The organism is Lachnoanaerobaculum orale, assembly GCF_003862485.1.
Classification (GTDB): Bacteria; Bacillota; Clostridia; order Lachnospirales; family Lachnospiraceae; genus Lachnoanaerobaculum; species Lachnoanaerobaculum orale.
Window position 1 is genome coordinate 365,238 of sequence record NZ_RRCM01000001.1, and the last position, 57,671, is coordinate 422,908.

66 protein-coding genes and 1 pseudogene (2 of these 67 cut by a window edge) are annotated in these 57,671 nt (G+C 36.7%); 65 read left to right on the plus strand and 2 right to left on the minus strand.

Annotated elements, in window-relative coordinates:
- The 41 genes and pseudogenes from EHW90_RS01820 to glpK all read left to right on the plus strand — a co-directional run.
- Window positions 1-180: the end of an ABC transporter permease gene (locus EHW90_RS01820; RefSeq protein ID WP_124950792.1), read on the plus strand. Its footprint begins 1,476 nt before the window's first position; 180 of the gene's 1,656 nt are visible here — the last part of the coding sequence; the start codon falls outside the window, past its left edge; its stop codon occupies window positions 178-180.
- Window positions 181-215: 35 nt separating this feature from the next.
- Window positions 216-1,910 (plus strand): sensor histidine kinase, encoded by a 1,695-nt coding sequence (locus tag EHW90_RS01825; protein ID WP_124950794.1) that lies wholly within the window; start codon window positions 216-218, stop codon window positions 1,908-1,910.
- A 12-nt stretch (window positions 1,911-1,922) separates the two neighbouring features.
- Window positions 1,923-2,717: a response regulator transcription factor gene (locus EHW90_RS01830; RefSeq protein ID WP_124950796.1), complete on the plus strand. Its 795-nt coding sequence runs from the start codon at window positions 1,923-1,925 to the stop codon at window positions 2,715-2,717.
- A gap of 111 nt (window positions 2,718-2,828) precedes the next feature.
- Window positions 2,829-3,116 carry a 30S ribosomal protein S6 gene (rpsF, locus tag EHW90_RS01835; protein WP_009447253.1) on the plus strand — a complete coding sequence of 96 codons (288 nt, stop codon included), beginning with the start codon at window positions 2,829-2,831 and terminating at the stop codon, window positions 3,114-3,116.
- Window positions 3,117-3,139: 23 nt separating this feature from the next.
- Entirely contained in the window at window positions 3,140-3,589 is a 450-nt protein-coding gene (locus tag EHW90_RS01840; RefSeq protein WP_009447254.1) for a single-stranded DNA-binding protein, read from the plus strand.
- Between the two features lie 27 nt (window positions 3,590-3,616).
- Window positions 3,617-3,886 carry a 30S ribosomal protein S18 gene (gene rpsR / locus EHW90_RS01845; protein ID WP_007595675.1) on the plus strand — a complete coding sequence of 90 codons (270 nt, stop codon included), beginning with the start codon at window positions 3,617-3,619 and terminating at the stop codon, window positions 3,884-3,886.
- 165 nt (window positions 3,887-4,051) lie between these two features.
- Window positions 4,052-5,395, plus strand: coding sequence for an N-acetylmuramoyl-L-alanine amidase family protein (locus tag EHW90_RS01850; protein ID WP_124950798.1), 1,344 nt, complete (start codon window positions 4,052-4,054; stop codon window positions 5,393-5,395).
- A 10-nt stretch (window positions 5,396-5,405) separates the two neighbouring features.
- Window positions 5,406-5,816 carry an HIT family protein gene (locus EHW90_RS01855; protein WP_060932359.1) on the plus strand — a complete coding sequence of 137 codons (411 nt, stop codon included), beginning with the start codon at window positions 5,406-5,408 and terminating at the stop codon, window positions 5,814-5,816.
- Window positions 5,813-6,445: a rhomboid family intramembrane serine protease gene (locus tag EHW90_RS01860; protein ID WP_124950800.1), complete on the plus strand. Its 633-nt coding sequence runs from the start codon at window positions 5,813-5,815 to the stop codon at window positions 6,443-6,445. The genes EHW90_RS01855 and EHW90_RS01860 overlap by 4 nt, the downstream gene beginning before the upstream one ends.
- A gap of 88 nt (window positions 6,446-6,533) precedes the next feature.
- Window positions 6,534-7,319 carry a 30S ribosomal protein S2 gene (rpsB, locus tag EHW90_RS01865; protein ID WP_124950802.1) on the plus strand — a complete coding sequence of 262 codons (786 nt, stop codon included), beginning with the start codon at window positions 6,534-6,536 and terminating at the stop codon, window positions 7,317-7,319.
- Window positions 7,320-7,405: 86 nt separating this feature from the next.
- Window positions 7,406-8,350, plus strand: coding sequence for a translation elongation factor Ts (gene tsf, locus EHW90_RS01870; protein WP_124950804.1), 945 nt, complete (start codon window positions 7,406-7,408; stop codon window positions 8,348-8,350).
- Window positions 8,351-8,420: 70 nt separating this feature from the next.
- Window positions 8,421-8,645, plus strand: a complete 225-nt coding sequence (locus EHW90_RS01875) for a hypothetical protein (protein WP_009447262.1) — start codon at window positions 8,421-8,423, stop codon at window positions 8,643-8,645.
- A gap of 1 nt (window position 8,646) precedes the next feature.
- Window positions 8,647-9,372: a phosphatase gene (locus EHW90_RS01880; protein ID WP_124950806.1), complete on the plus strand. Its 726-nt coding sequence runs from the start codon at window positions 8,647-8,649 to the stop codon at window positions 9,370-9,372.
- Window positions 9,373-9,395: 23 nt separating this feature from the next.
- Entirely contained in the window at window positions 9,396-10,784 is a 1,389-nt protein-coding gene (locus tag EHW90_RS01885) for an MATE family efflux transporter (RefSeq protein ID WP_124950808.1), read from the plus strand.
- Window positions 10,777-11,646: a DMT family transporter gene (locus EHW90_RS01890; protein WP_124950810.1), complete on the plus strand. Its 870-nt coding sequence runs from the start codon at window positions 10,777-10,779 to the stop codon at window positions 11,644-11,646. The genes EHW90_RS01885 and EHW90_RS01890 overlap by 8 nt, the downstream gene beginning before the upstream one ends.
- Before the next feature lie 160 nt (window positions 11,647-11,806).
- On the plus strand, window positions 11,807-12,751 hold the full coding sequence (locus tag EHW90_RS01895; protein ID WP_124950812.1) for a LysR family transcriptional regulator: 945 nt from the start codon (window positions 11,807-11,809) through the stop codon (window positions 12,749-12,751).
- Window positions 12,752-12,848: 97 nt separating this feature from the next.
- The gene (gene uvrB, locus EHW90_RS01900) at window positions 12,849-14,816 is read left to right on the plus strand and encodes an excinuclease ABC subunit UvrB (protein ID WP_124950814.1); all 1,968 of its coding nucleotides are present in this window, start codon (window positions 12,849-12,851) and stop codon (window positions 14,814-14,816) included.
- A 62-nt stretch (window positions 14,817-14,878) separates the two neighbouring features.
- A complete protein-coding gene (locus EHW90_RS01905) occupies window positions 14,879-15,649 on the plus strand; it encodes a threonine/serine exporter family protein (protein ID WP_009447273.1) in 771 nt (256 codons plus the stop codon).
- 7 nt (window positions 15,650-15,656) lie between these two features.
- Window positions 15,657-16,079: a threonine/serine exporter family protein gene (locus EHW90_RS01910; RefSeq protein WP_009447274.1), complete on the plus strand. Its 423-nt coding sequence runs from the start codon at window positions 15,657-15,659 to the stop codon at window positions 16,077-16,079.
- A gap of 369 nt (window positions 16,080-16,448) precedes the next feature.
- Window positions 16,449-17,915: a xylulokinase gene (gene xylB, locus EHW90_RS01915; protein WP_124950816.1), complete on the plus strand. Its 1,467-nt coding sequence runs from the start codon at window positions 16,449-16,451 to the stop codon at window positions 17,913-17,915.
- A 10-nt stretch (window positions 17,916-17,925) separates the two neighbouring features.
- A complete protein-coding gene (locus EHW90_RS01920; RefSeq protein WP_060930976.1) occupies window positions 17,926-18,381 on the plus strand; it encodes a peroxiredoxin in 456 nt (151 codons plus the stop codon).
- Window positions 18,378-19,127 (plus strand): peroxide stress protein YaaA, encoded by a 750-nt coding sequence (yaaA, locus tag EHW90_RS01925; RefSeq protein WP_124950818.1) that lies wholly within the window; start codon window positions 18,378-18,380, stop codon window positions 19,125-19,127. Before EHW90_RS01920 ends, yaaA begins: the two co-directional genes overlap by 4 nt.
- Window positions 19,128-19,131: 4 nt before the next feature.
- A complete protein-coding gene (locus tag EHW90_RS01930) occupies window positions 19,132-19,677 on the plus strand; it encodes a prolyl-tRNA synthetase associated domain-containing protein (protein ID WP_124952614.1) in 546 nt (181 codons plus the stop codon).
- Window positions 19,670-21,136 carry a Y-family DNA polymerase gene (locus EHW90_RS01935; RefSeq protein ID WP_207667026.1) on the plus strand — a complete coding sequence of 489 codons (1,467 nt, stop codon included), beginning with the start codon at window positions 19,670-19,672 and terminating at the stop codon, window positions 21,134-21,136. Before EHW90_RS01930 ends, EHW90_RS01935 begins: the two co-directional genes overlap by 8 nt.
- Before the next feature lie 72 nt (window positions 21,137-21,208).
- Window positions 21,209-22,174: a PDDEXK nuclease domain-containing protein gene (locus tag EHW90_RS01940; protein WP_279221878.1), complete on the plus strand. Its 966-nt coding sequence runs from the start codon at window positions 21,209-21,211 to the stop codon at window positions 22,172-22,174.
- A 77-nt stretch (window positions 22,175-22,251) separates the two neighbouring features.
- On the plus strand, window positions 22,252-22,764 hold the full coding sequence (locus EHW90_RS01945; RefSeq protein ID WP_124950822.1) for a hypothetical protein: 513 nt from the start codon (window positions 22,252-22,254) through the stop codon (window positions 22,762-22,764).
- Window positions 22,765-23,333: 569 nt separating this feature from the next.
- Complete coding sequence (locus EHW90_RS01955; RefSeq protein WP_124950824.1) at window positions 23,334-24,083, plus strand: hypothetical protein; 750 nt, start codon at window positions 23,334-23,336, stop codon at window positions 24,081-24,083.
- 107 nt (window positions 24,084-24,190) lie between these two features.
- A complete protein-coding gene (locus EHW90_RS01960) occupies window positions 24,191-24,694 on the plus strand; it encodes a hypothetical protein (RefSeq protein WP_124950826.1) in 504 nt (167 codons plus the stop codon).
- Between the two features lie 119 nt (window positions 24,695-24,813).
- Window positions 24,814-24,981, plus strand: a complete 168-nt coding sequence (locus EHW90_RS13335; protein ID WP_243113886.1) for a hypothetical protein — start codon at window positions 24,814-24,816, stop codon at window positions 24,979-24,981.
- A gap of 17 nt (window positions 24,982-24,998) precedes the next feature.
- Window positions 24,999-25,745 carry a hypothetical protein gene (locus EHW90_RS01970; protein ID WP_124952615.1) on the plus strand — a complete coding sequence of 249 codons (747 nt, stop codon included), beginning with the start codon at window positions 24,999-25,001 and terminating at the stop codon, window positions 25,743-25,745.
- Window positions 25,732-26,274, plus strand: a complete 543-nt coding sequence (locus EHW90_RS01975; RefSeq protein ID WP_124950828.1) for a hypothetical protein — start codon at window positions 25,732-25,734, stop codon at window positions 26,272-26,274. Before EHW90_RS01970 ends, EHW90_RS01975 begins: the two co-directional genes overlap by 14 nt.
- A 173-nt stretch (window positions 26,275-26,447) precedes the next feature.
- Window positions 26,448-27,194, plus strand: coding sequence for a hypothetical protein (locus EHW90_RS01980; RefSeq protein ID WP_124952616.1), 747 nt, complete (start codon window positions 26,448-26,450; stop codon window positions 27,192-27,194).
- 24 nt (window positions 27,195-27,218) lie between these two features.
- A pseudogene (locus tag EHW90_RS01985) lies at window positions 27,219-28,250 on the plus strand (DUF4474 domain-containing protein); the annotation flags it as partial.
- Window positions 28,250-28,822 carry a DUF5104 domain-containing protein gene (locus EHW90_RS01990; RefSeq protein WP_124950830.1) on the plus strand — a complete coding sequence of 191 codons (573 nt, stop codon included), beginning with the start codon at window positions 28,250-28,252 and terminating at the stop codon, window positions 28,820-28,822. The pseudogene EHW90_RS01985 and the gene EHW90_RS01990, both read left to right, overlap by 1 nt.
- A gap of 17 nt (window positions 28,823-28,839) precedes the next feature.
- A complete protein-coding gene (locus EHW90_RS01995; RefSeq protein ID WP_124950832.1) occupies window positions 28,840-29,145 on the plus strand; it encodes a hypothetical protein in 306 nt (101 codons plus the stop codon).
- Entirely contained in the window at window positions 29,142-29,723 is a 582-nt protein-coding gene (locus tag EHW90_RS02000; protein ID WP_124950834.1) for a DUF5104 domain-containing protein, read from the plus strand. The genes EHW90_RS01995 and EHW90_RS02000 overlap by 4 nt, the downstream gene beginning before the upstream one ends.
- A 183-nt stretch (window positions 29,724-29,906) precedes the next feature.
- Window positions 29,907-30,479, plus strand: coding sequence for a DUF5104 domain-containing protein (locus tag EHW90_RS02005; RefSeq protein ID WP_124950836.1), 573 nt, complete (start codon window positions 29,907-29,909; stop codon window positions 30,477-30,479).
- 97 nt (window positions 30,480-30,576) lie between these two features.
- Window positions 30,577-31,035 (plus strand): hypothetical protein, encoded by a 459-nt coding sequence (locus EHW90_RS02010; protein WP_124950838.1) that lies wholly within the window; start codon window positions 30,577-30,579, stop codon window positions 31,033-31,035.
- A gap of 24 nt (window positions 31,036-31,059) precedes the next feature.
- A complete protein-coding gene (locus tag EHW90_RS02015) occupies window positions 31,060-32,457 on the plus strand; it encodes a hypothetical protein (RefSeq protein ID WP_124950840.1) in 1,398 nt (465 codons plus the stop codon).
- A gap of 62 nt (window positions 32,458-32,519) precedes the next feature.
- Complete coding sequence (locus EHW90_RS02020) at window positions 32,520-33,803, plus strand: hypothetical protein (protein ID WP_124950842.1); 1,284 nt, start codon at window positions 32,520-32,522, stop codon at window positions 33,801-33,803.
- A gap of 141 nt (window positions 33,804-33,944) precedes the next feature.
- Entirely contained in the window at window positions 33,945-35,441 is a 1,497-nt protein-coding gene (glpK, locus tag EHW90_RS02025) for a glycerol kinase GlpK (protein ID WP_124950844.1), read from the plus strand.
- A 51-nt stretch (window positions 35,442-35,492) separates the two neighbouring features.
- Here glpK and EHW90_RS02030 read toward each other — a convergent pair whose 3' ends face one another.
- On the minus strand, window positions 35,493-35,768 hold the full coding sequence (locus tag EHW90_RS02030) for a chorismate mutase (RefSeq protein WP_124950846.1): 276 nt from the start codon (window positions 35,766-35,768) through the stop codon (window positions 35,493-35,495).
- A 208-nt stretch (window positions 35,769-35,976) separates the two neighbouring features.
- Between EHW90_RS02030 and EHW90_RS02035 the strand changes: the two genes are divergently transcribed.
- From EHW90_RS02035 to EHW90_RS02115, 16 genes are all read left to right on the plus strand, one after another.
- A complete protein-coding gene (locus EHW90_RS02035; RefSeq protein ID WP_124950848.1) occupies window positions 35,977-36,375 on the plus strand; it encodes a ferritin family protein in 399 nt (132 codons plus the stop codon).
- An 80-nt stretch (window positions 36,376-36,455) separates the two neighbouring features.
- Window positions 36,456-37,391, plus strand: a complete 936-nt coding sequence (locus tag EHW90_RS02040; protein ID WP_124950850.1) for a DUF2156 domain-containing protein — start codon at window positions 36,456-36,458, stop codon at window positions 37,389-37,391.
- 3 nt (window positions 37,392-37,394) lie between these two features.
- A complete protein-coding gene (locus EHW90_RS02045) occupies window positions 37,395-38,438 on the plus strand; it encodes a GNAT family N-acetyltransferase (protein ID WP_124950852.1) in 1,044 nt (347 codons plus the stop codon).
- Between the two features lie 98 nt (window positions 38,439-38,536).
- Complete coding sequence (locus EHW90_RS02050) at window positions 38,537-39,181, plus strand: C39 family peptidase (protein ID WP_124950853.1); 645 nt, start codon at window positions 38,537-38,539, stop codon at window positions 39,179-39,181.
- Between the two features lie 46 nt (window positions 39,182-39,227).
- Window positions 39,228-39,854: a nucleotidyltransferase family protein gene (locus EHW90_RS02055; RefSeq protein ID WP_124950855.1), complete on the plus strand. Its 627-nt coding sequence runs from the start codon at window positions 39,228-39,230 to the stop codon at window positions 39,852-39,854.
- The gene (locus tag EHW90_RS02060) at window positions 39,826-40,050 is read left to right on the plus strand and encodes a DUF6718 family protein (protein ID WP_124950857.1); all 225 of its coding nucleotides are present in this window, start codon (window positions 39,826-39,828) and stop codon (window positions 40,048-40,050) included. Before EHW90_RS02055 ends, EHW90_RS02060 begins: the two co-directional genes overlap by 29 nt.
- Window positions 40,051-40,209: 159 nt before the next feature.
- Window positions 40,210-40,464, plus strand: coding sequence for a type II toxin-antitoxin system Phd/YefM family antitoxin (locus EHW90_RS02065; RefSeq protein ID WP_124950859.1), 255 nt, complete (start codon window positions 40,210-40,212; stop codon window positions 40,462-40,464).
- A 142-nt stretch (window positions 40,465-40,606) separates the two neighbouring features.
- On the plus strand, window positions 40,607-41,701 hold the full coding sequence (locus EHW90_RS02070; RefSeq protein WP_124950861.1) for a glycerol dehydrogenase: 1,095 nt from the start codon (window positions 40,607-40,609) through the stop codon (window positions 41,699-41,701).
- Window positions 41,702-41,799: 98 nt separating this feature from the next.
- Window positions 41,800-42,309, plus strand: a complete 510-nt coding sequence (locus tag EHW90_RS02075; RefSeq protein WP_124950863.1) for a hypothetical protein — start codon at window positions 41,800-41,802, stop codon at window positions 42,307-42,309.
- Window positions 42,310-42,438: 129 nt separating this feature from the next.
- Window positions 42,439-42,939 carry a DUF1643 domain-containing protein gene (locus EHW90_RS02080; protein ID WP_243113888.1) on the plus strand — a complete coding sequence of 167 codons (501 nt, stop codon included), beginning with the start codon at window positions 42,439-42,441 and terminating at the stop codon, window positions 42,937-42,939.
- A gap of 111 nt (window positions 42,940-43,050) precedes the next feature.
- The gene (locus tag EHW90_RS02085) at window positions 43,051-44,073 is read left to right on the plus strand and encodes a nucleotidyltransferase domain-containing protein (RefSeq protein WP_124950865.1); all 1,023 of its coding nucleotides are present in this window, start codon (window positions 43,051-43,053) and stop codon (window positions 44,071-44,073) included.
- Window positions 44,063-44,857, plus strand: coding sequence for a nucleotidyltransferase domain-containing protein (locus EHW90_RS02090; RefSeq protein WP_124950867.1), 795 nt, complete (start codon window positions 44,063-44,065; stop codon window positions 44,855-44,857). The genes EHW90_RS02085 and EHW90_RS02090 overlap by 11 nt, the downstream gene beginning before the upstream one ends.
- A 446-nt stretch (window positions 44,858-45,303) precedes the next feature.
- Window positions 45,304-45,621 (plus strand): helix-turn-helix domain-containing protein, encoded by a 318-nt coding sequence (locus EHW90_RS02100; RefSeq protein ID WP_124950869.1) that lies wholly within the window; start codon window positions 45,304-45,306, stop codon window positions 45,619-45,621.
- Window positions 45,622-46,986 (plus strand): ImmA/IrrE family metallo-endopeptidase, encoded by a 1,365-nt coding sequence (locus EHW90_RS02105; protein WP_124950871.1) that lies wholly within the window; start codon window positions 45,622-45,624, stop codon window positions 46,984-46,986.
- A gap of 154 nt (window positions 46,987-47,140) precedes the next feature.
- Window positions 47,141-47,614, plus strand: coding sequence for a low molecular weight protein-tyrosine-phosphatase (locus EHW90_RS02110; RefSeq protein WP_124950873.1), 474 nt, complete (start codon window positions 47,141-47,143; stop codon window positions 47,612-47,614).
- Window positions 47,601-48,398, plus strand: coding sequence for a beta-carotene 15,15'-monooxygenase (locus EHW90_RS02115; RefSeq protein ID WP_124950875.1), 798 nt, complete (start codon window positions 47,601-47,603; stop codon window positions 48,396-48,398). The genes EHW90_RS02110 and EHW90_RS02115 overlap by 14 nt, the downstream gene beginning before the upstream one ends.
- Window positions 48,399-48,466: 68 nt before the next feature.
- Here the strand turns inward: EHW90_RS02115 and EHW90_RS02120 are convergent, their stop codons facing one another.
- Entirely contained in the window at window positions 48,467-49,807 is a 1,341-nt protein-coding gene (locus EHW90_RS02120; RefSeq protein WP_124950877.1) for an ATP-binding protein, read from the minus strand.
- 261 nt (window positions 49,808-50,068) lie between these two features.
- Here EHW90_RS02120 and EHW90_RS02125 point away from each other — a divergent pair, with 261 nt between their 5' ends.
- From EHW90_RS02125 to EHW90_RS02160, 8 genes are all read left to right on the plus strand, one after another.
- The gene (locus tag EHW90_RS02125) at window positions 50,069-51,283 is read left to right on the plus strand and encodes an iron-containing alcohol dehydrogenase (RefSeq protein ID WP_124950879.1); all 1,215 of its coding nucleotides are present in this window, start codon (window positions 50,069-50,071) and stop codon (window positions 51,281-51,283) included.
- 221 nt (window positions 51,284-51,504) lie between these two features.
- Window positions 51,505-51,924: a Fur family transcriptional regulator gene (locus EHW90_RS02130; protein WP_009446017.1), complete on the plus strand. Its 420-nt coding sequence runs from the start codon at window positions 51,505-51,507 to the stop codon at window positions 51,922-51,924.
- Window positions 51,921-52,886 carry a metal ABC transporter substrate-binding protein gene (locus tag EHW90_RS02135; protein ID WP_124950881.1) on the plus strand — a complete coding sequence of 322 codons (966 nt, stop codon included), beginning with the start codon at window positions 51,921-51,923 and terminating at the stop codon, window positions 52,884-52,886. The genes EHW90_RS02130 and EHW90_RS02135 overlap by 4 nt, the downstream gene beginning before the upstream one ends.
- Window positions 52,887-52,897: 11 nt before the next feature.
- Window positions 52,898-53,569: a metal ABC transporter ATP-binding protein gene (locus EHW90_RS02140; protein WP_124950883.1), complete on the plus strand. Its 672-nt coding sequence runs from the start codon at window positions 52,898-52,900 to the stop codon at window positions 53,567-53,569.
- Window positions 53,566-54,396, plus strand: a complete 831-nt coding sequence (locus EHW90_RS02145) for a metal ABC transporter permease (RefSeq protein WP_009446021.1) — start codon at window positions 53,566-53,568, stop codon at window positions 54,394-54,396. The genes EHW90_RS02140 and EHW90_RS02145 overlap by 4 nt, the downstream gene beginning before the upstream one ends.
- A 169-nt stretch (window positions 54,397-54,565) precedes the next feature.
- A complete protein-coding gene (gene gpmI / locus EHW90_RS02150) occupies window positions 54,566-56,095 on the plus strand; it encodes a 2,3-bisphosphoglycerate-independent phosphoglycerate mutase (protein ID WP_124950885.1) in 1,530 nt (509 codons plus the stop codon).
- Window positions 56,096-56,369: 274 nt separating this feature from the next.
- Complete coding sequence (locus EHW90_RS02155) at window positions 56,370-57,476, plus strand: S-layer homology domain-containing protein (RefSeq protein WP_124950887.1); 1,107 nt, start codon at window positions 56,370-56,372, stop codon at window positions 57,474-57,476.
- Window positions 57,477-57,486: 10 nt separating this feature from the next.
- On the plus strand, window positions 57,487-57,671 hold the beginning of the coding sequence (locus EHW90_RS02160; RefSeq protein ID WP_124950889.1) for an HlyD family efflux transporter periplasmic adaptor subunit. Its footprint extends 1,588 nt past the window's final position; 185 of the gene's 1,773 nt are visible here — the first part of the coding sequence; the start codon lies at window positions 57,487-57,489; the stop codon falls past the right edge of the window.

Consider the following 57,671-nt stretch of genomic DNA (forward strand, 5'->3'; position numbering starts at 1 on the left):
AGTTCTTCCGTCATGTTATATACTTCAAAAACTAAGACAATGTCTGTAGCTATTTATAATGAAGTAATAAGAGCAAGCTACGGCCCTGCGGCGGCACTTGCAAGTATATTGACATTGACAACGGTAATATCACTTTTGGTATTCTTTAAGGTATCCGGAAGCAAGGATGTTACAATGTAATAAAAATATAATATAGGATATAAAGGGTGTAAGCTATGAATAAAAAGATAAGTTTTAAAGAAGAGTTAAAAAGGAGTCTTATAGTTCATGCGCTTACACCCTGTTTTATTTTATGTATAATATGTGTACTTGGATTTATCTTAATTGCATCTGTAAATATATATAGAAATAATAATATATATTCTCTAAATTCAAGAGAAAAGTTTGAAAGTGTATTAAACAGTTATATTGAAAATACAAACCACATTGCAAATGATATCAATATAGAGGATTTTCAAAGTGATAAGCAGTATAAAGTTGATGTAATAGAGGGAGTGTATAATTTTCTGAATCAAAAGAGTATAAAGGCACAATTTTATATTTTTGATAATAACCTTGATATACTCTACAGTACTGAAAGAAGTGAAGATAAAAAGAATTTCATAAAATATCAGGTAACCGGCAGTAAATCAAATTTTTTGGGAGACAGTTCAAATATAATATATATTTATGGTGGGAATGGGGTGGATAACACACCGATATCATCATACCTTATAGTAAAACCGATTATAAGAGATGATAAATTTGCAGGGGTTTGTACATATGAGCTGGAGCTTAAAAATCTTGATGCTGTTTTTAACAATACAAACAGTACGGTTTTACTTGTAAATAAATTTCATAGAGTGTTATTCAGCAATTCAAGGCGGTTTGTAGATGACAGAAATAAGATTATAAAAAATTTCAGAGATAAAAGCGGGATTGCATTTGAAGACGGAGAGTTAATCTATATATCAAAGAATAAAGTGGCTCATGCAGATACGTGGATATATGTAATCACAGATTGCAGTATTTATCTTAATATCAGTATAATTATGTTGTTGCTGATAATTGCCGTGACAATCATAATGTCAGCCGCCATATCTTCAAGTGCAGGCAAGTTTTCGGCAAAAAAGACAGCCATAATATATCAACTTATAGACGCTCTAAAGCAAGTGGAGGACGGAAAACTTGATATAAATTTGAATATTGAATCCGATGACGAGTTTAAATCTATAGGTCATTCTTTTAATATGATGCTTGGCAGTATAAGGCATCTTATAGAAAGACATGATAAAATGGCACTGGAAAATAATATGGCGATAGTTCAAATGATGGAGTCGCAGTTTAATCCTCATTTTTTATTCAATACACTTGAGTCGATAAGATATCTGGTAAAATTCAATCCGAAGGTCGCTGATAAGACTGTAGTAAACTTATCAAAGCTTTTAAGATACAGCATACAAAACACTGTTGATACAGTCAGATTCAAGGAAGAATTTGATTTTGTTAAAAGATATATAGAAATCATGAAGGTGAGATTTGGGGAAAGACTTGAGTTTAATGATAATATTTCAGATGAGGTAAAAGGGGTAAGCGTACCTAAGATGATAATTCAGCCTATTGTGGAGAATGCCGTTAAATATGGATTCGGAGAAGATGTGGAAGTCTTGAGAGTTGAGATATCGGCATATATTGAGAATGAAAAACTATATATAATAGTTAAGGATGACGGAGTAGGGATAGAGGAAGACTTACTGAAAGATTTGGTGTTTAATTTAAAGGAAAAGTATAACAGTTCGGATCATATAGGGCTTTATAATGTACATAAGAGAATAGAACTCCTCTACGGTACCGAATACGGACTTGAAATCAACAGCGAAACAGGCAAAGGTACGGAAGTTGTTTTGGTGTTGCCGGAAATTTTTGAATAGGGAGAATGAGATATGAATAAAATTATTATAGTCGAAGATGAGGAGATTATAAGAAACGGACTGGCCGTTTCATTTGAGTGGATGGAGTATGGATGCAGTATAGTCGGACTTGCAAAGGACGGAAAAGAAGGGCTTGATATGATACTGGAACTTGAACCTGATATAGTGATCAGCGATATCAAGATGCCTAAGATGACAGGAATAGAAATGATACAAAATGCAAGAATGCAGGGAAAAGAGTTTTTCAGTATAATACTTACAAGTTATGCCGAGTTTGAATATGCCAAAAGTGCTATAGAATTCGGTGCATCGGGGTATTTGTTAAAGCCTGTGGACGAAGATGAACTTATAGACCTGTTAAAATCAATAAATGATAAAATAAATAAAAAGAACAGGCAAAAAAGAATAGAGGAAAGTATAAAAGACAAGATAATAGAAAATGAGGAAGATTGGAAAATATTTTTAAAGGCCGGAGAAAGCTCGGATTCTATTATAAGGTCGGTTTATGAAATCATACAGAATAAGTATAGTGAAAAGCTTGGAATAAACGATGTTGCAGAGGCACTTAAGGTAAGCAACAGTTATATCAGCAGAAAGCTGAAAGCAAAGCTCAATACAAGCTTTGTGGATTTATTAAGTCAATACAGAATAAAAAAGGCTATTTCATATCTTAAGAAGTCTGACTTAATGATATATGAGATATCCTGTAAAGTCGGATTCAGTGATTATAAGTATTTTTGTACGGTATTTAAAAAATATACTTCCCTGAGTCCGTCAGAATACCAAAACAGAAATACCAAAATGTAAGAAAATTGTTCTTGCATTCCACTGCAAACCATGCTAAGATTAAGTACTGTGACACATAATCCTTGCTTTTGATATCGCTATCAAAGGCCGGAGACCAAGAGGAGGTAAGAAATGACAAGTACATATGAATTAGCATTAGTGCTTAATGGTAAGCTTGAAGATGATGCAAGAGCGGAAGCTCTGGAGAAAGTTCAAAATTACATCACAAGATTTGGTGGAAGCGTACTTAATGTCGATGACTGGGGTAAGAAGAAATTCGCCTATGACATCAACAAGCAAAAAGAAGGATTCTACTATTTCATCAAGTTCCAGTCAGAGGACAACAACTGCCCTAACGAGTTGGAGGCAAATGTTCGTATCATGGAACCGGTTGTGAGATACCTAGTCGTTAAGCAGTAAGCTTAATAAAAAGGAGAGATTGTATGAACAGAGCCATATTGATGGGCAGACTAACAAGAGACCCGGAAGTAAGATATTCAAGTGGTGAAAGATCCATGGCTATAGCAAGATATACGCTTGCAGTTGACAGAGGTTTCAAGCGTGGAGGAGATTCATCCGAACAGACCGCAGACTTTATACCATGTGTTGCATTTGATAAAGCCGGCGAGTTTGCAGAGAGATATTTTAGACAGGGAATGAGAGTATTGATTTCAGGTCGTATACAGACAGGAAGCTATACAAACAAGGAAGGTCAAAAGGTTTATACAACTGAGGTTATTATAGATACTCAGGAATTTGCAGACAGTAAGGGAGCAAGCGATAGTGGTAATAATTATCATGCTTCCACAAGACCGTCACCGGCATCGGCAAGTACAGACGGATTTATGAATATCCCGGACGGAGTTGATGACGAGGGTCTACCATTTAACTAGGTTAAAATAAAGAAAGGGGACTTTATCATGGCATTTAACAAAGCTGACAGAGCAGAAGGCTCTAGAAGAAGACCTGCTAACGGATTACGCAGGAGAAAGAAAGTTTGTGCATTCTGTAGTGATAAGGAAAAGGCTATTGATTACAAAGATGTAGCAACTCTTAGAAAATATATTTCAGAGAGAGGAAAGATTCTTCCAAGAAGAATTTCAGGAAGCTGCGCTAAGCATCAGAGAGAAATCACAGTAGCTATCAAGAAGGCTAGACATATAGCTCTTCTGCCTTATGTTGTAGAATAAGATTTAAAATGTAACAAAACCCGTTTTTGTCCAGGACAGAGACGGGTTTTTTGTATTACTTAATGCAATTGTAATGTAAAAAACATATATGTAGTGTATAATGGTAATACAAGTTGAGTGAGTAGTAATATTAGAGCTTTGGATTAAAAACATAATGGAGTAAATATGAAAAAGAAAATACTGTTACCGCTTTTTGCGTTCGGTCTTATTTTGGCAACTCCTACAGTCATATATGCTGAAGGTTGGTCAAGATCCGGTTCCGATTGGATTTACTTGGATAAAAACAACGATAAAGTTACAAATGAGTGGAGAAAAGGTGCAGATGATAAATGGCGTTATCTGAATGATAACGGAGTTATGGCAACGAACAGTTGGGTTGACAATGACAAATACTATGTGGACGATCAGGGACTTATAGCGGAAGGCTGGAGAAAATTAAAAGACGGCAATGAATATTACTGGGCATACTTTCAAAACGGCGGCAAGGCGGTCAAAGGAAATTGGAAGAATATAGACAACAAATACTATTATTTTGACGATGACGGAAAGATGCTTACAGGTTGGATACTTGACAATAACTACTATATAAAGAGTGACGGAACCATGGTGACAGGCTGGTATAAGCTTTTGCCGCCTGACAGTGAAGAACAAAAACCGGGTCCGAACTCGGGAAATAAAGAAAAGTGGTATTACTTTACCAACACCGGAAAGAAGTTCAAACCTGTACTTAACGGCAATGCAAAGTTCGGTGAGAAGAAAATTGACGGTGTAAGGTATGCTTTTGATGAGAACGGCGAGCTTGTATCAGGTTGGATGCAAATATCGGGAGGTTCAAATCCGGGAATAAAGAACTACAGATATATGAATGATGACGGTACCATCAGAACAGGGTGGTATTCTTTGGAGCCTCCTGAGGATTTGCTCGGCAACTACAACCATTTGGTAGAGTGGTTCTATTTTTCATCTACCGGAGAACCCTATGCTTCAAAGACAGATAAGCTTAATATAAGCGACCTTGTAAAGATAAAGGATAAGCAGTACCTTTTTAATAAGAACGGGACACCTGTGTACGGTATTCAAAAGGTCTATCAGGGAAATACCTACAGTGCCTATTATTTTGGAGAGAGCTCACAGTGCTATCTCATTAAGGGCAAGCAGAATATAAAAGAATCTTCAGGCAAAAGTGAAGAATATTTCTTCCAGACATCTACAGGTAAGGGGCTTACAGGAACAAAGGATTCAAAGCTTTATTACAAGGGCAGACTTGTAAGAGCGAATGAATATATGAAATATCAGGTATTTGCCGTGCCGAATGAAAGCGGAAGCGGAACTACAAATTATGTGGTGAACTCTTCAGGCAAGATAGTGTCAAACGGCAAGGTAAGGGATGCGGACAAGGTGGAATACAAGACCAATGCTTCAGGAGTTTTGACTGCAATAGACGGCAGCACAAATATAAGCGGAAGTTTTGAAACACCGCAGGAGCCTGATTGGGCGAATAATGATTGAGAGGTGAAATATGGATTGTATTTTTTGTAAGATAGCTAACGGAGAGATTGCATCGGATACTGTTTATGAGGATGATAACTTTAGAGTAATACTTGACTTGTCGCCTGCAAGCAAGGGACATATGCTTATTTTACCGAAAGTTCACGCCGGAGATATAACGGAACTTAGTGAAGATATAGCGGGTAAGGCACTTGTCCTTGCAGGCAAGCTTGGAAAGGCCGCAATGGTAGGACTCGGTGCTACAGGTTTTAATACTCTTGCAAATACAGGTGAGAGTGCCGGACAGACGGTTTTTCACTGTCATATCCATGTGATTCCGAGATATGATGATGCGTCAAGCATTGTAAGCTGGGCTCCTAAAACAGCCGATAAAGAAGAGCAGAAGGAGACCGCAAAGAAAATATCAGAGAGTCTTAGATGATGGAACTTGGAATAAGTAAAAGAAACTATGTTGTTATAGGTATAATCATAATAAATATAGTATACTTTTTATTTCTTGAGACACATGGAGGTTCGGAGGACACCATGGTCATGTTAAGGTACGGTGCCTGTTTTCCCGACAATATAAAAAGCGGAGAGTACTACAGACTGATAACTTCCATGTTTATGCATTTCGGAATAGAGCATATCGCCAACAACATGCTTATATTGGTACTACTTGGCGGCAAGCTTGAAGATATAATGGGGCATTTTAAATTCTTTATCATATATATGCTTTCAGGCATACTTGCAAATCTTGCATCGGACTGGGCACAGACAATGACAGGGGATTTTGCAGTCAGTGCGGGAGCCTCAGGTGCAATATTCGGAGTGGTAGGCGCTTTGCTGGCATCGCTTGTTTTAAGCAAGGGCAAGATAAAGAATCTCAGTTTGTATCAGATAGTGGTATCTTTGGGGCTTATGCTGTATGCCGGATTCAAAACCACAGGTGTTGACAATATCGCACATGTGGGAGGTGCGGTAAGCGGTGTCTTTATAGGTCTCATACTTTACAAGGAAGATAAAAAGTCGGAGTTGCAATCGGACGAATATTATGATAGAATTTTATAGCTAAATAAGCACATCAGGTAAATGAGAAAAGAGGTGCCATAGGTCCTTTTCTTAGGCCTGATGGAAGAAAAACCAAAGGAGAAAAACAATGAGTGTTATTTCAATGAAGCAGTTACTTGAGGCAGGTGTTCACTTCGGACATCAGACAAGAAGATGGAACCCTAAGATGGCTCCATACATCTACACAGAGAGAAACGGTATCCATATCATCGATCTTCAGCAGAGTGTAGGTATGGTGGATACAGCATACAATGCTATGTCAGACGTAGCTAAGGACGGCGGAAAGATTCTTTTCGTAGGTACAAAGAAGCAGGCACAGGATGCTATCAAGGAAGAAGCTGAGCGTTGCGGAATGTACTATGTTAACGAGAGATGGCTTGGCGGAATGCTTACAAACTTCAAGACAATCCAGTCAAGAATCAAGAGACTTCACCAGTTGGAAGAGATGAGCGAAGACGGTACATTTGATTTGCTTCCAAAGAAGGAAGTTATCAAGTTAAAGAAAGAATGGGAGAAGCTTGAGAAGAACCTTGGCGGTATCAAGGATATGAAGAACATCCCTGACGCAATCTTTATCGTAGACCCTAAGAAGGAGAGAATCTGTGTTCAGGAGGCTCATACTTTAGGTATTCCGCTTATCGGTATCTGTGATACAAACTGTGATCCTGATGAACTTGATTACCTTATTCCGGGTAACGATGATGCAATCCGTGCAGTAAAGCTTATCGTAGCTAAGATGGCGGATGCGGTTATCGAAGCAAACCAGGGTGAGCAGGGTGAGTTGCTTGCAGTATCTGAGGATGCAGCCGATGATTCACTTGAGGGAAATGAGTTCGCTCCTGAGAAGGAAGATTTGGACGAGAGACAGTTCTAATATAAACATTAACTTATAGGCAGGTTGCAAAGCCGGGTTTCCGCTTTGCAACTTGTCATATCATAAAAAGTTTAGGAGGTTTTACAATGGCAGCAGTAACAGCAGCAATGGTAAAAGAGTTAAGAGAGATGACAGGTGCAGGAATGATGGACTGTAAGAAGGCCCTCGCTGCAACTGATGGAGATATGGATGCGGCAGTTGACTTCCTTCGTGAGAAGGGACTTGCAGGAGCACAGAAGAAGGCGGGTCGTATAGCAGCTGAGGGTATCGTAGATGTTTGCGTAAGTGATGAAGCAAAGAAAGCGGTTGTACTTGAAGTAAATGCTGAGACAGACTTCGTTGCAAAGAATGAGAAGTTCAGAACTTATGTAGGTGAAGTTGCAGCACAGGCATTAAAGACAAGCGCAAATACTACAGAAGAGTTCTTGAATGAGAAGTGGGAGCTTGATCCGAGCCTTACAGTAGGTGAGAAGCTTTCAAGCATGATTTCAATCATCGGTGAGAACATGACAATCAGAAGATTTGCAAAGGTTGAAGAGAACGACGGTTGTGTAGTTTCTTATATCCATGCAGGTGGAAAGATCGGCGTTTTGGTAGACGTTGTAAGTGATGTTGTAAACGATGAAATCAAAGAGATGGCTAAGAATGTTGCAATGCAGGTTGCAGCACTTCATCCTAAGTATACTTCAGATAAGGAAGTTGATGCGGATTACCTTGCAAGAGAGAGAGAAATCCTCTTAGCTCAGATTAAGAACGATCCTAAGGAAGCATCAAAGCCTGAGAAGGTTATCATGGGAATGATCGAAGGAAGAGTCAAGAAGGAGCTTAAAGAGATTTGTCTTCTTGATCAGCCATATGTTAAGGCGGCAGACGGTAAGCAGTCTGTAGCAGCTTATGTGGCAGAGGTTGCAAAGGCAAACAATGCAAAAGTTTCTATCAAAGGCTTCGTAAGATTTGAGACAGGTGAAGGTCTTGAGAAGAAGAGCGAGAACTTTGCAGAGGAAGTTGCAAAGCAGATGGCAGGTAACTAATTTAAATAGTATTTTTTTAACAGAGCCAAGGACGTTAAGGTCTTGGCTCTAGTTTTACAAAGGAGAAAAAATGGATATAACAAAAATAGTAACAGATATAATAAATAAGGCAAAGGCGGATCCTGCACTTTTAGCAAATCTTACAAGTGATCCTGAGAAGACTATAGAGAACCTTACAGGTATAGATATTCCTGACGGACAGCTTGATGCTGTTGTAAACGGCGTAAAGGCACAGATTACAAAGGTCGGAATTGCAGGTGCAATGGACAAGCTTGGAGATCTTTTCAAGAAGTAATATGAAATATTTATTTGATTTGCATACGCATACCATAGCCAGCGGCCACGCCTACTCCACCTTAAAGGAAAATATGGAAGAGGCTGTGGCCAAAGGCCTTTCGGCATATGGATTTTCTGATCACAGTGAAGCCGTTCCCGGTTCATGCAAAAACATATACTTTATGAATTTTAAGGTTATTCCCAGAAACTATAAAGGAGTGCTTATACTTAGAGGAGTAGAGGCCAATATCATGGACTTTAAGGGCAATCTTGATGTTGACGAGAACGTACTGAAAAGACTTGATTATGTTATAGCAAGTCTGCATACAATATGTATAGATCCGGGAAGTTTGGATGAAAACATGAACGCATACTTTGGAGTGATGGCAAATCCGTATGTGAAGATAATCGGTCACCCGGATGACGGAAGGTATCCTATTGATCACGACGCACTGGCAAAGGAAGCAGCCAAAATAGGTGTTGCACTTGAGCTTAACAACTCTTCATTGAATCCGAGGTCGGCAAGAGTCGGCGGCAGAGAGAATGCTGCAAAGATGCTTTCGGCCGCCAAAAAATACGGTACATATGTGGTATGCAATACTGACAGTCACTATGCGGACTATGTAGGTGACTTCAAAAATTGTGACAGTTTATTGAAAGAATTAGATTTTCCTGAGGAGCTTGTTTTGAACAACAGTATGGAAAAGCTGAAACTTATTTTAAATAAAGATATCGAAGAGATGTAAAAGATATTCTTATTGAGGGAATTATGGAAAAAAGAAAAGCAAGTATTACAGATATGACCTGTGGTAGCCCTCTAAAACTTATAATGGCATTTGCAATACCGATGCTTATAGGAACACTCTTTCAGCAGTTCTACAGCATGGTAGATACGGTGATGGTAGGTAAGTATTTGGGTGTTAATTCATTGGCGGCTGTGGGTTCCACAGGTGCCATATTCTTTATGGTAAACGGCTTTGTTATAGGGAATACGGCAGGCTTTGCCATACCGGTGGCACAAAAATTCGGTGCAAAAGACTACAAAGAGATGAGAAAATTCACCATGAATGCGGTATATATGGGAATATTCTTTTCTGTAGTACTTACAGCTTTGGTATGTTTGCTTACAAAGACCATACTTGTAGTGACCAATACACCTGCAGAGATAATGAATGATGCATATATTTATATAATAATTGTCTTTGCCGGTATACCTGTAATGTATTTATACAACTTGACTGCAAGTATAATCAGGGCGCTTGGAGATTCAAAGACACCGCTTTATTTCCTTGTAGTGGCAGCACTCCTTAATATAGTCCTTGACTTTGTTTCAATAAAAATTATGGGACTCGGAGTTGCGGGACCTGCCTATGCGACTGTTGTATCACAGCTTGTATCGGGAATACTTTGTGTAATATATATTGTAAAAAAGTTTTATATATTGAAGCTTGAGCCGGGTGAAGGTGCATTATCAATGAGCCATGTAAAGGTGGTACTTTCCATGGGTATACCTATGGGATTGCAGTACTCAATCACAGCTATCGGTTCGGTAATACTTCAGGCGGCGGTGAACGGACTCGGTGCGATTACTGTGGCTGCCGTTACCGCAGGAAGTAAGATAAGCAGCTTTTGTGTGGCTGTAACTGATGCTCTCGGAGCGACTATGGCAACCTACTGCGGTCAAAACGTAGGTGCAGGTAAACTTGACAGAGTAAAGGAAGGAGTAAGGGTTGCCACAATAATAGGTATAATATACGCCGTTTTGGTATTCATTTTTATGATATTTATAGGTGGAGAGCTGCCGAAGCTTTTCGTAGATGCAAGCAAGAGCGATGTAATAAGTCAGGCCAGATTATTCCTCTTATGGAACTCGGGATTTTACTTTGCGCTTATCTTTGTCAATGTTTGGAGAAATTCCATTCAAGGTATGGGATTTCCGATGTTTGCAATACTCTCGGGAGTATGTGAGATGTTTGCCAGAGGTATTGTAGGCTTTGTGGGAGTTAAGTACTTCGGTTTTGTTGCGGCATGTATGGGCTCACCGCTTGCGTGGATTGTAGCGGATATGTTCCTTATTCCGGGATTTATGTACTGTATCAGGAGATTAAGAAAGTTGTTTGCCAAAAGAGAGCCGGTGGAAACATTAAAATATGAATAATTACAATAAAAGAATAGGTATATTGTATATACTTGGAGCCGCATTTGGATTTGCCATGATGGGGCTCTTTGTACGACTGGCAGGTGAACTGCCCACATTTGAAAAGGTTTTTTCAAGAAATTTTGTAGCTGCCGTTGTAGCATTTGTTATGCTTATAAAAAACGGTTACAGGTGGCAAAATATAGGAAGAAAAAATTGGATTTTGTTGTTGCTGAGGTCTTCATGCGGTTTTGTAGGCGTTATCTGTAACTTCTATGCGATTGACCATATGAATATAGCGGATGCTTCCATATTGAATAAGCTCAGCCCCTTCTTTGCAATACTTTTGAGTTTTATAATATTACAGGAAAAACCGGTTATAATGGATATTTTCACTACCGTAGTAGCATTTATAGGAGCAATATTTGTAGTAAAACCGAGTGCGGATTTTGCATTCTTAGTGGCTATGATAGGAGTTCTCGGCGGATTTATGGCAGGTGTGGCTTATGCTCTTGTCAGAAAGATGACCGGAGGGGGAGTGACAGGAATGTTCATAGTATTTTTCTTCTCGGCATTTTCAAGCATATGCTGCATACCGCTTATGGCTATAAATTTTATCACTCCAAGTCCAACACAGTTTGCAATGCTCATCGGATCCGGCTTTTCAGCCATGATCGGACAGATTTGTATTACAAAGGCTTATACATATGCTCCTGCAAAGGAGATTTCCGTATATGACTATACACAGGTTATATATTCGGCGTTGCTCGGTTTTATATTTGTAGGTCAAATACCTGATGTACTTAGCTTATTAGGTTATATAATTATCATATCCATGGCGGTTGTGAAATGGGTATACAACAATAAGAAAGTCCCTGATTAAGGGGCTTTTTTTAACATATCCGAAAATATTTTTGTGGCAATACTTGTACATATATAGTATAGTAAGTTTATATAAAAGATTAAAAATATGGTAAATTAAATATATTATTCTAATAAAATAGACATAATTAGTTAGAAATGTTTAATTTAGAAGGGGGACTATGGAAAATTTTTTGGATTTGAAGAAATTAAATACTTTTGTAAAGATAGCGGAATCGGGAAGCTTTTATAAGGCGTCTATGATACTTGGATATTCGCCTGCAGCCGTATCCATACAGATACAGCAACTGGAGTTTGACCTTGGAACAAGGCTGTTTGACAGACTCGGAAAACAGGTACGTCTGACAGATTACGGCAAGCAATTTTACCCTTATGCCGAAAAGATACTTATGTTAAATGAAGAGGCAAAGGAGTCACTGATAAGGACTGATGACCCTATCAGAGGAGAACTTAGAATAGGTACGGTTGATTCCATATGTGATACCTTGTTTCCGCAGATACTTGCGGAATACCACGAAAAAAATCCCGGTGTTATACTGGAAATTAAAGTATCCACACCGGCGGAATTGTTTGATGCACTGAAGCACAACAGTATTGATATAATGCTGTTTTTAGATAAGCCGTATGTCGCAAAAGATTTTGTGGAAGATATTCAGGTGGATACCGATGTGGTGTTTTGTGCATCGGCTAAACATCCTCTGGCATGTAAGAAGTCTATAGATTTGAAGGAAGTGTTGGAATATCCTTGTATACTTACAGAGAAAAACTCAAGCTACAGATATATTTTGGAGAATAAACTGTCCGAACTGGGACTAAGTATAAGTCCCGGTATAGAGTCGCAGAATACAAATCTTATTATCAAGCTGCTTTGTAAAAATATGGGATATTCGGTTTTGCCGAGATTTTTGATAGAACAAAAGTTAAGAGATGATGTGCTTAAGGTACTTCCGATAAAGGACTTTAATATCAAAGCAAAGTATCATGTGCTGCACAAAAAGGACAAGTTTGTCAACAGACAGATGGAAAGTTTTATAAATCTGTTGAAAAAGCAGGCGGATGTATTGCAGGTTGTTGATAAGTATCAGGATATTGCAATGAGCGTGTAATATATCACTGAACTGACGTTCTTTATACTATACTTTTATTTTGCCTCATGCTATAATTTTTCATGTTGGCGCTTTGCCACGAGATAGGGGTTAAATAATGGAATTTAAATTACATTCGGAGTTTTTGCCTACAGGAGACCAGCCTCAGGCAATAGAGGCGCTTGTAAACGGATTCAGAGAGGGAAATCAGTTTCAGACATTGTTAGGTGCCACAGGTTCGGGCAAGACCTTTACAATGGCAAATGTTATTCAGAAATTACAAAAGCCCACGCTGATAATAGCGCATAATAAGACATTGGCGGCACAGCTGTACGGTGAGTTCAAGGAGTTTTTCCCTGAGAATGCGGTGGAATACTTTGTTTCTTACTACGATTACTATCAACCGGAGGCATATGTACCGTCTACAGATACATATATTGAGAAAGATTCGGCAATAAATGATGAGATAGATAAGCTGAGACACTCGGCAACGGCATCCCTTTCAGAGAGAAAGGATGTTATTATAGTTGCTTCGGTTTCATGTATATACGGACTTGGAAGTCCTATAGATTATCAGGAGATGGTGGTATCGTTAAGGCCCGGAATGGAAAGAGACAGAGATGATGTCATAAGAAAGCTTATTGATATGCAGTATGACAGAAATGATATGGATTTTCACCGAGGTACTTTTCGTGTGAGAGGAGATGTGCTTGAGGTATTTCCGGCCGCATCCACATCCACGGCATTAAGATTCGAGTTTTTCGGTGACGAAGTGGACAAAATACTTGAGATAGATACGCTTACGGGAAATATTATAGCGGAACTTGCACATGCCGTGATATTTCCGGCATCACACTATGTGGTAGCGCCTGAGAAGATGAAGGTGGCTACCGAAAACATACTGAAAGAATGTGAGGAGAGAGTAAGTTTCTTTAAATCTGAGGATAAACTTATAGAGGCACAGAGGATTGACGAGAGAACACATTTTGATGTGGAAATGATGAGAGAGACCGGTTTTTGTTCGGGAATAGAAAACTATTCAAGACATCTTACAGGTTCTGCACCGGGAGAGCCGCCTTATACGCTTATAGACTACTTTAAGGACGATTTTCTTATTATTGTAGACGAGTCACATATCACAATACCGCAGGTCAGAGGAATGTATGCAGGAGACAGGTCAAGAAAGATGACTTTGGTAAACTACGGTTTCAGACTGCCTTCGGCACTTGATAACAGACCTTTGGAGTTTTCGGAGTTTGAATCAAAGATAGATCAGATGCTTTTTGTTTCTGCTACACCGAGTGTATATGAAAAAGATCATGAGATGCTTAGAACAGAGCAGATTATAAGACCTACCGGGTTGTTGGATCCTCCTATAAGTGTCAGACCTGTAGAAGGTCAGATAGATGATCTGATAGGTGAGGTGAATAAGGAGATTGAAAAAAAGAACAAGATTCTTATCACTACACTTACAAAAAGAATGGCGGAAGATCTTACCGAGTATATGAAGGAAGTGGGTATCAGAGTGAGATATCTGCATTCCGATATCGATACTTTGGAGAGAGCCGAGATTATCAGAGATATGAGACTTGACAAGTTCGATGTCTTGGTGGGTATCAACCTTTTGAGAGAGGGACTTGATATACCTGAGATTACATTGGTTGCAATACTCGATGCGGATAAAGAAGGATTTTTAAGAAGTGAAACCTCACTTATTCAGACCATAGGAAGAGCGGCAAGGAATGCTGACGGACATGTGATAATGTATGCCGACAATATGACCGATTCCATGAAGGCGGCTATTGACGAGACCTACAGAAGAAGAGGTATACAGGAAGCTTATAATAAGGAACACGGTATCACTCCGACTACAATAAAGAAGGCTGTCAGAGATCTTATAGCAATATCAAAGGCGGCAGACAGCGTTTCGTCTATTGATAAGGACGTTGAGTCTATGGACAAGGCGGAGATACAAAAACTTATAAAAGAGCTTGAGAAAAAGATGTTTAAGGCTGCGGCAGAGCTTGATTTTGAAAATGCGGCACTTTTGCGTGATAAAGTAAGCGAACTGCGTGCAAACCTATAAATAAAGCCGGAAAATTTTTTATAAAATTCGGGTTTTAATATAAAATATAACGGAGAATAAAAGTGGCAGAAAAAAATGTGTCAAAGAGCCTCGAAAGAGTGGTGGCGGAGACAGCCATGCTTGCAGGTGAGACCATGCTTATAGCGGGCGCGGAGATAAGCAGAGTGGAAGATACTATGAACAGAATACTGGACTATTCAAAGTGTGAATCACATACCGCGTTCGTTTTGGCTACAGGTATCACATTAACTCTTGACAGCGAAGAGGGGCTTATCACCATGTCAAAGAGAGTGCCTGACAGGACTACAAATATAAACAGAATATATCTTATCAACAATGTATCAAGAGCCTTAAGTGCAGGTAAAATGGATATATATGAGGCATATTCCGAAATAAAAAAGATAAAGGATGTAAGACAGTTTACAGGTATTTTATACGGTCTATCCTTTGTGGGAGTGGCACTGTTTTTTACAATGATGCTTGGAGGAGACTTTACAGACTGTATGGTGGCAGGTATAGCCGGACTTGCGATGGCTGTCACACAGTGGGTACTTACACCTTTCGGATTCAATTCGTTTTTCTTAAATATGATATCCACACTCAGTATGGCGCTTACTGCGGTAGGCTTTAAGAAGTTTTTTCTGCCGGGTATAAATATCGATCTTGTGATTATAGGCGGAATCATGCCGATAGTTCCGGGCGTTGTGTTTACCACGGCTATGAGAGATACATTGAACGGAGATTATACTGCAGGTGTCAGCAGAATGCTTGAGACTGGAGTAGTGGCTTTTGCGGTGGCGGTAGGTGTGGCGCTGGCATATGTGATTTTGTGAGGAGTGTATGATATTTAAAATAATAGGTGCATTTATTGCGGTGGTGGCCTTTTGCATTATGATAGAGCTGCCGAAAAAATATATGGTACAGGCGGGGCTTACCGGTATGATAGGATGGGGAGTGTATCTGCTGGTGGATATAATAGGACATAGGGTAGAGATAGATGCACTCATATCTGCACTCTGTATAGCTACCATGTCGCATATACTTGCCAGAGTCTTGAAGGCGCCGGTAAGCAACTTTTTGATACCGGGTATACTTCCTATAGTTCCCGGAGGTTCAATATACAGATGTGCGTATGCATTTATAAACGAGTCTTCATATCTCAGTACATATATGAATGAGACATTGAAGATTGCAGGCTCTATAGCGCTTGCGATATTCTTTGTAGACTCGGTATTCAAACTGCATATGCCAAAGAGAAAATAAAAAGCTCCAAGGGCTTACTTTGGAGCTTTTTTTGCACTTAAAACCTGAATGCATAAAAATGTATAAATATAAATATGCATAAATATCGCACAAAATGTGTCTGCGAGTAAAAGACATGAGGCTCTAAACGGTGTTCTTCTCGGACGGACACGCCTAAAACAGACGTTTTACAAGGTGTTTTTCTACCAAAGACAGTATAGAAATCACGGTAAAAATCTCGGTGTGACAGCAATTTTATCATAAAAAACAGCAAGATTGCAATTGACTTTTTATAGCCGTAAACTTAATGTAGTAGGTAGATAGGGGGGATTTACACTTTGATCCCTGATACTTTTTTAATAAGAATAATGATCTTTACGGAGGTTTAGTATGTATTATATCGGTGTTGATTTGGGGACTTCAGCCCTTAAACTTGTAATGATGAAGGGCAACGGAGAACTTGTAAAAACTGTATCTAAGGAATATCCGCTTTACTTTCCACGTTCAGGGTGGAGTGAGCAAAATCCTACAGACTGGTTTTTGGCGGTGAAGGAGGGGCTTAAAGAACTTGCAGCATCTGCGGATGAAAAGATAGCAGGTATCAGTTTCGGCGGACAGATGCATGGACTTGTAATTTTGGATAAGGATGACAATGTGCTAAGGCCTGCAATACTTTGGAATGACGGCAGAAGTACTGAGGAAACAGACTATTTGAACAATGTTATAGGCAAAGAAAAACTTTCTGAGCTTACTGCAAATATTGCATTTGCAGGATTTACCGCTCCAAAAATACTTTGGGTGAAGAATAATGAACCTGAGATTTTTGCAAAAATTTCAAAAATAATGCTTCCGAAGGATTATATCAGCTATATGCTCAGTGGAAGCTTCTCTACAGATTATTCGGATGCTTCGGGTATGCTGCTTTTGGATGTAAAGAACAAAAAATGGTCAAAGGAAATGATTGACATATGTTCTATTTCAGAGGATATGTTGCCGAAGCTTTATGAAAGCTATGAGGTGGTAGGTGCTATAAAGCCTGAGCTTGCAAAAGAACTTGGACTTAATGATGACATAAAGATAGTAGCAGGAGCCGGAGATAATGCGGCGGCGGCTATAGGTACCGCCACAGTGGGTGAAGGTGCCTGCAATATTTCTCTTGGAACTTCAGGAACCGTATTTATCTCAAGTAAGAACTTCGGTGTGGACAGCTTTAATGCCCTACATTCATTTGCCCATGCGGACGGAAACTATCATCTGATGGGTTGTATGCTCAGTGCGGCGTCATGTAATAAGTGGTGGATGGAAGAAATATTAAAGACAAAGGACTTTGCAAAGGAACAAAGTGATATAGACAATCTCGGTGAGAACAATGTTTTCTTTTTGCCTTATCTTATGGGAGAGCGTTCTCCTCACAACGACCCTGATGCCGCAGGTACATTCATAGGGATGAGAATGGATACAAAAAGAGAGGATATGACACTTGCGATATTTGAAGGTGTTACCTTTGCTCTCAGAGATTCACTTGAAGTGGCAAGAAGCCTCGGCATCAAGATAGATAGAACGATGATCTGCGGCGGAGGTGCCAAGAGTCCGCTTTGGAAAAGACTTGTGGCTAATATACTTAATGTAGAGGTGGAAGTGCCTGTAAGTGAGGAAGGACCGGGATTCGGTGCGGCTATACTTGCGGCGGTAGGCTGTGGAGAATATGAAAGTGTAGAAAAGGCTGCAAAATCTATAATAAAAATTAAAGAAAAAATAAAACCTGAGGCCGATCTTGTGGTAAAATATGAAGAGAAGTATCAAAAATTCAAAAGGATATATCCTGCCTTAAAGGATGTATTCAAAGAGATTAGATAAGGATGGATTTATGTTAAAGATAGGCACAAAGGCACCGGAGTTTTCACTGCCGGATGAGAACGGAACCGTTAGAAATCTTTCAGATTATGAAGGTAAGAAACTTATATTATATTTTTATCCTAAGGACAATACTCCGGGATGCAGTGCGCAGGCTTGCGGCTTTGGAGAACTGTATCCGCAGTTTATAGAAAAAGGAGTAGAGGTTGTAGGCATCAGTAAGGACAGTGTGGCATCACATAAGAAATTCAAAGATAAGTATTCATTACCTTTTACACTGCTTTCAAACCCTGAGCTGGATGTTATACAGGCTTATGATGTATGGCATGAGAAAAAGCTGTACGGAAAGACTTCCATGGGAGTGGTAAGGACTACATATCTGATAGATGAAAAGGGATTTATCATAGAGGCTATGGAAAAGGTGAAGGCTGCCAAAAATCCGAGTGATATGCTGGAGAGCTTGGGATGAAAATAATAGTATCACCTGCCAAGACTATGGTAGAAAACAGTGACAGCTATATCGGCAGCAGTGTACCTAAATATATTGATTACAGTCTGATTCTTTTGGATGAGATAAGAAAAAAGTCTTATGAAGAGCTGAAAGAGATTTGGAAATGCAATGAAAAGATTGCAAAAGAAAATTTTGACAGGTTTAAAGATATGAATTTGCAGGGGAGTCTTACCCCTGCAATATTTTCATATCAGGGTATACAGTATCAATATATGGCTGTAAATGTGATGGAGGCTTCTTCACTTGAATATATAAGAGAGAATCTGTATATACTCTCAGGCTTTTTCGGTATACTTAGGGCATTTGACGGTGTGAGTCCTTATAGACTTGAGATGCAGGCAAAGATGGAAATCGGAAAGCACAAAAATCTTTATGAGTTTTGGGGCGATAAGATTTATAAAAGCTTGTTTCAAAATAATGAAGTGGTGATAAATCTGGCTTCAAAGGAGTATTCAAAGACTGTAGAGAAGTATCTTTCAAAAGATGATAAATTTATCACCTGTATATTTGCCGAAAGAAGAAACGGTAAAACAGTACAAAAGGCGACTCTTGCAAAGATGGCAAGAGGTGAGATGGTAAATTATATTGCCGGTAAAGATATTCAAAATGAAGAAGACATAAAAAAATTTGACAGACTCGGATTTTCTTTTGACAGTGAGTTGTCGGATGCAAACAAGTATGTATTTATATTGGAGCAGCGGTAAAAGTATGTATATTTCAAAACCTTACAAGGGCAGACCTGCTGATATGGAAAACAGGCAGGAAAAAGAAAAAAGATGCTATGATTTCTTGGACGGAATCGGTGTGGAGTACGAAGTGGTCGACCATGACGAGGCCTCGGATATGGAAAAATGTAAAGAGATAGAAGGTGCACTCGGAGTAAAAATTTGCAAGAATATAGTACTTTGCAACAGGCAGGAGACAAAATTTTTTCTCTTTATGATGCCGGGTGACAAAAAATATGTGACAAAGGATGTTTCAAAGAAACTTGAAATGTCAAGGCTTTCATTTGCAAAGGAGAACTATCTTAAGGAGTTTTTGAATGTAACTCCGGGGTCTGTAAGTGTGCTGGGACTGATGAATGATAAGGATGACGTTGTCAAGCTTGTTATAGACAGAGATGTTATAAAAGCCGATTTTATCAGATGTCATCCCTGTGTAAATACGTCTACATTGAAGATAGCGACTGACGACTTTTTGAATAAAGTGATACCGGCACTGAACAAAGAAGCCAAGATAATAGATAATGAATAAGAAAGAGACATTTGTTGCAATTGATTTAAAATCCTTCTACGCCTCTGTGGAATGCAGAGAAAGAAATCTTGATCCGATGGATGTGAATCTGGTGGTTGCAGATGAGAGCAGGACGGCAAAGACGATATGTCTGGCGGTAAGTCCCGCACTCAAAAGCTTCGGAGTACCGGGCAGACCGAGACTTTTTGAAGTGTTGAAAAGACTTCAGGAGATAAATCACAGAAAACAAAAGCTTGTAGGAAAACTTGAAGGCAAGTCTTCATCATTGGCGGAGCTTAGGAAAAATCCGAAACTTGAAGCCGATGTGGTGGTGGCAATCCCAAGGATGAAAAAGTATATGGAATACAGTGCAAAGATACTTAGCGTATACTTAAAGTATGTTTCTCCTGAGGATATATATGTTTATTCTGTAGACGAGGTATTTATAGATCTTGGCGGATATATTTCAGATAATGCCGTAGAGTTTGTGGAAATGATGGTTAAGGATGTCTTTGATACCACAGGAATCATTGCAAGTGCAGGCATCGGTGAAAATATGTATCTTGCAAAGGTGGCGATGGACATTGTGGCAAAAAAGGCTAAGCCGAATGAGCATGGAGCAAGGATTGGAGAACTCAGTATAAGTTCATATCGAGAGCAACTTTGGAGTCATACTCCTATCACAGATTTTTGGAGAGTAGGAAGAGGGTATGCAAAGACTTTGGCAAAGTACGGTATACATACCATGGGAGATATAGCAAGAGAGAGCCTGAAACAAAACAGGGGAAATGAGGGAATGGATCTTTTGTACAGGCTGTTCGGTAAGAATGCAAGCTTTCTGATAGAGCATGCCTGGGGAATTGACAGTACACAGATAAGGGATGTGAAGTCATACACTCCTGAGAAAAAGAGTATCAGTGAGGGACAGGTTTTACTTAGACCCTACAGTTATGAAGAGATGAGAACCATTGTGATAGAGATGGCGGAGAGGCTTTCATTCTCATTGCTTGAAAAGGATATTTTGACAAAGCAGATTACTCTAAGTCTGGGATATGATATAGAGAGTCTTTCAGACCCCGATATAGCAAAGAAGTACACTGGCAATATTACCAAAGACTTTTATGGAAGAAGTATACCTGAGGGAGCTCATGGAGTGATAAATCTTTTAGCATATACCGATTCCACCAAAGAGATATGTAAGAAAAGTGAAGAACTTTTTGAGAGACTTGCAAATCCCATACTGCTGTTTAGAAGGATAACCATAGTTGCAAGTGAGATAAGTAACAAAAACAGCACGGGCTGCATTGGAAATCTTTTGGAAGCAAGCAGTATTTCTAAAGAAAAAGAGAACAGCAGAATGAAAGCCGTACTCAAAGTAAAAAGAAAGTTCGGAAACAATGCCATATTTAAAGGATTGAATCTTAAAGAAGAGGGAACCGCACTTGACAGAAACAGGCAGATAGGCGGGCATAAGGAATAAAGTAGAGATACATTGAGAGATATAGAACCTGAATTACGTAGTCACTGTAAAATTTAAAACGTCGGAACTTTCGTGGTGAAAAATCAAGAACAACATTCATGGGGAGATGCCTTTATAAAATCGTTGGCTAAAGATTTACAAAAAGAGTTTCCCGATATGAAAGGTTTTTCTGAAACAAATATTAAGTATATCAGAAGATGGTATTCATTTTATATAAAAGGGCTACAAGGTGTAGCCGAATTAGAAAACAACGAAAGCAATTCAAAAGGACTACAACCTGTAGCTCGATTTGATGAAAGAGTTATAAACCATATTAAACAGATACCTTGGGGACATAATCAGAGGATAATAAATAAGTGTAAAACCATTGATGAAGCCATATATTATGTTAATAAAACTATTGAAAACGGATGGAGCAGGAATGTACTCGTACGTCAAATTGAAAGCGGATTATATGGCAGGGAAGGAAAATCTATAACAAACTTTGAAAAAAGGTTACCGGCTTTACAATCAGATCTGGCAAGACAGACGTTAAAAGATCCATATAATTTTGATTTCCTTACCATTCGTGAAGGATATGATGAAAGGGAACTTCAAAAAGAACTTGTTGACAAGATTTCTGATTTTTTACTTGAACTTGGTGAGGGATTTGCTTTTATAGGCAAAGAATATCACATAAATATAAATGGGGATGATTTTTATATTGATTTGCTTTTTTACAATTTGAAACTCCATTCTTACATTGTTATAGAACTGAAAGCGGAGAAGTTTAAGCCGGAACATTTAGGACAGCTTAATTTTTATGTAACAGCAGTGAATAGAGAACTAAAAACTGATAGAGATAATGCTACGATTGGACTTATTATTTGCAAAGATAAAAACGATGTCGTTTGCGAGTATTCATTAGAACAAATATCGCAACCTATAGGTATAAGCAAATATGAGATTACTAAATTATTTGAAGCAGAATATAAGAGCAGTTTGCCGAGTATTGAAGAAATAGAGAAAAAGATCAAAGAAATAGATACGGATAATTAAAAACATCGAAGAAATGAATAATTATTGGCTAATGACGATTGGGAAAAATCACTAATCGTCAAATAAGGAGACATCTTATGAGAAAATTTAAGACGATTTTTGTTACAATGATACTTGCGGTATTTCTACTTAGCGGATGTTTTCATTCAGACAAGGCCGAAGATAACGAGCCGGATGTTCTGACAAAAACATCATGGATTTCATATGATGACGGATCATATTGGGTGTTCAATGAGGACCACAGCTTTTTCTGGTATCAGGAAAAGGGAGTTACCGATGACAATTACTATGGCGGAAAATATAAATTGTACAGAGGTGAGGAGGCGATGGATTTTATAGAAAAGAAGCTTTCCTCCTATGGTGTGACAAAGGCCGAGCTGATGGAAGTTATAAACAGATCGGACGAATATAAAGTAGAAGATTTTATATGTATTTATACAAAGAATACGACATTTATGTTGGATGGTAAGGAACAGATATCTAAGCCGAATATGATACCCTACATGGGATTTCTTTTGAAAGATGAAACGATACTTGATATTGCAAATATTAAGACCGGATCTTACTACGGATTTATCAAAGAAGAATAGAAAATTTATATAGTCCACGCATTTATGTTACTGATAAGTTTAAGCATTACTTTTTCAGGATATATTGCGTGGGCTTTTCTTATTACTCTTTTATAAATACAGTAAACAAATAAAATTTTGCACTATGAAGCTTAGTGCAATAAAATATATAAACACATATAAAATATTACAAAATACTGAGGTGATTATTTAATTATATCGTTACAAGATATTAAGAACAGATAAAATAATAAAAAAGAACAGAATCATACTGCATACATTGTTGGAATTACATAAAATAAGTAATATAATATAATTGTTCTGAAAATAAAATATAAGGAGGTAACTTCAGAGGCGGCACATTTTGAGGCATTACAGCCTTCATTCAATCAAATGGATCAGTTGATACCGGGCATAGCAAAGCAGTGTGATGACGTGGCAAATGCAACTTGGGCATTAGATGAAGAGATTGCAAGCAAGTTTAAGTAGAAGTCAGTTTTGTAGATAATGTATTTATGTTATCGATAAGTTATTATTTAGTTTATTAAGATATATGAATACATGGGTATTTTTGAATTTGAAGGTATAAAATGAAAAATAGAAAATTGAGTAAGAATGAACAAGGAATAATAGGTATTATTGTAGTAATAGCTTTTGTGGTTGGACTGGTATTCCTCAGAGATATACTTGTAAAAAGGGGAGTGAGCATTTTGATGTTAACAAGAGAAGATTACATGAATGCAGTGGAATACTATATGCAGAAAAAATATGGAGAGAAGTTTGAAGGTGAGTATATAGTTGAGGACAGTATATACGTTCATCCAAAGGAAAATCCTCAGTGGCATGCAGTAGTAGAAGTTTATAGTGAAAATGGATTAACTTACTTTAGTGATAATTATGTAGGATACCTAAAGAAAGATGAACTTGAAAAGTATATATATGAGCTTGTAAAGCCTATATATGGAGAGTGTAAAGTTTACACACATCCATATGGTTTTGCACTTAATGACAGCTTTAACAAAGATACAGATATAATGACATATGTAAGTAATAGTGACTATACTACATATATATTTACAGATAAAAAGACTGAAAATATAGAAAAAGATTTTAGAAAGGCATGTGAAATATTTGTAGATAAAGATTTGCAGACCAACAGATTACTGGTTACATATATCACAAAAGAAGACTTAGATAAGTTTGAAGAAGACTTAAAAGATTATACATTTAATACATTAAAGTTTTATTATAGAATTTCTAGCTTTTATGATAAGGCATACAAGACAGGTTTTGATGATGATATAGATATATTGGAAGGAGACAAGGAATATGGCAAGTGATAGACCTGCAGATAAAGGCTTGCAGTAAAAAACAAATGCCGGAAAATGGTAAGTATATTATAGATAGGATTAAAGAACAGTGGATATTGCATCGGAGGGGTGAATTTATGCTAAGGAAATATAAGAAGATAATTTGTGCAACAGTAATTATTATTATCGTATTTGCATTATATACTGTAAATAAAATAGCTTTTTTCCATGATCCTGAGTTTGAAAGAGCTGTAAGAAATACTACTATAGGTAATACTGTGTCAGGTGCACTACAGAAGGAGTATCCAATGTTACAGGGAGAGAGTCCTATTAAAGGTATAATTTGGAAGAAGGATTTGGAGAATATAAACTTTGTATCTATCGATTTTAGAGAGTATAGGGTGAAAGATATAAGCGATATAAAATATTTTAAAAATGCAGAAATAGTTATGTTAGGCTATTTAAGTGCATATACCGGAGATAAGAGCATATATGAGGAAGAGCATGTACTTGACAATTTATACAAGGCAAAGAGTTTAAAATACTTGGATAATTTGCAATTATATAACTTAAAGGTAGATGATGAGGGCATAGAAAATATAAAGAATATGTTTCCGAATGCAAGGGTAATTATAGAATAACTGTATACAGATTTTTCGACTCTGTTTTTTCAATAACAATAAATTTCAGAAAATACAATATAAAGAATATTGAAGATATAAAGTACTTCAAGAATGCTAAATTTATAGGGTTTTGTTATGTGAGTGCATATGTCGGAGATAAGAGTATTTACGAGGATGAGCATGTGCTCGATAATATATATTTAATAAAAAAATTGGCACATTTAAAGAAGCTGGATTTATATCATTTGAAGATAAATGAAGACATTGAAGCTATGTTTCCTGAAGCAGAAGTTTCTATCGAGTAGAGGTTAAAAATCAAATGTTGAAAAAGAGAAGACTAAGCCAAAACGAAGAGGCAATAAGGGGTATTTTACTGATAATAGTTTTTATAGTTGGACTTGTATTTCTCAGAGATGTACTTGTAAAAAGAGGAGTGAGCATTACTATGTTAACAGAGTCAGATTATATAAATGCAGCGGAGTATTATATGCAGAAAAAATACGGAGAGAAATTTGAAGGAGAATATGTATATGAAGACAGCGTTTATGTACACCCAAAGTCAAAACCGGAGTGGCATGTGGTTGTGGACTTTGAGAGTGAGGGAGGTATGACATCTTTTCATGATAATTATGTAGGATACCTAAAGAAAGAGGAACTTGAGAAGTATATATATGAGCTGGTAAAGCCGATATATGGGGAGTGTAAGGTGTATATAGAGCCGCATGGATTTGCATTAGAGGATAGTTGGAATAAAGATACAGATATAAGAATATATGCGAGTAAAGGAGATTATACTACAAATATATTTACAAATAATAACATAAAAGATATGGATACAAAATTTAAAAGCATATGTCAAATTTTTATTGATAATAAACTTGAAAGTAATGCAATACTGGTAACATATATTACGAATACTGATTTAAGTGATTTTCAAGAGAAATATATCGATATGGTAAATAATAGACGAATTTTTTTCTATAGGGTAGATGCGGTATATGATAATGTTGAAAAAAGATTTATAGATATAGATATATTGAAAGGAAATGAAGACTATGCCAAGCAATAATAGACAAACAGAAGATGAATTACAGGAAAAAGCATTATATAACATCCTACAATATAAGAAGATAATTTGTGCAACCCTAATTATTATTATCGTATTTGCATTATATACTGTAAATAAAATAGCCTTTTTCCATGATCCTGAGTTTGAAAGATTTGTTAGAGAAACGAAAGTTTATAGTACAATGTTTGCAATAGACAAATATAAGAGATATAAACCTATAGATGGTGTTATATGGAAGAATGATTTGAAAGATATAGAAGATATATATTTAGACTTTAGGGAATATAAAATAAGAGATATAGGTGACCTGGTATATTTTAAAAACGCTAAATCAATATGGTTGGTATATTCAAGTGCATATGACGGAGATAAGAGCATATATGATGACGAGCATGTACTTGATAATTTGTACAAGATAAAAGATTTAAAATACTTGGATGAATTGCAATTATATCACTTAAAGTTAGATGATGAAGCTATAGAAAATATAAAGAAAATGTTTCCTAATGCAAGTGTAGTTATAGAGTAAATATATACGGATATTTGTATATAGATTATGATCCGGGTGGTATTAGTTGGAAGAAAGATCTTAAGAGAGCAGAGTATGTGTCAATAAACTTTAGAGAATATAGAGTGAAAAATATTGAAGCTATGTTTCCTGATGCAGAAGTTTTTATCGAGTAGAGGTTAAAAAATCAAATGTTGAAAAAGAGAAGACTAAGCCAAAATGAAGAAGCTATAAGGGGTATTTTACTGATAATAGTTTTTATAGCGGGACTTGTATTCCTCAGAGATATACTTGTAAAAAGAGGAGTGAGCATTACTATGTTAACAGAGTCAGATTATATAAATGCAGCGGAGTATTACATGCAGAAAAAATATGGAGAGAAGTTTGAAGGTGAGTATATAGTTGAGGACAGTATATACGTTCATCCAAAGGCAAATCCTCAGTGGCATGCAGTAGTAGAGATTGAAAATGACGGAATAATGACATCTTTTCATGATAATTATGTAGGATACCTAAAGAAAGAAGAGCTTGAGAAGTATATATATGAGCTGGTAAAGCCGATATATGGAGAGTGTAAAGTATATATACATCCATATGGTTTTGCACTGGATGACAGCTTTAGCAAAGATACAGACTTAATGACATACGTAAGTAATGGAAATTATGCATTAGATATATTTACGTATGAAAATGTAGAAAATATGGAAACTGAATTAAATAAGACATGCAGTATTTTTGTTGAAAATAAATTAGAATGCAATGTTATAAATGTTACATATATTACTCAAGAAAACTTCAGCAGTCTCGAGGAAATTAATATTGACAACATATACAATTCAAGGAATTACTATTATTCATTAGATAGTATATATGACAAGAAGACCGATACCGGATTTTCAGATATAGATGTATTGAAAGGAAGAGATGGTTATGGAAAATAATAATATGCCAACTGAAGATGAACTACAAGAATGTACGATGAAAATCTGGGAAGATTCCTTGGAAAGGATAAAATCAAGGGAGATCTAAGATATGGATTTACTCAGAACGAGTATACTTACTGCTATAATGCACCATTGATATTTGTGGACAGCACAGGAGAATCGCCGGAAGCAAATGCACTTAGAGGTAAGTCTTTGTTTTGGGGTATGCTGGACTTCTCATTTTTTACCATCTCGCCTGGAATGTATGCTTTAAATAAAATAGTTAAAGATAGTTTAAGATACATTAACTGGGATAAAGCTTTAGACGATATTGCGAACTCAGGTTATAATTATTGGGAAGAGAGAGTTGCAGACACTGAAAAAGATTCTATATCAAAAGATGCACAAAGTAAAATGAAGGGTCTTCGAAAATTTGCTGAAGATAGTGGGCTCAGTGATAAATTAAATGAAATGACGAGAAGCAGTATTGCAGATATAGCACTTAATGGCTTTGACTTCTATAAGGATGATAAAGGAGTTATTCATACAATGAGTCTTTGTTGGCAGTCGCATTGGGGATATAACAATTTTATTGATTTTGCATTTAATTCCCTTTCATCTATGAATAGAGGAAAGTTTAAATTTGGAGATGGAGATGATGAGTTTACGCTTTGGATGTGGAAAGGAGATTATTTTAACTTTGGAGCCGGAGGTGAAATAGGCATATACAAAGGTAAAGACTGGCATGTAGATTGCTATACTCAGAGTAAACTTAAAATGAATTTGGATATAAGATTAAAAGATGGTACTCAAGTAATAGATTGGGATGCTAACGATTTATATCAGTGGTGGATAACAGGGTTTAATCCAGATAAAAGATTCCAAGATGTAAAGGCTGAAGATTTAGTAATGACAGGGATGGTTGAATTTGGTGAGGAAAGGGCTATGTGGAAGGAGTTTGTACATACAGCAGAATTCAATGATCAAAATGTAGATAAGATAAATGATAACTGGTGCCTTGATTTTGTACATCGCAATGCTGTAATGAAATGGAAAGGAGGAAATAAAAACTGATGAAAATTAAAATTAGTATATTATTTTTAATAGCATGCCTGCTTACAGGATGTACGTCAGTAGTTGAAACTGTAAAATATATACATGATGCCGGTAAAATAGATAATTATATATATGGTGATGCAAAAGTGGCGAATGAATATATCGAAAAGATAGTACAGGCTTTAAATACTAATGATAGGGAGCTTTTAGCAAGCCTGTTTCCTGAGCATGCAAGGAGTAAGATAGACCATTTTGATGAAAAGATAGACTATATTATTAGAGAGAATGAGATTTGGCCGGGTTCGATAATAAGATATAAGCTTAATGAAGATAATAATTATCAATCAAGTTCCGACATGGGAAAAGTACAAAAGGTTATATATGCTAATACTACTATAGAATTTGCAAAGCCGAAAGAGAATGAATATAAAAAATTTGATTTAAGCATTGGAATGGAAATAGTTACTGTAGATGATTTTAATGAGAACAATGTAGGGATATCCATATTTGCTATTGGTGAGGGTGATTTTAATAAGGATGAAGTGGATAAAGAAAAAGATGGGTATGATATATATGCATTTGGACACTAATGATAGGAGATAAGAATATGGAAATTAAATCAAATATTGCCGGAATGGTAAATGCGGAGAATAATTATGATGTATTTAAGTATAGGCTAAATTTAAGCAGGGAAGATTTAGTGAGTATTCTAACAGATATCGATGATTATTGGATTGGAAGAAGTGGAGACAGCTTTAAATATATTTGCTGGTATTTAAAGATTTTATTGGATACAGGATATGAAGAATTGACCGGACTAAAAAATGAAATTACTGATTCAAAGAAATATATATATGATAATGACTATAATCTTTCGAATCAGATACAAAGTAAGGAGCATATAAAAGTATGAAAAAAATAATATTTCTTATTATTGCATCAGCACTTTTAATATCAGCCTGCTCAAGTGTTAAAAATACAGTGGACGGTGCAAAGAGTGAGATTACAAAAAATGATAAGCAGCCTCCTGAGGAAAAAGAATATAAAGATAAGGTGATTGCTGCAATGGATGATCAAAATGCTGATGCGCTGAAGGCACTGTTTTCAAAGAATGCAAGAGATAACATAGAAGATATGGACTTTAAAATTGCATTACTGCTTAAGAGGTATAAGGGAAAGTCAAAGAGTGTAAAGTATGACAGAAATTTTCCCGTAGTTACAGAAGACAAAGAAAAGGGAATAAAAAGGATTGAGACTTATTATGTTGTAAAGACAGATGGTGGTAATATAGATTTTATGTACCTTCAGGTTGTTGCCAAGGATGATGAGGATCCTGATGAGGTAGGTATAAGCTCTATGATGTATTCGCCTGAGATTTGGCAGATTACTATGGATGACAGCAACAGGGGATACTATCTTTGGGTGGATAATCCTTTTTGGGCTGATTATGTAAATCCGGATGATGTTATGACTACAGAGAGCAGTAGGTAGATCTTTTGGAACTCCTATGAAAAAATACATAGGAGTTCTGTTGCTATACAAACAATATGTTAAGTAGTATCAAATGTATAAATTAAATAAAACATTGAAGTATAGTTTAATAGCTTAATAATGGTATGAATGGTTGACTTTAATAATGAGGAGAAAAATGTGGAAAGGAGGAAATAAAACCTGATGAAAATTAAAATGCTAATGGGGATTTTAATATTAAGTTTACTTACAGGATGTACGTCAGTAGTTGAAACTGTACAATATATACATGACTCCGGTAAAATAGATAATTATATATATGGTGATGCAAAAGTGGTAAATAAGTATATAGAAAAGATAGTCGAAGCACTTAATACTAATGATAGGGAGCTGTTAGCAAGCCTGTTTCCTGAGCATGCAAGGAGTAAGATAGATCATTTTGATGAAAAGATAGACAGAATTATTAGGGAAAATGAAACATGGCCGTCTTCTATAATAAGGTATAAGCTTAATGAAGATAACAATTATCAATCAAGAGCTGATATGGGTAAAATCTATAGAGAGGTATATGCTAATACCACCATAGAGTTCGCAGACCCTAAGGAGGGAGAAGTACATAGACCAAGCTTAAAGATTGGTATGGTAATAGTACCTGTAGATGATTTTCACGAAAATAATGTTGGAATTTCTATACTTGCAATGGGTTATGAAGGCTTTAATAAGGAAAATGTGGATAAAGAAAAAGATGGATATGATATCTATGCATTTGGGCGCTAATGATTATAATCTTTCAATAAGGAAAAGTATAGAGCCCTTTTAACACACAAACAATATGGTAAAACTGTATGAAGTTTAACAGAAAGGAAATATGGAAATGAATTATACATTATCATTTTACTTGGGAATATTTACAATAATATGCATGATTGTGGTAAGCAGAATAGCTTTTTTTAAGGATGAGGAGTTTCTCAGAGCGGTAAGAGATACTATGGGGAAAAATCGTATGTCTCTGGCAAATAAAAGAGAGAAGCCTATCAAGGGCATCATTTGGAAAAAGAACTTAAAGAAGATGAACTTCTTATCCATCAATTTTAAGGACTACCATGTTAAGGATGTAAGTGACCTTGAATATTTTAAGAATGTTGAGACAATTATCTTGACATATATGGGTGATAATGAGGAAGATATCGGTATGTATTATGAGGAACATGTCCTTGATAATCTGAATAAAGTAAGGGATTTTGAAAAGCTGAGAAGGGTACAGTTATATCATCTGAACGCAGATAAGAGTGTGAAGAACGAATGTCCGAGAGCAATAGTGTTTATAGACTAGTTTTTACGGTAAGGAGAGACATAGATGAAATTAGAGTATAAAAAGCGGATATATTGGTTGCTTAGGTTTATACTTATTATATGTGTAATCAATGTACTGACCGGATTCTATGAGTTTTGTACTTCAAGCAAAAATGCAAATGCAAACCAAATCATATGGAAAGGCGAGAGATACAATAAGACTGAGACCGGATATCACAGTATAGATGAGCTTAAGTATTTGGTGGATATACCGACAGATTGTGATGTAAAAGATATTTGGGCGGTGGCAAGTTATTATGCAAAGGATGACAGTGAGTGTGATACAAGACTGAAGGAACTTAAGGGTATATATGATGAAGGTGGAGCAAAGGCTGTCGTAGAGAATATCATGTCTAAAGATATTGGGGATGATAAAAAGACTATGATGGAGTACCTGATAGTGGACGGTTGCATAATAGAAAGTCCTAGTAACGACACGGAGCTGCTGAATAATGTTCTTGAACACTGCTATGACAGAGACTATGGATTCCTTGGATATAAAAGATATATTGATATAGGAAATAAGCTCTATAAAAAGAACGTGAAGCTTGAAAGAATCATTGAAGCATTTGAAACTTTAAGCAAGTATACAATTGATCGTGCAATTGTGATGCCAAAATCAGAAGATGGGCATGAAAGTGCAATTGAAACGGCATACTATCATCGTATGATACAACTGTTCCAGACATTCTCAAGTTTATCATATTTTGACGATAATCTTTTAGCGGCAAAATCATATCCCGGAAAGGATAATAAGAAATATGTTGTCAGGGCATCTATAAAAGAAAATTATGATATTGTATTATCCTACAAAAAATACAGATCATTTATAGATCTTGGACATATCAGTATATACGGAAGATATAAGAATCTGAATATGATAATAAAGAATGTATCAATTAGAGATCTGGATGATTTTGATATTGCGAATTATTTATCATTAAAAAGTCCTGAAACTTATATGTTAGGTGATAAGCTGGTCAGCCTAAAAGTTGTATCTTCAATTTTTAGACTTTGTGGTACCTATGTGATTGTATATGATTCGGATATACATACGCTTGAGGGGTTAAGCTACGGATTTTATCCTGTACTTCCTGTGTATAGTTACTTTGATACATATAATATAGTTGCATCTCCTGACAGTCACTATATAGATACAGTAGAAGCCATAAAAAATTTTAATACAAATTTTTCAAAAGGCGGTTATTTGGAAGAATTTGCAAATGATATAGGCTACGATAAAAATAACCCGGTAACATTGGAAAATTTCGGTGAGAAGATAGATGAATTTTGCAGTATGGAAGAAAAAGTTAATAGATTTTTGTATATAGGATATAATATCGGTATAGGTAGTATTGTAAATGATTTTACCGGAAGAGAACCGTTACATAAGAAAGATTAAAAGGGAATGTCCGAGAGCAATAGTGTTTATAGACTAAGTTTGTACGGTAAGGAGAGACATAGATGAAATTAGAGTATAAAAAGCGGATATATTGGTTGCTTAGGTTTATACTGATTGTATGCGTAGTCAATGTGCTGACAGGATTCTATGATATGTGTACTTCAAGCAAAAATACAAATGCAAACCAAATCATATGGAAAGGTGAGAGATATAATAAGGACGAGACCGGATATCACAGTATAGATAAGCTTAAGTATTTGGTGGATATACCGACAGATTGTGACGTGAAAGATATCTGGGCGGTGGCAAGTTATTATGTAAAGGATGACAGTGAGTGTGATACAAGGCTGAAGGAACTTAAAGGTATATATGATGAGGGTGGAGCAAAGGCTGTAGTAGATGATATCATGTCTAAAGATGTTGGAGATGATAAAAAGACTATGATGGAGTACCTGATAGTGGACGGTTGCCTAATAGAAAGCCTTGATAACGACGCGGAACTGCTTAATAATGTCCTTGAACACTGCTATGACAGAGACTATGGATTCCTTGGATGCAAAAGATATATAGATATCGGAAATAAGCTCTATAAAAAGAACGGGAAGCTTGAAAGAATCATTGAAGCATTTGAAACTTTAAGCAAGTATACAACCGATCGTGCCGGCAAGCTTAATGTGGTAGGTGACAGTGATGGTAATCTTGTGGACAGAAAACATTACAGTAATATGATACAGTTATTGCAGACATTCTCAAGTCTTTCATATTTTGACGGCAATCTGTTGGGAATAAGACCGACTATAGGTAATAGTAAAAATAAGTATATTGTGAAAGCTGTCAAAGAAGATTATGATATCGTATTAAGTTATAAAAAATATAAGTCGTTTATAAATTTTGGAAATATAAGTATATATGGCAGATATAAGAATTTAAATATGCGTATAAAGCATCCGGTGATAGGAAATGTAGAAAAATTTGATGTTATGAAATATGTAGCACCATCTGTGGTCGGCAAAGTTGTGGATAAGTTGTTTGACTTAAATATGTTATCGAGAGAATTTGAACTGTGGGGTACAAATGTGATTGTATATGATATTGATATACACACACCGGAAGGTTTTAGTTATGGATTTTATCCTATGTATAAAATTTATAACATTGATGATATGGACACTAAAAAATATATTGACAGGTTTAATGAGTATTTTCTGCCGGGAGGCGAATATGAGGAGGAAAGGGATAAAGTGGGTTATAATCCGGATAATCCTATAAGTGAAGAAGATTTTGCTGAGAGGATAGATGAAATAAACAGTATGGTATATGAACTTTTTGAAGTTAGGTGGTATTAAGGTATAATACTGATAAAAATAAAATGATAGAGTTGATGAAGTATTGTAAATGGAAGACACATGGCAGTTAGAAATAATTGTAGAATACTTGAGCAAAAGAGAACCGTTAAAAAGAGAATAGTAATGTAAAGGAAGAAAATTATGGCGGAATATATTATGGCCTTTGATGCAGGCACTACAAGCAGCAGATGTATCATATTCAATCGAAAAGGTGAGATATGTGAGTCGGCACAAAAGGAGCTGACACAGCATTATCCGAAGCCCGGTTGGGTGGAGCACGATGCGGATACGATATGGTCTACACAGCTGAGCGTGGCGGTGGAAGCAATGGCAAAGCTTGGAATAAATGCATCCGATATTGCAGGTATCGGTATCACAAACCAAAGAGAGACTACTGTAGTATGGGATAAGGAAACGGGTATTCCTGTATATAGGGCAATAGTCTGGCAGTGCAGGAGGACTGCGGATTATTGTAATGAACTTAAAAATAACGGATACACCGATATGATTCGTGATAAAACGGGTCTGATGCCGGATGCGTACTTTTCGGGAACAAAGATAAAGTGGATACTTGACAATGTGGAAGGTGCAAGACAAAAGGCAAAAGAGGGAAAGCTTCTATTCGGTACTGTAGATACTTGGCTTATTTGGAAGCTTACAGGCGGCAGAGCACATGTGACAGATTATTCCAATGCATCAAGAACCATGCTTTTTAATATACATACGCTTACATGGGATGATGACATATTAAAACTTCTTGATATACCTAAGTCTATGTTGCCGCAGGTCAATGAGTCTTCATATGTATGTGGTGAGTCGGACTTTGCATTTTTCGGAAAGAGTATACCTGTCGCAGGTGTGGCGGGAGACCAGCAGGCGGCACTTTTCGGACAGACTTGCTTTGAAGTAGGTGAAGCAAAGAGTACATACGGTACAGGTTGCTTTTTGCTTATGAATACAGGTGAAAAGCCTGTTAAATCAGATAACGGACTGGTAACTACAATTGCCTGGGGACTTAACGGAAAAATAAACTATGCTTTGGAGGGTTCAGTTTTTGTAGCCGGAGCTTCAATACAGTGGCTAAGGGATGAGATGCGTCTTATTGATTCTTCTGCCGACTCCGAATATATGGCTATGAAGGTCAATGACACTCACGGTTGCTATGTTGTGCCTGCATTTACCGGACTTGGTGCACCGTACTGGGACCAATATGCCAGAGGTACCATTGTCGGCATTACAAGAGGGGTAAATAAGTATCATATTATAAGGGCTACCTTAGAGTCTATGGCTTATCAGGTAAGAGATGTACTTGATGTGATGGAGAGGGATTCGGATATTGTACTGAAAGTTTTGAATGTGGACGGAGGTGCAAGTGTGAATAATTTCCTTATGCAGACACAGGCCGATCTTTGTAATGTACCTGTAGAAAGGCCGAAATGTGTGGAGACTACCGCAATCGGAGTGGCTTATCTTGCAGGACTTGCCGTAGGATTTTGGGACAGTATTGATGATATAAAGAAAAGCAGGAGTATTGACAGGACATTTATACCGAATCTTTCTGATGAGGTCAGGTCTGAGAAGATAAGGATGTGGAAAAAGGCTGTAAAATATGCCTTCGGTTGGGCAAGGGAAGATTAGGATAAAAAGGCATTGATTTAGTGTGAAAAATCAATGCCTTTAAGTATTGGCTTATTGCTTGGAGATTAAATTTTGCTGGAATTTTTTGCTGATTTCCATGATGTCTTTGATAAAGTCGATGGCGCTGTCTGTATATTCCTTGTTTTTTACGATGGATTTTACTTTTGATATTACGATATCCTCTCTGTTTTGATTCAGAATGGGAAGATTATTCTTTATTTTGTATTCTGCAATATCATTTACTACATCCATTCTCTCTTCAAAGAGCGATATAAGTTCTTTGTCTATGGTATCAATTCTTTCACGTAGATTTTCTAATTCATTCATAAGTACTCCTTAATTTAAATAAAGCTTTAACTGAATCTATTTTGACTTATTTGATAATAAAAGTAAATATAAGATTTTAATATTTTAAAGATAATTAACACAAAAAGCAGTGACGGTTCATATTTAATTGTGTACAATGAGTTTTTATGATGATATAATATGAATCTGTAAATTTGACAAGTTTTGATTAATTTGAAAGAATGATATTATGACTGAGGAAATAAAGAATATTTTTATGGAAGCACAAAAGGGTGAGCTTGATGCTGTTATCATGTATAACATGCTGGCAGATGCTATGGGAAGTGAAAATAAGGAAATAGCAGAGAGTCTTCGTAAGATTGCTAAGGATGAGGGAAAGCATGCAGCAATATTTAAGAAACTTACAGGAGAGGCGGTAGTACCTGATGATGCACAGGCGAAGTATGTTTGTGGGCTTTTACCCGCTATAGGTGCAAAAACATTGTTTGCAAATATGGCAAAGGGTGAGTATGATTCCATAGAAAAGTTTAAGGGCCTGCAGGATGAATACCCGGAGTTAAGAGTAATTGTAGAGGATGAACCGAAACATGGAGATGCACTTATTAAGATGAGTGAAATTACAGGTTAATAATGTATAGTAATAAATTCTGCCTGATTTAAGGCAGTTTTTTCATTTGACAAAAGCGGAAAAATAAATATAATTAAACCATGGAATACAAAAAATTAAATTTTAAACAATTAGTAGCGGATGACATACAAAAGTATGCAGGGTTTTATGGACTCAGGCCCAATAAGACCTGTGACAGTGTAGAGCTTGAGAGTTTTATATGGAAAGATTATTATAATGTGCGAGCAACTATCGCAATGAGAGACGGTAAGGAGGTCGGACTTCTTTGGCTTATGGGAGATGAAGACAGGCCTTTTGCGGCTATGCCGCTTTGCAAAGAAGAAGACCTTGAGTACTGTTTCAATTTAATGGTGGAGTATTTTAATAAAGAGCTTGACCTACCTTTAAAGATTCACTTGGCGGATGAGGAAGGAATAAAAGTATTGAATTTGCCGGAGGATAAATTTATAGTAAGGCAGGAGGAGGATGCAAAGGACTATCTCTATGAAGGAGATAAGTTGAGAAATCTTTCGGGAAAGAAGCTTCACAAGAAGAAAAATCATTACAATAATTTCCTTAAGACTTACGGTGACAGATATGAGTACAGAGTACTTGGCTGCAATCCTACAGACAGGGATGATGTTTTCAAGTTCTTGGATAAGTGGAGAGAGAAAAAGGGAGAGGAAGTTGAAAAGCATCTTGATCCTGAGGTGGAAGGAATACATGATATTTTACTTCACTGTACAAAGTTAAACATTAGAATGGGAGCAATATATATTGACGGCGAGATGGAGGCGTTTTCTATAGGAAGTTATAATAAGCTTGAAGATATGGCTGTAATACATATAGAGAAGGCAAATCCTGAGATAAACGGTCTGTATCAGGCCATCAACAAGGAGTTTTTGGAGCATGAGTTTCCGACTGTAAGTCTTGTAAATCGTGAGGACGACCTTGGACTTGAGGGACTTCGCCGTGCGAAGCAAAGCTATTATCCGGTGGACTATGCAAGAAAGTATTATGTTGAACAAAAAAGGTAATATATGATAAAGTATTTGAAAAAAGAAGAAAAAGTACTTACAAAGCCTCTGTATAAGGAGGCTTTTTTTGAAGATTCCGATAATTTTGTAGAGTACTATTATAATGAAAAGACAAAGGACAACAGAATTTTGGCGGATATAGAGGGTGAGAGTATAAAATCTATGATTATGCTGAACCCTTATACGGTATCCGTCTTCGGAAAGAAATACGGACTTGATTATATAGTGGCGGTTGCCACAAAGAAGGAGTATAAAAGGCAGGGATATATGAGAAGGCTTCTTGACAAGGTTCTCATTGATATGAACAGTGAAAAAGTTCCTTTTACCTACCTTATACCGGCAAATAAGGACTATTATCTGCCTTTTGATTTTGCATTTGTTGCAAGGAAAAATGTTTATGATGTAGATTTATCCTCTTTTAAAAAGTCTGTATTAAAGGGCGTAAAGTCTGAGTCTAAAGAGGCTTGTGAGATTCTTAGGTTTATAAACAATGAGGTTTCAAAGGACAATGATGTATATACATATAGGGATATGCATTATTTTGAGAGGGAGTTAAAAGAGATAGCTTCCGAGAACGGCTTTATAAATATCTACCGTAAAGGTAATGAGATTGTGGCCTATGAGTCTTTTTGGGGGCTTGAAAAGATTGAACTGAAAGAGAGAATAGTCTCATCAAGTATTGCAAAGAGAGAGTACGGCAAAGAGAATATAATGGTAAGAATCACAAATGTGGCAGAGCTTTTGTCAAACTTCAGATCAAGCAAGGATATAGATATCATTATAAAGATAAATGACAATATTGTTGAAGCACAGAATGCCTACTTTAGAGTGCAGATGGGTAAAGATTTCGCAAATGTATGTAAGATATCCGATGCAAAGGATAGTGCTTTTGTTGAGTTTGATATTGCGGATTTTACAGCTTGGATTTTCGGGTATATTGATAATGTGAATTTTAATATTGTTAATTTTGTAGACAAATCTATTGCAAAAGATTCACTTGATTCTATAAATAAAATCAGTGGAATATTTATAAATGAACTTGTATAATAGGCGTTGATGCATAAAAGCTTGTAAGAGGAAATATTGATTTGATTATAATGTTAAGAAGCTTTACTTTATTATGCAGATAGGAAGAAGGGTGTAGAATGAAAAATCCATTACATTATCAAATATCTGAGTATGACTGCGGTCCTACATCAATGCTCAATGCACTGAGCTTTCTATTTGAGAGAGAGGATATCCCGCCGGAGGTCATCAGAAACGTTATGCTTTATACACTGGATTGTTACAGTAATGAGGGGCATCCGGGTAAGAGCGGTACGTCACCGATGGCAATGATGTTTTTAAGTAATTGGCTCAACAGGTTCAGAGATATTAAGCAGCTTAATGTTATATGTGAATATATTACAGGTGAACAGGTCTTTATCGGTGAGACAAGTCGTATCAATGATGCTCTTACAAGGGGCGGTGCGGTTGTGATAAGGCTTTTTTATGATGTACCTCACTATGTGCTGCTTACAGGCGTGGATGAAAGCAATATCTATATGTTTGACCCTTATTATGAGGATGAGTTCACGGATGAGCACTGGTCACAGTTTATACCGGAAGGTGATGTGGAGCTTGTACTTGATAAGCCGCTTAGGTATAATCGTATTGTACCTTTCGGCTACTTTAACAGAGAAGAGGACTTGCTCTACGCCCTTGGAAAGTTTGAAAACCGTGAGGCGGTAATACTTTATAATCAGAAGACCGAGAAGACCCCGGAGAAGACGATAGAGTACTTTATATAGAAATTAATACAAGTATCATAGTTTGTTATAAGAGGATAGTAAGTAGATGATTAATCAAATTTTGCAAAAAGATGGTCTATCAACGGAGCTATTGAGCAGGCTATCGTATAAATCTGAATTAGGGATAAATCTAAAAAAGAATCTGCATTATTTTGGCAAGAAGATATTAATGGATGAGATATATAATGTAAATGCATGGTATGATTCATGTGATTTCCTTTATAATATTGCTGCAGATTATAGGATAAAAAGTATTCAATCTGCAATGCTAAAGTATGATAGATATTTTCCGGATCATCAAACTAGAAAAGTCTTTGACGATTTGCTGGGATTTCGTACTTTATGTGATGATTATGAATTTCTTTTAAGTATAGGCAAAACTGATGGCATTAGGATTGCGGATATGTCAAAAGGTAAGGCAAATGATGATGGTTATCGGGGAGTACATATATATTTTCAGGAAAGTAATTATCATTATCCGATAGAGATTCAATATAATACATTTTATGATCGTCAACTGAATAATTGGTTACATAAATATACATATAAGAAAAACTACGATAATAATACAGGTTTTACATTGAGAAAAGAATATGAAAATGGTAAAATCAAAACAGAAAGTGAATTTAGGGAGGCTTTAGAATATGTGCTATCTTGTTGCAAAAAAGGCTGACGGTATAGGCAGTATAGCGCTACAGACTTCTCATGGGAAACATTTAGTTGATTTCAAGAAAAAGCTGATAAAAGAGGTAGGCGTTGAGAATATACAATTGGTTACTGTAAGTAGACCGTCTGCTTATGGAGAATATGAGCCATATAGGTTTGTTGATACAGAGCAGGAATTTGAAGAGAGTTTAAAATTGCTTTAGCTTATACAAGGTGTGGAATACTATTTTAATATATAATATAATTTCAGGCAGTTAATCTAATGATTGGCTGTCTTTTTTCAAATCACCACAAAAGTCCGAAAAGATGTACAGCATGTCTGATATGATAATTACAGTATATATATTAACGGAGGTAATATCATGACTGAAATTAGTATAACAAAGGCAAAGGAGAATCTTTATCAAATTGTTTCAGATGTTAATGAATATTCGCAGCCGATAATTATAATAAATAACAGAGGGAAAAATGCTGTATTAATATCTGAAGATGATTGGTTGGCAATTCAGGAAACACTATATCTGAATTTAATACCCGGAATGACAGAGAGTATTCTTGAATCAAGAAATGAAGATATTTCTGAATGTACATCCTATAATCCGAACGAGGAGTGGTAAATGTAGTACGTATGTGGACCAATTATGAGGGAATAAAATAATAATTGAAAAATACAATCTTTGTGCTACAATAGTCCTTAACAATATATGTTAAAGTTTTGACATAGTTTCAAAGCTTGACGGTTTTAATGGAGGTTTTGTTATGAAACGTTTAAGAATGATGCGTGCACCACTCAAGTATGTACAGGGAAAAGGAGCTTTGCTTCAGTTCCGTAAGGAAATGGAGTATATGGGAAAGAGATGGTTGTTTGTCTGTTCAAACAGCGGTTACAACAGCTGCCATGAAGATTTGGAAAAGAGCTTTGAAGGCGAAGATGATTATCGCAGATATGAAGTCTTCGGAGGAATGTCAAGTATCAGCGAGATAAAGAAAATGCAGGATATTGTTGAGACTGATAAGATTGACGTTGTTGTTGCGGTAGGCGGCGGTTCGGCAGTGGATGCGGCTAAGGCAACAGCATATTACATGGGAAAGAGAATAGTTATAATACCTACAGTTGCAGCTACAGATGCACCTTGTACAGGACTTTCCGTTATATATAATGATGACGGAAGCTTCAATAAATATTTATTCTATCCGCAAAATCCGGATGCGGTACTTGTAGACAGCAGTGTTATAGCTAATGCACCTGTAAAGTTTTTGATAGCCGGTATGGGAGACGCTCTTGGAACATACTTTGAAGGAAGAGCTTCACTTCGTACTGAGTCACCAAGTTTGGAGAGCGGCGGTATTACAAGAGCAGGCATGGCAATTGCAAAGGCTTGCTATGATACCTTAAGAAAATACGGAAAAGCGGCCATAACTGCCTGTGAGAATAATGTTGTTACTCCTGCTTTGGATGCAATTATAGAGGCTACAGTTTATCTTTCAGGTGTAGGAGCAGATAATGTAAACTGTGCGGCTCCTCACTCATTCTACAACGGAGTTACTTCACTTGGCGGACATGAGGCATATCATGGTAATTGTGTGGCATTCGGTACTTTGATACAGCTTACACTTGAGTGTGCGGATAAGGCCGAGTTTGAGGATATACAGAATTTCTGCCTTGAAGTAGGACTGCCTATTACACTTGCAGAGCTTGGAGACTTTACAGATGAGGATCTTCATACTATAGCAAAGAATGCCTGTGTAAAGGGAGAAACAATACATAATCTTGCAGGAGACGTAACACCTGATGAGTTGTATGCGGCTATTATAGCTACAGATGCTTTAGGTAAGGCAAGACTTGGCAAGTAATCTATTTAATGGATAAGTGGCTGTTGCCGGATAGATATTTTATCTTTTTGGTGGCGGCTTTTTTATGTTCTTTGTCAAATACTGGGGTGGGAGGTAAAATGAAATCAAAGCATGATGTAATAGTAATAAGACCGGGTTTAGTATATTTGTTTTTCAGTTTTATGCCTATAGTTTTAGGAGTTACATATTTTTGGGTATTAGGCAAAGCTTTACCGTCAGATAATCCGGAGACGGACAAGATGGCAAGGTGGATATTGCTATTATTTTTTTTGACTGTCGGATTAGTATCGGGATTATATGCGTTGCTTACCAAGATAAAAATTGACAATGAGAAAATAGAAATAACAAGGTTTCCTCTTAAAAAAAAGGAATATTTTTGGTTTGATATAACTACTGCAAAGATTATAAATGAGGCATTGGCTTACCCATGTGTGATATATACAGCAGAAAAAAGAATAGCAAAAGTACCAAGGGCATATATAGGCTATGAAAAGCTGCTAAATGAGCTAAGCAAAAGAAAAATTATTGAGGAAGATGATTTGTACCTGGAAGCCAGAGGAATGTTGGCATTTGATAAGCTAAAACTTAGAGATCTCTTTAGAAGGTAGTGGGAATAGGGTTAAAATATAATAAAAATAGATAGGAGAATAGCATAAAATGAATGATAACAAAAAAGAAACTATTTGAAATGATCTTGAAAATTTTATAAAAGAAAAAAGAATTGGGAAGTATTGTATTTGGATGATGATACAGCACGATTTATGTTGGGAGAGGTCGGAGAAAATCCTATTATATGCTTTGGAATAAATCCAAGTACAGCTAATGATGAAAAGGATGATCCCACTATTTCAAAAATAAGAAAAATTGCATCAGAAAATAATTGTGACGGTTGGATAATGCTAAATCTTTATCCGCAAAGAGCGACAAATCCAAATGATATGCATATAAAAGCTGCTGATGATTTAACTGTAAAAAATTATGAAGTTATAAGAAGTGTTTTTAATATATACTCTAATGCTTTAACCTTGGCTTCTTGGGGGAACGCCATAGAGAAAAGAAAATATTTGAAAGATTGCTTAAAGGAAATTCTAGCTATTGACCCGGATAGGAAGTGGGTATGCCGTGGCAAGCTTACGGTGAAAGGCAATCCAAGGCATCAATTATATGTACCTGATAATACCAAATTACAAGATTTATATTTTAGATTAGATGGAAAAGTTTTATGCAGTAAAGATTGAAAAAGATAATGGTGCATAGATGTGTACAATTATTGATAAATAATGTATATAAAAATTTGAACTTAGAAAATAATAGTATATAAAGATAGATATTATTAGAGGAGGAGCATAGTGACCGGCTATAAAAATATTATAAATAAACCTGAATATAATTTTATAAATACTAATGAGCATCTTGGAAAGCATGTGATTTTGCTTGGGCTTGCAGGAAGCTATGCATATGGGACAAATATAGAAAGCAGCGATATAGATATAAGAGGAATTACACTCAATCAAAAATCGGATCTTATAGGACTTACACAGTTTGAACAGTATGTGGACGATAATACGGATACCGTTATCTATGCATTTAATAAAATGGTGAATTTACTTTTGAGTTGTAATCCGAATACAATAGAGTTGCTTGGACTTGCACCGGATAATTATCTCTATCTTAATGATATCGGGAAAATGCTTCTTGATAATAAACGATTGTTTTTATCAAAAAGAGCTATTCAGTCATTTGGAGGGTATGCGGATGCGCAACTTAGAAGATTACAGAATGCACTTGCCAGAGACACATTTCCACAAAGTGAAAAGGAGCAGCATATTTTTAATTCTGTAAAGAATGCAATGTACAGTTTTAACTCAAGTTATAAGAACTTTGAAAACGGAAGTCTGGAAATTTTTATAGATAGGGCGGTTAATCCGGAGCTTGAAACTGAGATATTTGTCAATGCCAAGTTGAGTCACTATCCGCTAAGAGATTATGTAAGTATGTGGAATACAATGTCAAATGTTGTAAAAGACTATGATAAAATAGGCAAGAGAAATAAAAAGAAAGATGATCTTCATTTAAATAAGCACGCCATGCATCTTATGAGATTATTTATGATGGCCATTGATATACTGGAAAAGGGAGAAATCAATACATACAGAGAAAAAGAACATGAATTGTTGATGGATATCCGCTTTGGGAAATATCAAACAGATGAGGGAACTTTTTCGGACAGCTTCTATGATATGATGAGAGAGTATGAAAAGAAGCTTGATTACGCTTCCAAGCATACGCAATTACCGGATGAACCGGATTTTAAAAGTGTGCAGGAATTGGTAATGACAATAAATGAAAGGGTGATTAGTGATGAGATATGATAATTATAAAGAGAATATAGAAGAACTGATTCTTTCTAAAATCAGAGAAATAGAAGAAAAAGAGAATATAAAAGTGCTACACGCTATTGAATCTGGAAGCAGAGCTTGGGGCTTTGCCTCACCTGACAGCGATTATGATGTGAGGTTTATCTATGTTCGTAATAAAAACTTTTATTTATCCCTTCGTGAGAACAAGGACTTTATTGATTGGGAATTAAACGAGGTACTTGATATCAACGGATGGGATTTAAAGAAGGCGTTGAAGCACTTTCATAAATCCAATGCCACATTATTTGAGTGGAGCAATTCTCCTATTGTGTATTATACAACGGATGAGTGGAAGGAGCTTTATGACAGAACGGCATGCAAGTACTTTTCGTGCAAGTCGGCACTTTATCATTACTACGGTACGGCAAAAAAGAACTACTACGATTATCTATGTGATGATATGGTAAATTATAAAAAGTATTTTTACGTGCTGAGACCTATTCTTGCCTGTAAATGGATCGAAGAAAAGAAATGCCCACCGCCGGTACTCTTTGATGAATTGGTTAATACCGTTCTTGAGGAAGACATGAAGACAGCGGTAGAGGATTTACTTGCAAAGAAGGTGAAAATGTCTGAATCTGAAAAAGGCCCAAGGGTTGAAGCGATAAATAATTATATAGAAGAGAAGTTGGAGTATTATAAGTCAACCTTGGAAACAATGGAGGATGACAGGAACACAGACTGGGATGCGCTGGAAGAGGAGTTTAGATGGGTGCTGGAAAGTATGCGGAAGTAAATGACATAATTTATCTCGTGACTATCTTGTGAAAAAGAAGAGATTTTTACAAGATATAGGAATGAGAGAGGGCAAGTAAATTACGAGTATTATGAACTGGATAGTAATGTATAGACACTACAATAGTCTAAACATATGAAAGTGAGGTGTGGAAAATAGCAAGTAACAAAAGACCGAGAAAGAGCTACTTGCAAAACTAAAAAAATCCGGAGAACAGAAAAAGTTTAGAGATGCAGATGATGTTATTTCAGATATGAGGTCAAAGTATGGATTATAAGATTATTTTGATGCGGAATGCAGAGAATATACCACCTTTTGTGATAATAATGGAGAAAGCAGGGGAAGTATTGTTCATATAAAATGTTAGAAAAGACAACAGAAAACTGTTGTAAAATCTAACGGTACGAATTATAATGAATTAGTTGGTAGTTTAAGGAGGAAGAACAATGATGAGTATTAATGAGAGAATTAAGAATTTTAGGAACCGGCTTCATCTTTCACAGGAGTACGTAGCTAATTTTTTGAGAATTAATCGTGCAACATATACTCAGATGGAAAATGGTAAGAGAAAAATAACAGCAGAAGATGTTTCAAGACTGAGTGAGTTATTTGGTGTAACAGCAGATGCTTTATTAAATGAAAACAAGATAAGCCGGTCGGCGACAGTGTTTGCAAGAAGCTTTGAAAAGTTAGATGAGAATGATCAGGCAGAAATCATGAATTTGATTAAGTTCAAAGAGCAGATGAAAATGCAGAGGAGTTAAATGCTTAATTTCAAATCAAATGCTAAGAACTATAGAGATGCAGAAAGTATGGCGGCCGCATATTTGGCTGCCTATTTTGGCGATTCGAAAATAGAATATCCTATTAGCCCGTTCAAGATGTTGAAAGACGAGGGGGTTAGTTTTGTGATACGAAATTTTAATAAACTGGAAGGTGTATATATACCTTCTCAGTCAGAAAATGACATAGCTATAGTAGGCATTAATTCAAATAGACCAATTACCAGACAAAGATTTACTGCGGCACATGAGTTGTGCCATCACTTTAGAGATGCAGATAAACAGGTTGCTTGTCCAATAGGTCAAAAGAATGCATCTGAATACTTCGCTGATGCATTTGCTTCGGGTTTATTAATGCCAATGAGTGAGCTGAATGTAAAAGTGAATGAGTATAAAGACGCCAATGGAAATGTCAATTTTGATGATATATTAAAAATAGCAGATTACTTTGGAGTTAGTTTTGAATCGTGTGTAAGAAGAATTGCATATAAGGTACATGCTGTTGAAGGCAATATTGAAAGCAAAGAATTGACAAAGAGAATCAGAAAATATAAGCCGGATATAAAAAGAAAAGAATTAGAAATGTCTTATGAAAATTTATATTCTGATTTGATAGATAACTACGCAGAACAGTTGAGATTTGCCCCAAATGAACATGCTAAGTATGTATTTGAAAATACATATATTTATAATGATAGTAGGATGGAAGGACTGGATGTTTCTATTGAAGAAGCATCAGAAATCATAACTGATTTACGTAACAATTTGCAAAATAGTAGATATTGTACTGAAGAAAATGAGGCTTACTTATCTGTTGCAGGGCATTATTTAATGTATCAAGATATTTTTACCTTGCCGGTTAAAGAATCACTAAATATATATGATTCGTTTAAACTAAATAAGGATTTGTTTGCATACTATCCACATCCTGAGTTTGGTGGCAATCCAAGACAGAATAATGTAGTGATTTCGGGTGCTAAGTTTGAAGCAGTAGATTACCATGATATTTTTAGTGAATTAGCAAAAGTGGATGCAGATGTAAGAAAGTTTTTTGAAGAGAAATCTTACATTAAGGTGAGTGATTATATAAAACATGTAATTAGAGTGCATCATAGAATTACGGTAATTCACCCTTTTCCGGAAGGTAATGGAAGAACAACAAGGGCATTTATGAATGTTCAGCTGGTAAGGGCCGGTCTAACCCCTATATACATAAAAGTTGAAGAAAAGAAAAACTATATAGCAGCGTTGGAAAAAGCTGATGTTGAAAAGAACTATGATGACTTATATGAGTGTATATTTAGAGTAATGCTTAGGTCGCATGTTGAATTGAGTATAAATCCTTAGTAGTAAGAATTTTAGTTTTACTACTAACAGGTAGTAATGATTTGATAGATCTTACTCAAATTTATCTCAATCTGCATTTTTGTGATGAACAACGAAATCCCCTGCACCCCTTGCAAATCAAGGCGTTTTAGGGGCAAAAAGGAGTAAATAAAATATGATAAAAGTACTTTTCATCTGCCACGGCAATATCTGCCGTTCACCTATGGCGGAGTTTATAATGAAAGACAAAGTAAAAAAGCTTGGGCTGGAGGATATGTTTGAGATAGCCTCAGCAGCTACAAGCGCAGATGAGATATGGAACGGTGTAGGTAATCCGGTGTATCCTCCTGCAAAAGATGAACTTAAGAAACACGGGATAGCCTGCTCGGGCAAGAAGGCAAGGCAGATGGTAAAGTCCGACTATGAAGAATACGACTACCTGATAGGAATGGACGATGCCAATATAAAAAATATGAAGAAAGTTTTTGGAAGGGATGATAAAGTATATAAACTTTTGAGTTTTACAGGAAGTGATGAGTCGGTATCCGATCCGTGGTATACCGACAGATTTGATACAGCTTATAATGATATAGATAGAGGAGTGGACGGATTTTTGAAGTTTTTGGAGGTAAAAAATGTCATCAATTAAAAAAGTATTGATAATAAAGGTTATATTGGCAGCTGTTTGTATTGCAGCAGGATTGGTATCGTTTTTTGTGCTGGCAGGCATTTTCAGTAATGTAGATTTTTATGCGGATACTATAAGCGCACTTGATAAGAGCAGGAGCAAGGTGATGGAGCTTGCGGCTGCAGCGGTAGCGTCATCTTCCGCCATAACACTTTTGCCGGGAGATATAGGCACTCCGGTTGCACAGGAACTTGCAGAGATGAGTAAGTATTTTTTGATTGTACTTTGTGCCATCTATCTTGAAAAATTTTTGCTGACAGTAACAGGAATGGTTGCATTCAAGTATATCATTCCGGTTGCCTGCCTTTTGTTTATTATATTTATAGCATCGAATGAAAAGGTGTTTGCAAAGATTGCAACCAAGCTGTTTTTATTCAGCCTGGTTATATCATTTACAATACCGATCAGTGTAAATATCGCAAATATGATAGAAAGCAACTACGCCTCGTCCATAGATACGACACTGAATAACGCCAAGCAAAACACTCAGACCGTTACGGATGATGCCAAGGAAGAGAGCGGCAATGCCATAGATAAGTTTGTAAACAATATCACAGGCAATGCAAATGAAATTCTAAAGAAATTTGAGAATACCGTAAGTTCATTTATAGAAGCAATTGCAGTGATGATAGTAACTTCATGCCTTATACCTATAGGTGTGCTGTTTTTCTTCCTTTGGCTGGTAAAGCTGATATTCTCAATAAACGTAAACGGCTTCGGTTTTATGCGTAGAGAAAACAGGTAGCCAAATTATTTGTAAAAAATACTGAGAATTTAATTTTGGAGTGTATGCATTAGAGAAAAAGGAAAGGTTTACCTTTCCTTTTTCTCTAATGCCAAACCTATCAAACGATCTGTATAATCTGCCATAAATAAAGGAATATTCAGTACATCGTCATCAAGTTTCAGATTATTCAATGAAAAGCGTATTTTAAGTTTTACATTATTAGGAAATAATTCCTTAAACTTCTTTAAGCTCTTAGAGGATGTATTGGTTTCAGATTTGACTTCTATAGGAAAAATATCATTTTCACGCTGAATGAGGAAGTCAACCTCATAAGGAGGATTATTTTGCGACCAATACCTTGGAGTCACTTCAAATTGTGTAATTAAGGTTTGAAGTACAAAGTTTTCAGTCAATGCACCCTTGAATTCTGTGAACAGGCGATTTCCTTCACCAAATGCGGTAGGTGACAGTTGAGCCAGACGGCGGAGTAAACCTACATCTACAAGATAAATTTTAAAGGCCGATATATCATCATAAGCTGCAATAGGAAGGCCGGGAGCAGAGCTGCGGTATATTTTATGTACAAGTCGTGCGTCAACAAGCCACTGTAAAGCATCTTCATATTCACGAGCTCTTGCACCTTCTTTTACAACTTTATAAATGAACTTCTTGTTTTCTCTTGCAAGTTGTGAAGGCACGGATTTCCAAATCATGGATATTTTCGGGAATTCACTGATATTGGGATGTTTTGCAAAATCACGCTCATATGCACTGATAATATCAGACAGAGATTCCTGCATAGCGGAAACGTCACGAGCTTTTGTCCACATTAGAACAGGTTCAGGCATACCGCCTGTAACATAATACATCTTCAGTTTCTCATACAGAGGGTTGAAGAAGGCGTCCGGTAAAGGTTCAATTGAATTTACATTTTCCAAAAAGTCGGCAAGATTTTTGTCACCGTTGGCAATCAGAAATTCTGAGAATGTCATCGGATCTATCTGTAGAAAGTTTACTTTTCCTACCGGAAAAGAAGTTGGTTTTGCAAGAGTAATACCAAGCAAAGAACCTGCACAAGCGATATGATACTGTGGGGCGTTCTCGCAGAAATATTTCATAGAATTGATGACTTTAGGGCAGTCTTGAACCTCATCAAAAATGATGAGAGTTTTTTGGGGCGAAATCTTTTGACCGCTTGCAAGGATTAAGTTTTGAAGAATACGATCGACGTCTTTAGTAGTTTCAAAGAATTGCTTATATTCTTCGTTCTCATCAAAGTTAAAATAAGCTGTATTTTCATAGTAAAGTTTTCCGAATTCCTTTAAAATCCAAGTCTTACCTACCTGTCGTACACCTTTTAGGATTAACGGTTTTCTATATGGAGAATTTTTCCAGTTCAAAAGATTTTTTAAAATAAATCGTTCCATAGCCTTGCCCTTCACATTTTTATATTGATTTTAGTGTATATAAATCACATTTTTATTATATACTAAAATATAAAAAATACAATATAAACCACAGATTTATACGAATCAAGAAAAACGGATTATGTTAAAAAGATAACGTTAAAACATTGACAATGTAACAAATGTGATGTATCATATAAGCAAGAGGTTAAATTTATTTGCAAAGAGTGATTTTGCTTACACTTTTTGCTTAATATATTAAATTTAATATGGAGGCTGTATATGAGATTTACATTACCAAGGGATATTTATCACGGAAAAGATTCACTTGAGGCTTTGAAGAACTTCACCGGTAAGAAGGCTTTTGTCTGTGTAGGCGGAGGCTCTATGAAGAGATTCGGCTTTTTGGACAAGGTGGTAGACTACCTTAAAGAAGCGGGCATGGAGGTAAAGCTTTTTGAAGGAATAGAGTCTGACCCTTCTGTAGACACCGTAATGCGCGGTGCTAAGGAGATGATTGAGTTCGGACCTGACTGGATAGTAGCTATCGGCGGAGGTTCACCTATTGATGCAGCTAAGGCTATGTGGATAAAGTATGAATATCCTGATTGTACATTTGAAGATATGTGTAAGGTATTCGGTATTCCTACACTTAGAAAGAAAGCAAAGTTCTGTGCTATTTCTTCCACATCGGGAACAGCTACCGAGGTAACGGCTTTTTCAATCATTACAGACTATGAAAAGGGTATCAAATATCCTATAGCAGACTTTGAGATAACACCTGATGTGGCAATCGTAGACCCTGCACTTGCAGAGACTATGCCGAAGAAGCTTGTTGCACATACAGGTATGGACGCTTTGACACACGCAATCGAGGCATATGTATCTACTGCAAACTGTGATTTTACGGATCCTCTTGCACTGCATGCAATAGAGATGATTCATAAGTATCTTATCAAATCATACAATGAGGATAAGGAAGCAAGAGATGCAATGCACAATGCACAGTGTCTTGCAGGTATGGCATTTTCAAATGCATTGCTTGGAATAGTACATTCAATGGCACATAAGACAGGTGCGGTATTCGGTGACTACGGTGCTCACATTATACATGGTGCGGCAAACGCAATGTATCTTCCTAAGGTAATCGCTTTTAACGCTAAGGACAGTGAGGCGGCTAAGAGATATGCGAAGATAGCCGATGTACTTGGTCTGTCCGGAAATACACAGGAAGAGAAGATAAAAGAACTTATCAAGTATGTCAGAGGAATGAATGACGAGCTTAATATTCCGCACTGCATAAAGAATTACGGAGCAGATTCATATCCTACAGAAAACGGATTTGTACCTGAGAACGTATTCCTTGAGAGACTGCATGATATAGCAGTAAATGCTGTAGCTGACGCTTGTACAGGCTCAAACCCTAGACAGCCGAGTGTTGAAGAGATGGAAAAACTTTTGAAATGTTGCTATTATGATACTGAAGTGGACTTCTAATAAGTAGTTACACTAATCCTTAGTATCTAAGTATAATAAACACATCAATGACGTAAGTTGTTGGTGTGTTTTTTTACTTATAAATCATTTATAATAAATATAAAACTAAGGATATAAAACTAAGTATCAAATTTACTTGAAAAATAATAAAAAAAGTTGTAATATGATAACGAGTTTCAAATTAGACTATCCGAGTAGGGTAGCAATGTTGGAGGTGTGATTTGACGAAGGCTCAGTATAAAACCAAACAATTGTTGGAAATAGAGGATTTTCTGAAGGAAAATGCGAACAAGCATGTCACTGTGAGTGACATTATTCTTTTTTTCAAAGAGCAGGGAAAGAACATCGGGAAAGCCACTGTTTACAGACATTTGGAAAGAATGGTAAGTGACGGATCTGTACATAAATATATGCTTGATGCGGGAGACAGTGCGTGCTTTGAGTATATTGAAGATGAGGACTTGCATCCGGTTTGCTTTCACTGTAAATGTGAGAAATGCGGTAAACTTATTCACTTGGAGTGTACTGAATTGTCCCTGATAGGAGATCATCTGAGAGAGGAACACGGCTTTGATATCGACCACGCCAGAACAGTTTTTTATGGAACTTGTAATGAATGTAGAAAAGAGGGTAAGCTATGAAAAGATTTATTGGAATAGGACTTGGTATCCTTATGGTAATGATGACACTTCTCGGCTGTGCAAAAAAAGATGATACGGCTGCAAGTGCAGGTAAAGAAGGTAAGAAAATAAGTATTGTTACCACTATCTTTCCGGCATATGACTGGGTAAAGCAGGTGGTAGGCGATAATAAGAACGTGGATATTAGTTTTCTTATAGATAAGGGAGTTGATTTACACAGTTATCAGGCGTCCGCACAGGATATTGCAAAAATCACGGACAGCGACCTGTTCGTATATGTAGGCGGAGAGTCTGACGGATGGGCTGAGGATATCGTAAAGGAAAATCCTAATCTAAAATACATCAGTATGGTAGACAGTATCGGTAAAGCTGCATTAGAAGAAGAACTTGTAGAGGGTATGCAAGAGGAACAAGGTGAAGAAGAGGGTGAAGAGTGCGCCATCGATGAGCACGTTTGGCTTTCATTGGCAAATGCCAAGACTATAGTGGGGGCTATAGAAGCCAAGTTGGCGGAGATAGATCCTGACAATAAGAGCAGTTATGAAAAGAATGCAAATGATTATATTGCAAAGCTTGACGCGCTTGACAAGGAGTATCAGGATGCTCTTTCAAAAGTTCAGGATAAGACAATCCTTGTGGGAGACAGATTCCCGTTCAGATACCTTGTAAATGAGTATGGAATAAAGTATTATGCCGCATTTAAAGGATGTGATGCAAACAGTGAGGCGTCATTTGAAACAGTCAAATTCTTGGCAAACAAGATGGATGAGTTGAAGCTTACAAAGATATTTATAATTGACGGTTCAAAGGGTGACCTTGCAAAGACAATAGTGGAAAACACAAAGGATAAGAATGCAAAGGTTTTGGTACTTGACTCTATGCAGTCAACAAAGAGTAGTGATAATGCCGACTACCTTGATATAATGAAAAAGAATTTGGAAGTACTCAAAGAGGCATTATAGACTGGAGATTTATGATAAAATGTGAAAATCTGTCACTGGGATATGACGGAAAGGCTATAGTAGAGAATCTGAACTTTGAAATAAAAGACGGAGATTATCTATGCATTATAGGGGAGAACGGTGTGGGAAAGTCTACATTGATAAAGACGCTTTTAAAACTTATAAAGCCTGTATCCGGAGAGGTTATATATAATGAGAACCTTATGCCGACCGAAATAGGATATCTTTCACAGCAACAGCAGCTTATGAAGGATTTCCCGGCATCCGTCTTTGAAATAGTAATCTCGGGATGTCAGTCAAAGGTGGGGATTAGACCATTTTATAATAAAAAAGAAAAGCTGGCCGCAAGGGAAAAGATAGAAGAGCTGGGGCTTTCAGACCTTATGAAAAGAAGCTTCAGTGAACTCTCAGGCGGTCAGCAGCAAAGAGTTCTTTTAGCCAGAGCATTGATGGCAGGTCAGAGGCTCATGATACTTGATGAGCCCGTGACAGGTCTTGACCCGCATGCAAGTCAAAATATGTATGATATTATCAACGGGCTTAATAAAGACGGAATGACGGTAGTTATGATTTCACATGATGTGGATGAGGCGCTTGAGTATGCGACAAATGTGTTATATATAGGAAAGCAGATATTTTTCGGAGATACAGCCGAGTATAAAAGGAGTGTGGGAATACAATGAAAGAATTAAGTTTATATTTTAGTTATCCTTTTGTACGATATGCGATAATCGTAGGAATACTTATAGCGCTTTGCTCTTCACTTCTTGGAGTTATCCTGGTTTTGAAGAGATTTTCATTTATAGGAGACGGACTTTCACATGTAGCTTTCGGTGCGGTATCTGTAGCTACAGTGTTTAATCTTACCGACAATATGATACTTGTACTGCCGGTAACAATTATTGCCGCAATTATCCTTTTGAAAGGCGGTACAGGAGGCAAGATAAAAGGTGACGCCTCTATAGCCATGATGTCTGTAGGAGCGTTGGCATTCGGCTATTTGGCGATGAATGTATTCTCAAGCGGAGCAAATCTTGCCGGAGATGTATGTACCACCCTTTTCGGATCCACCTCAATACTTACATTGACCAAGGAAAAGGTAATGCTTTGCATTGTACTTTCCGTAATTGTGATAGCCATATTTATACTGTTTTACAATAAAATATTTGCAGTAACCTTTGATGAAAACTTTGCCGTTGCGACGGGTATCAATACAAGAAAATACAATCTTTTGATAGCGATTGTTATTGCGGTAATTGTGGTACTGGCAATGAATCTGGTGGGATCACTGCTTATATCCGCACTTGTAGTATTCCCGGCACTTGCTTCTATGTGTGTGTTCAAAAGCTTCTTATCCGTGACCGTATCATCGGCAATATTTTCCGTGGTATGTACAAGCGCCGGACTTTTTATTTCAGTACTTGCAGGTTCGCCTGTAGGTGCCACTATTGTATGTATTGATATATTGGTATTCTTTGCATTTTATATAATAGGCAGAGTAAAGGGGTAGTTAGTACAGACTATCCTGTATTTACGCTTAGATTTTATATTCTTTGTTATTTTTTTATCTTGATAATACTTTTGAATTAATGTAAAATCAAAGTCGAGTTTAGAAATAACAAACAACCGCAGTTGTTTTCGGTTGCTTAAGATAGCATTTGATGGAAAAAGAGGTATATATGGATAAGAGACCGATAGTACTATGTATAATGGATGGTTTAGGTATAAGAAAGGGACATGATCATAATGCCGTATTTGAGGCAAAGACTCCGAATCTTGACAGACTTGAGAAGGAATATCCTTTTGTAGAAGGTCAGGCAAGCGGACTTTATGTAGGTCTGCCTGACGGACAGATGGGTAATTCCGAGGTAGGTCATATGAATATGGGTGCCGGAAGGATTATCTATCAGGAGTTGACCAGAATATCAAAGGCGATAGAGGACGGAGATTTCTATAAGAATAAGGGACTTTTGGCAGCTGTAGAGAATGTAAAGAAAAACAACAGTGCGCTTCACCTTATGGGACTTGTTTCAAGCGGCGGTGTTCACAGCTACAATACTCATATCTACGGACTTTTGGAACTTGCAAAGAGAAACGGCATAAAGGAAGTTTATGTACATGCGTTCCTTGACGGTAGAGATACACCTCCTACATCAGGTAAGGAGTTTGTAGCCGAGCTTGAAGATGAGATGGCAAAGATAGGTGTAGGTAAGGTTGCATCTGTAATGGGTCGTTTCTATGCAATGGACAGAGACAACCGTTGGGACAGAGTTGAAGCGGCTTACAATATAATGACCAAGGGCGGCAATGAAAAGGTAAGTGCCACAGAGGGTATACAGGAGTCATATGATGATGACAAGAACGATGAGTTCGTAGTACCTTTTGCAGTGGAAGGTACAAAGAGAATACAGAACAATGATTCTATAATATTCTTCAACTTCAGACCTGACAGAGCAAGAGAGATGACAAGAGTTTTCTGTGTAGACGACTTTAACGGTTTTGACAGAGGTCAAAGACTTCATACAACATTTGTTTGCTTTACAGATTATGATGACACTATCACAGATAAGATAGTTGCATTTGAAAAAGAAGAGATAAAGGATACATTCGGTGAGTTCTTGGCTGCACATCATTTAAAGCAGTTAAGACTTGCAGAGACTGAAAAGTACGCACATGTTACTTTCTTCTTCAACGGCGGTAAGGAAGAGCCGAATGAGGGTGAGGACAGAATCCTTGTAAATTCTCCTAAGGATGTGGCAACCTATGACCTCAAGCCTCAGATGAGTGCTTATGAGGTTTGTGACAAGCTTGTAGGTGCTATAAAGGGCGGTAAGTACGATGTTATAATCATCAACTTTGCAAACCCTGATATGGTCGGACATACTGCAGTGGAATCTGCAGCTATAAAGGCTGTAGAGGTAGTGGATGAGTGTGTCGGAAAGGCGGTTGAAGCAATCAAGGAAGTGAACGGTATAATGTTTATCTGTGCCGACCACGGAAACTGTGAGACATTGGTTGATGAGAAAACAGGTGAGCCTTATACGGCACATACTACAAACCCTGTACCTTTTATACTTGTAAATGCGGACCCTAAGTATAAGCTTGCAGAAGGTGGCAGACTTTGTGATATAGTTCCTACACTTATAGAGCTTATGGGAATGAAAAAACCTGAGGCTATGACAGGAAAGAGCCTTTTGGTTGAGAAATAAAATATAAATGATATGATAAAACGCTCGAAGGTAATACTCCGGGCGTTTTTTATTGCCTATATTTTTAAACAAAATTTAATCAATATGTACTTATTATTCATATGATATTGCTTGACATTATAAATAGTTAGTGTATTATTTGTATTGGTACAGTTAATATAATTTATCACATAACAAAGAGTGAAATAAATTATAAATATTTTGTGATTATTATTGTTTAGAGGTAAATTTGCGATATAATATCAAATACTTTACAATAAATGACGGAGGTTATATGAAAAGGAATATAATAAAAATAGGAGCTTTGGGACTTGCTTCTATAATGACTTTTGAGAGCGTGGGAGCAGGCAGCGTATTTGCACAGAGCTCAAACTTTGAATTAAGAAAAAAAGTAATAGGTCTTACGGGAATTACCTTTGTAAGCGGAAATATAGACAGATTTGTAACCAGAGGTGAATTCGCCAAGATGCTTGCACAGGCTTCACCGTATCGCTCGGTACTTACCAAAAACAGCAACACATCGGTATTTAATGATGTGCCTAAGGACAATGAAAATGCGGCGGCTATAAAGATGGCTGTGGAGCACGGATATATGACAGGATATCTTGGCGGAGTTTTCAAGCCGAACGACAATGTTACGCTTAATGATGCAATAAGAGGAGTACTTACATTGCTTGGATATGATGCAAGCGATTTTGCGGGAGACGCCAACAATAAGAGAATGGCAAAGTACGGCTTCCTTGAGCTTAACGAAAATCTTACATCACTGAGCGCCAATTCAAATCTTACCGTTAGAGATTGTATAAATCTTTTCTACAATATGTTAAAGACCAATATGAAAGACGGCGGTGCATATGTGGTTACGGTATTTAACGGTGAAATAAACAAGGACAAGGAAGTAAATCCTCTAAAACTTGCAGATAATTCACTAAAGGGACCGAAGGTTGTAAAGTCTGTAAATCAGCTTGCAAGGGCTTTGCCTTTTGACTATAAGGACGGAAACTTATTTGTAGACGGAAGAAGTGTGGGTGCCGATTACTTCAAGAGTCTTATGGAATCATCGGATGTGGGACTTGTAATCTATTATTCCGCAGCTGCAAAGACTGTTTGGGCATATGATGAGAATACTGACGCCACCAACGGAAAGAAGGCTGTACACGGTACCGTGGAGAGTATTTACTATGAGTCGACTTCTTCACTTACACCTACATCGGTTACTATTGACGGACAGGAATATCAGATTACAAACAGCGATATGCAGTTTGCATTCTCTATCTACGGAAGCATCAAGGTAAACGATGATGTTACATTGGTAGTGGATATCAATAATGCCGAAGACGGTACTTCGACATATTCGGTAGTTGATTATATAGAGGATTAGTGGGGGAAAGATGAAGAAAAGATTTATAGTTATACCTGCACTTGTAGTACTTGGAGTAGGCGGATTTTTCTTTATGAAGTCAAGGAATGCTTCCAAGATGGATATGAGTACATTCGTATCGACGGCGGTAGTGACAAAACAGGATATTTCTTCCGAGATTTCTTCCTCGGGTACTATTACTCCTAAGGATACTTA

Coding starts and splice junctions, on each gene's coding strand:
- EHW90_RS01825 (WP_124950794.1), top strand. CDS start 216: ATGAATAAAAAGATAAGTTTTAAAGAAGAGTTAAAAAGGAGTCTTATA.
- EHW90_RS01830 (WP_124950796.1), top strand. CDS start 1,923: ATGAATAAAATTATTATAGTCGAAGATGAGGAGATTATAAGAAACGGA.
- rpsF (WP_009447253.1), top strand. CDS start 2,829: ATGACAAGTACATATGAATTAGCATTAGTGCTTAATGGTAAGCTTGAA.
- EHW90_RS01840 (WP_009447254.1), top strand. CDS start 3,140: ATGAACAGAGCCATATTGATGGGCAGACTAACAAGAGACCCGGAAGTA.
- rpsR (WP_007595675.1), top strand. CDS start 3,617: ATGGCATTTAACAAAGCTGACAGAGCAGAAGGCTCTAGAAGAAGACCT.
- EHW90_RS01850 (WP_124950798.1), top strand. CDS start 4,052: ATGAAAAAGAAAATACTGTTACCGCTTTTTGCGTTCGGTCTTATTTTG.
- EHW90_RS01855 (WP_060932359.1), top strand. CDS start 5,406: ATGGATTGTATTTTTTGTAAGATAGCTAACGGAGAGATTGCATCGGAT.
- EHW90_RS01860 (WP_124950800.1), top strand. CDS start 5,813: ATGATGGAACTTGGAATAAGTAAAAGAAACTATGTTGTTATAGGTATA.
- rpsB (WP_124950802.1), top strand. CDS start 6,534: ATGAGTGTTATTTCAATGAAGCAGTTACTTGAGGCAGGTGTTCACTTC.
- tsf (WP_124950804.1), top strand. CDS start 7,406: ATGGCAGCAGTAACAGCAGCAATGGTAAAAGAGTTAAGAGAGATGACA.
- EHW90_RS01875 (WP_009447262.1), top strand. CDS start 8,421: ATGGATATAACAAAAATAGTAACAGATATAATAAATAAGGCAAAGGCG.
- EHW90_RS01880 (WP_124950806.1), top strand. CDS start 8,647: ATGAAATATTTATTTGATTTGCATACGCATACCATAGCCAGCGGCCAC.
- EHW90_RS01885 (WP_124950808.1), top strand. CDS start 9,396: ATGGAAAAAAGAAAAGCAAGTATTACAGATATGACCTGTGGTAGCCCT.
- EHW90_RS01890 (WP_124950810.1), top strand. CDS start 10,777: ATGAATAATTACAATAAAAGAATAGGTATATTGTATATACTTGGAGCC.
- EHW90_RS01895 (WP_124950812.1), top strand. CDS start 11,807: ATGGAAAATTTTTTGGATTTGAAGAAATTAAATACTTTTGTAAAGATA.
- uvrB (WP_124950814.1), top strand. CDS start 12,849: ATGGAATTTAAATTACATTCGGAGTTTTTGCCTACAGGAGACCAGCCT.
- EHW90_RS01910 (WP_009447274.1), top strand. CDS start 15,657: ATGATATTTAAAATAATAGGTGCATTTATTGCGGTGGTGGCCTTTTGC.
- xylB (WP_124950816.1), top strand. CDS start 16,449: ATGTATTATATCGGTGTTGATTTGGGGACTTCAGCCCTTAAACTTGTA.
- EHW90_RS01920 (WP_060930976.1), top strand. CDS start 17,926: ATGTTAAAGATAGGCACAAAGGCACCGGAGTTTTCACTGCCGGATGAG.
- yaaA (WP_124950818.1), top strand. CDS start 18,378: ATGAAAATAATAGTATCACCTGCCAAGACTATGGTAGAAAACAGTGAC.
- EHW90_RS01930 (WP_124952614.1), top strand. CDS start 19,132: ATGTATATTTCAAAACCTTACAAGGGCAGACCTGCTGATATGGAAAAC.
- EHW90_RS01935 (WP_207667026.1), top strand. CDS start 19,670: ATGAATAAGAAAGAGACATTTGTTGCAATTGATTTAAAATCCTTCTAC.
- EHW90_RS01945 (WP_124950822.1), top strand. CDS start 22,252: ATGAGAAAATTTAAGACGATTTTTGTTACAATGATACTTGCGGTATTT.
- EHW90_RS01955 (WP_124950824.1), top strand. CDS start 23,334: ATGAAAAATAGAAAATTGAGTAAGAATGAACAAGGAATAATAGGTATT.
- EHW90_RS01960 (WP_124950826.1), top strand. CDS start 24,191: ATGCTAAGGAAATATAAGAAGATAATTTGTGCAACAGTAATTATTATT.
- EHW90_RS01975 (WP_124950828.1), top strand. CDS start 25,732: ATGCCAAGCAATAATAGACAAACAGAAGATGAATTACAGGAAAAAGCA.
- EHW90_RS01990 (WP_124950830.1), top strand. CDS start 28,250: ATGAAAATTAAAATTAGTATATTATTTTTAATAGCATGCCTGCTTACA.
- EHW90_RS01995 (WP_124950832.1), top strand. CDS start 28,840: ATGGAAATTAAATCAAATATTGCCGGAATGGTAAATGCGGAGAATAAT.
- EHW90_RS02000 (WP_124950834.1), top strand. CDS start 29,142: ATGAAAAAAATAATATTTCTTATTATTGCATCAGCACTTTTAATATCA.
- EHW90_RS02005 (WP_124950836.1), top strand. CDS start 29,907: ATGAAAATTAAAATGCTAATGGGGATTTTAATATTAAGTTTACTTACA.
- EHW90_RS02010 (WP_124950838.1), top strand. CDS start 30,577: ATGAATTATACATTATCATTTTACTTGGGAATATTTACAATAATATGC.
- EHW90_RS02015 (WP_124950840.1), top strand. CDS start 31,060: ATGAAATTAGAGTATAAAAAGCGGATATATTGGTTGCTTAGGTTTATA.
- EHW90_RS02020 (WP_124950842.1), top strand. CDS start 32,520: ATGAAATTAGAGTATAAAAAGCGGATATATTGGTTGCTTAGGTTTATA.
- glpK (WP_124950844.1), top strand. CDS start 33,945: ATGGCGGAATATATTATGGCCTTTGATGCAGGCACTACAAGCAGCAGA.
- EHW90_RS02030 (WP_124950846.1), bottom strand. CDS start 35,768: ATGAATGAATTAGAAAATCTACGTGAAAGAATTGATACCATAGACAAA.
- EHW90_RS02035 (WP_124950848.1), top strand. CDS start 35,977: ATGACTGAGGAAATAAAGAATATTTTTATGGAAGCACAAAAGGGTGAG.
- EHW90_RS02040 (WP_124950850.1), top strand. CDS start 36,456: ATGGAATACAAAAAATTAAATTTTAAACAATTAGTAGCGGATGACATA.
- EHW90_RS02045 (WP_124950852.1), top strand. CDS start 37,395: ATGATAAAGTATTTGAAAAAAGAAGAAAAAGTACTTACAAAGCCTCTG.
- EHW90_RS02050 (WP_124950853.1), top strand. CDS start 38,537: ATGAAAAATCCATTACATTATCAAATATCTGAGTATGACTGCGGTCCT.
- EHW90_RS02055 (WP_124950855.1), top strand. CDS start 39,228: ATGATTAATCAAATTTTGCAAAAAGATGGTCTATCAACGGAGCTATTG.
- EHW90_RS02060 (WP_124950857.1), top strand. CDS start 39,826: ATGTGCTATCTTGTTGCAAAAAAGGCTGACGGTATAGGCAGTATAGCG.
- EHW90_RS02065 (WP_124950859.1), top strand. CDS start 40,210: ATGACTGAAATTAGTATAACAAAGGCAAAGGAGAATCTTTATCAAATT.
- EHW90_RS02070 (WP_124950861.1), top strand. CDS start 40,607: ATGAAACGTTTAAGAATGATGCGTGCACCACTCAAGTATGTACAGGGA.
- EHW90_RS02075 (WP_124950863.1), top strand. CDS start 41,800: ATGAAATCAAAGCATGATGTAATAGTAATAAGACCGGGTTTAGTATAT.
- EHW90_RS02090 (WP_124950867.1), top strand. CDS start 44,063: ATGAGATATGATAATTATAAAGAGAATATAGAAGAACTGATTCTTTCT.
- EHW90_RS02100 (WP_124950869.1), top strand. CDS start 45,304: ATGATGAGTATTAATGAGAGAATTAAGAATTTTAGGAACCGGCTTCAT.
- EHW90_RS02105 (WP_124950871.1), top strand. CDS start 45,622: ATGCTTAATTTCAAATCAAATGCTAAGAACTATAGAGATGCAGAAAGT.
- EHW90_RS02110 (WP_124950873.1), top strand. CDS start 47,141: ATGATAAAAGTACTTTTCATCTGCCACGGCAATATCTGCCGTTCACCT.
- EHW90_RS02115 (WP_124950875.1), top strand. CDS start 47,601: ATGTCATCAATTAAAAAAGTATTGATAATAAAGGTTATATTGGCAGCT.
- EHW90_RS02120 (WP_124950877.1), bottom strand. CDS start 49,807: ATGGAACGATTTATTTTAAAAAATCTTTTGAACTGGAAAAATTCTCCA.
- EHW90_RS02125 (WP_124950879.1), top strand. CDS start 50,069: ATGAGATTTACATTACCAAGGGATATTTATCACGGAAAAGATTCACTT.
- EHW90_RS02135 (WP_124950881.1), top strand. CDS start 51,921: ATGAAAAGATTTATTGGAATAGGACTTGGTATCCTTATGGTAATGATG.
- EHW90_RS02140 (WP_124950883.1), top strand. CDS start 52,898: ATGATAAAATGTGAAAATCTGTCACTGGGATATGACGGAAAGGCTATA.
- EHW90_RS02145 (WP_009446021.1), top strand. CDS start 53,566: ATGAAAGAATTAAGTTTATATTTTAGTTATCCTTTTGTACGATATGCG.
- gpmI (WP_124950885.1), top strand. CDS start 54,566: ATGGATAAGAGACCGATAGTACTATGTATAATGGATGGTTTAGGTATA.
- EHW90_RS02155 (WP_124950887.1), top strand. CDS start 56,370: ATGAAAAGGAATATAATAAAAATAGGAGCTTTGGGACTTGCTTCTATA.